Consider the following 45,417-nt stretch of genomic DNA (forward strand, 5'->3'; position numbering starts at 1 on the left):
ACTGTGCAAGACATTGCAGTACCGTAAGGTGTTTGCCAATGCAGTAGTGGGAGAAGCAAGAATCCCCCTGCTTTAGCCGTGGGGAGTGTCAAGATGTTATTCGGCTATGAGCAAGTAGCGAAGCGGATTGCGAATATCCGTTTGACAGACAGTGGGGTTGTAGGTCTGGATGCTGCAAAAGAGTTTTTGGGCAATTAAAGACTTTAAGTGAAGCAGACGCTGAATGGAAATAAGCGGAGGGGAAGGATGCAGAAAGAGTTATCGAAACTTAATATTGGGCTGCTGTATGACTGGTATAGCGATGTTTCTTGCATTCTTGTTCCTGCATCATGCTTATATCCGGGATATCATCTATGAGGAACGGTTAAACCAGATGGAAGAGATTACCCATCAGATGTTTCAAAATCTGGAAGACGTGATCGATTCTCACTGGGACCGGGTAACGGAAGAATGTAATTATCTGAAAGATGCAAATATACAGACTACCGATGAATTCTGTAAATACATGAAAAAGAAATATGAATTATCAGCATATGCAGATCATAAGATCACGTTGATGACAGTGGATTCAGAGGGCAGATATTATACAGAAGACAGATATATAGGGCTTTTTCGTGATCTGGATTATTTTGAAGACAATCCCGAACAGATCAGTTTTGTTTTTGATTCTATGACAGATAACCAGTCGGAGATGGTGCTTTTTGAAACGTCTGCCAGAACCAATAGAACTTCAAAAAGGGGAAGAGAAAGCTGCAATCTCTTATTTTGGAATTTCACAAAATATGGAACAGCTGAATCCTTATTTTAGCTGTGCTGCATATAATGGGAACAATAGTGTGTATGTTGCTACAAATACATTAAGACTTGTGAATTTTGTCATGGTATTTATCGTTAGTTTTACGGTTGTCGTAGCTGTCTGCGTTATGCTGGTGATTTCGCGAGGCTGGAAACAGTGAATACAGATATGAAAAAAACAAAAAGGATAGTTAGGGATAGATGGAAAATGAAAGGAAAAAGAGTGATTGCAGGCATTCTGCTTGCGGGCATCTTAGCAGTCACCCTGTCAGGGTGTAAAAACACAGATAACACGAAAGAAGAACCAGAAAAGCCTGTTATTACCCTTGGCAGCGATAATTATCCACCATACAATTATCTGAATGAGGATGGTGTACCGACGGGTATAGATGTAGAACTGGCTACAGAAGCTTTCGAAAGAATGGGATATCAGGTGAAGGTTGTCCAGATCAACTGGGAGAAGAAAAAAGAACTGGTAGAGAGTGGAGAGATTGATTGTATCATGGGATGTTTTTCCATGGAAGGGCGCCTTGACGATTACCGATGGGCAGGACCATACATAGCAAGCCGTCAGGTGGTCGCTGTAAATGAGAACAGTGATATCTATAAACTGCGTGATCTGGAGGGAAAGAATCTGGCTGTTCAGTCCACAACCAAACCGGAAAGCATCTTTCTGAACCGGACAGATGAAAGAATCCCCAAATTGGGAAATCTGATCAGTCTTGGACATCGGGAACTGATCTATACGTTTCTTGGGAAAGGATATGTAGATGCAGTTGCCGCACACGAGGAATCTATCGTTCAGTATATGAAGGATTATGATACAAGCTTCCGTATCCTGGAAGAGCCTCTTATGATCACCGGAATAGGTGTCGCTTTTGCAAAAGATGATGACAGGGGAATCTGTGAGCAGATGGATCAGACACTGGCGGAGATGCGTCAGGATGGCACATCCCTGAAAATTATTGAAAAATATCTGGATGATCCCCAGAAGTATCTGGAGGTGGATGATCTTGGATATTAAGAGAAAGACAAAAGGAAAACGAATCCAGCTGCTCGGAGGTCTGCTCGGAATCTGTGTGGCTGTAGTCTCTCTGTTTTATTTCTTCTACGCAGAAAAAGCGGAAGCAGAGAAAAGACTGGTGGAGATCGTAAACTATGTCAAAGTGCAGTGCTCAACCTACACCCATTATAATGAATCTTCGGAATCCAAAAGTCTTTTACGTGCCATTGAAAGTGCCAGACAGATGAGTACAAATATTAGCATGGAAACAGAAAACGGCGATCAGCTAAGCCAGGATTTGCTGAAAGAAAACCTGCAGACTCTCTGGGTGGATGGCATCATAGTGCTGGATAAAGAAGGAAAGATGGACTGTGAATACAGTATGGAGGAGTCTCTGACTAATGAGATCACGGAGTATCTGCAAAAAGAAATTATCATGGATTTTGCCGGATATGAAGAAAGATCTTATTCAGAACGGTTTGCCAGGAAAGATGGATCCTATATTGACATTGCAGCCTGTGCCAGAAAAGATGTGCCAGGTATCGTTGCAATCTATTACTACACATCTCCTGAATTTACCAGAAATTATACCCTGACGATACAAGAGCTTTTAAATGGTTATAGTGTCCAGAAAGATGGAACGATCATTGTTGCAGATGATGGGATCGTTGTTGCCAGTAATGATGAGAGGCTGTTAGGGCAGAATACAGCCGACAACGAAGTTGTTCAGGCAATGAAAAAGCATACAGACAGTCAGCACATTTATCATTTGAAGAATGAAGGAACCAGATGCTACGGAATCATGCTGAAGCAGCGGGATTATTATATTTATGCGTATCTTCCGGATACGGAAGTGTTTCATAATCTTCCATTAAATGTAGCAGGTGTTATTTTTATTTATCTTCTGATATTCAGTATATTCTGGTTCTGGGCATATAGAACCAATCTGACACACCGGAAACAGGAACAGGAAAAAGACGAAAAATATAAGGCAGAACTTCTGATAGCTGCAAAAAAGGCAGAGGCTGCCAATGAGGCAAAAACAGAGTTTCTCCAGCGGATGAGCCATGATATCCGGACTCCGATCAATGGAATCTGCGGCTTGGTCGATATGGCAGACCATTATGCAGATGATATGGAGAAACAGACGGAATACAGGACAAAGATTAAAGAGGCATCCAATCTGTTGCTGGAGCTGGTAAATGATGTTCTGGATATGAGTAAGCTGGAGTCCGGTGAGATCGTTCTGGAGGAGATCCCATTTAATCTGAGAAGTATTTCCAGGGAAGTATTTGTTGTGATCGAGCAGGTGGCAGCAGAACAGAATATCCGGATCATGTGGGAGAAAAAAGAAATCATACACCGGAATCTTATTGGAAGTCCGGGGTATGTGAAACGTGTGATGATGAATATCCTGTCCAATGCAGTGAAATATAACAGAGAAAACGGACATATTTATCTTAGCTGCATGGAAATCCCATCCGAACAGCCAGGAATGACGACAATGGAATTTATCTGCCGGGATGCAGGAATCGGAATGACTGAGGAGTTCCAGAAACATATTTTTGAACCATTTGCACAGGAACATACAGGAAGCCGTACAAAATTTCCAGGAACAGGCCTGGGAATGGCGATCGCAAAGAATCTGGTCGAGAAAATGGGTGGAACCATTACCCTCGAAAGTGAATACGGTGTAGGGACTACATTTGTGATCCGGGTTCCATTTAAGATAGATCTGGATGCGGATAAACGTGAAGAACAGAAGGATATATCAGAAAAATCTATAAAGGGACTGCATATTCTTCTGGCAGAAGATAATGAACTGAATATGGAAATCGCTGAATTTTTGCTTCAGAATGAAGGGGCTGACGTGACAAAAGCATGGAATGGTCAGGAAGCGGTTGAGCTGTTCAGAAAAAGTGGACCTGGTGGATTTGATGTCATTCTTATGGATATTATGATGCCGGTCATGAATGGTTATGAAGCTACAAAGATGATCCGGTCTCTGGACAGAGAGGATGCAAAAGAAATACCGATCATTGCAATGACAGCAAATGCGTTCACGGAGGACAGAATAAGAGCAAAAGAAGCAGGGATGGATGAACATATTGTTAAGCCTGTTGATGTGGGGTTACTGATAAAAGTAATTCATAAATTGGTGAAATATAATGGATATGGCAGTGACAAATAAGCAGTGAAATATAGATAGGAGGACAAAATCATGACAATACAGGAATGCTATGAAGCTATCGGAGGAAATTATGAAGAGGTTTTAGGACGCCTTCAAAGCGAAGCACTGATCCGGAAATTCACATTAAAGTTCCTTGAGGATCCGAGTTACCTGCAGTTAAAACTGGCATTGGAAAATAAAAATTATGAAGATGCTTTCCGCAGTGCACACACACTGAAAGGGGTTTGTCAGAATCTTTCTTTTGACCGTCTGTAAGAGGTTAGTAATGAGTTAACAGAACTTTTGAGAGATAGAACCGGAGCGCAGCCTGGGATATCGGAGGCAATGGAAAAAGTAACAGAAGTATATGAGAGGATGATTGAAGAAATAAAGAAGGGACTGTCGAATTAAGTGATGCGACACGACGTTCGATCTTTGACCAGGTGCTTGGAACATCATAAACCCATTGGATAAAGGAAATAAAAAAATATGGATAAAAGACAAAAGATCCTGATTGTAGACGATTCAGAATTTAACAGGGATATGTTGAAGGAGATCCTCGGAGAAACTTATAATTACCTGGAAGCGGAAAATGGAAATCAGGCAATTCAGATGATAGGAGAAAATATAGGAATTGATCTGATGCTTTTAGATATCAATATGCCACAGATGAATGGTTTTGAAGTCTTGGAAATAATGAAAAGAAGCCAGTGTATTGCTGAAACTCCTGTAATTATGATATCTTCGGAAGATGCCGTTGATACTATGCGTAAGGCATATGAGCTGGGAATCACGGATTATATCACACGACCGTTTGATTCTGTGATTGTAAAGAAAAGAGTTCAGAATACCCTGGGACTCTATATGAAGCAAAAGCATCTGATTAATGTGGTTTATGATCAGGTTTACGAAAAAGAAGAAAATAATAATATTATGATCCGGATCCTGAGTAATGTACTGGGATCACGTAACAGTGAGAGTAGAGAACATATCCTGCATATTAAAACAGCAACAGAACTGATGCTGAGACAACTGGTAAAAATAACAGATGCTTATCCTATGACAGAGGCAGATATTTCTTTGATCACAACAGCATCTTCTCTTCATGATATCGGTAAGATCCGTATTCCGGAAGAAATCCTGAACAAACCTGGCAGACTTACCGATGAAGAATTCAGAATTATGAAAACTCATAGTGAACTTGGTGCAGATATGATCCAGGATATGCATTTCCCAAAAGACAATTCATTGGTACGTGCTTCATGGGAAATCTGCAGATGGCATCATGAAAGATGGGATGGAAAAGGTTATCCGGATGGACTGAAAGGAGAAGAAATACCAATCTCCGCACAGGTGGTGTCGATCGTTGATGTTTATGACGCACTTACAAGTGAAAGATGTTATAAGAAAGCATTTGATCATGACACAGCGATCCAGATGATCCTGGATGGGCAATGCGGACAATTTAACCCCATCCTCCTTAAGTGCCTGAAAGAGCTGCGTCTTCAGCTTTCGAAAATGCTTGATAAAGAGAAGGATGACAATAGCTATTACCATGAAGTGCAGAGACTTTCAAATGAAATACTCAGCGACAGATCTTTACCGAACCCAAATTATTCACAGAGTATTCTCAGGGTCATGAAGGAAAAGGTTGATTTCTTCAAAGCGAACAGCGGCATGGGTTCAATTGATTACAATACAAGTTCCGGTCAGCTGACTATATTAAACGGAAAACAGCAGATATTATATCAGAGAAATAATCCGGATTTTGATCTGTTCAAAGAATTCGGAGTAAATGAAGAAGATGTTCATCATATTCAGGGTTTATTACATCAGACATCTGTACAAAATAAAGAAATCTCTGTGCAGATAAAAGCAAGGGTGGAAAATGACCGCCAGATGTATAAACTGAAATTGCATACATTGTGGTCGCCTTTAAAGAAGGATGGATACATTGGGATCGTTGGATATTTTGATATTGTAAAATAGAAAAATGCAAAGGAAGCTCAGAAGGAGGATCCTAATGAAAAAGAAAATCCGGCACTGGCTGGAATTACTATTCTTGCTATGACTGCCAATGCCTTTGATGAGGATAGAAAGAAAGCACTGAAATGTGGTATGGATGGGTTCTTGTCCAAACCAATTGTCATAGAGGAATTGATCATCATCCTGCAGAAGAACCTGGATTAGGTGTCCGGAGTATTAGAAAAACCGCACAAATAAAGGAAATAAAAATATGGATAAAAGTAGGAAAAAATCAACCGTACTATGTGCAGGTATATTTGTGTTTCTGGGAATATGGATGGTATTGACAGTACCTTGCCGGGCTGCTGAGACGAACAACGATGAAAAGCAGTCACAGATCATCCGTGTCGGCTCATTTGAGGATACTTTTAATTATGTCGATAAAAACGGTGTAAGACGAGGATATGGATACGAACTTATGCAGGCTTTGGCAGGTTATACCGGATGGAAATTTGAGTATGTGAAATGTGACTGGTCTGACTGTTTTGATAAACTTGAAAATGGTGAGATCGATATCATGGGTGATATCTCTTACACCGATGAACGTGCACAAAAGATGCTTTTCCCGGATGAACCGATGGGGGAGGAAAAATATATCCTTTATGCTGATTTATCGGATACGGATATTGGAATGTCTGATTTCAAGTCTCTGGATGGGAAACGTGTAGGTGTGCTCATGGATACAGAACCTGAGATCATGCTGACAGAATGGGAAAATAAGAATGGCATACATACAGAACATGTAAATGTGAATAATGATGATGATGTCGAAAAGAAATTAGCAAATCATGAGATCGACTGTTTTGTATCTCTGGAGGAATCGATCTGGTCTGAACAGGGAATATCATCCGTTACCACGATTGGCAAATCAGGCATATATTTTGCAATAAATAAAGAACGCAGCGATATCAAGACGGAGCTGGACTATGCTATGCGTCAACTGGAACAGGATAGTCCCTTTTTTAAGGCAGATCTGTATAAGAAGTATTTTACACTTGATTATATTCAGGTTCTTACAGGTAAAGAAAAGGTCTGGGTGGAAGAACATGGAGGTATCCAGATAGGATTTTTGAACAATGATCCGGCAATCTTTTCCATGGATGAAGAGACTGGAAAACTTACCGGTATGCTGGCGGAATATATCTCCTATGCCAAAGATTGTCTGGGAAATCAGACACTGGAATTTAATATACATGCATATGATGATTATGATGAAATGATTCAGGCGCTGCAGAATCGTGAGATTGACATGATTTTTTATGCCGGCAGGAATCCATATTTTGCAGAACAAAACGGATATGCACTTACAAACACAGCCTGGACTTACAGTTTGATGGCGGTAACTGATGAGGAAAAATTTGATGAGAATAAGGTGCATACTGTAGCTGTGCCAAAGGAAAAATATGCCTTAAAACAGCATATTGCATTCAGTTATCCTGAATGGAAGCTTGTAGATTGTGATTCGCTTGACAATGCAGCAGATATGGTCATCCAAGGAAAAGCAGACTGTTTCCTCATGGGAGCAAGCCAGGCGCTGATATATGATAACAGTCAAAAGTTCAAGAGTGTTCCACTTACAAAAACAATGGAGGCATGCTTTACTGTAAGAGAGGGAGAGGGAAGCCTTTTATCAATACTGAATAAAACTATAAAGGCCATGCCGTCTGACATGCTTACAAGTGCACTTGCTATCTATGACAGTACTGCAGATAAAGTAACATTTTCTGATTTCATAAAAGACAATCTGCTTGTTTTTTTGGCTACGGTAGGATTTTTGGCACTCAGCATCATTGGTATTATCCTCGTACTTTTGCGGAAGGCAAGGAAAGCAGAAGCTGTCGCAAAGCTTGCGGCAAAGGATACAAAAAAACTCAATGACAAACTGGAAATCGCTTTGAAAAAAGCAGAGGATGCCAGTCTGGCAAAGACTCGTTTTCTTAACAATATGTCACATGACATCCGTACTCCTATGAATGCAATTCTGGGTTATGCACAGCTTATGGAGGAAGAACTAAAAGAAAAGGATCTGCCTGAAACTTCAGATCATCTGGAAAAATTGCAGCAGTCTGGAAATCTTCTTCTGTCAATCATAAATAATGTACTTGATATGGCTCGGATTGAGAGCGGAAAGATGGAAATTGATGAGAACTATGGCCGGATTGAAGATATCCGGCAGACTTTATTTGAAATATTTGGTGATGAAGCAAAGAAAAAGAATATTGCACTTCATTACACAATAAATGTGGAGCATGAGCATATACTGACAGATACTACCAAGGTAAAAGAAATATTTGTCAATATCCTGAGCAATGCCATAAAATATACCCCATCCGGTGGTTCTGTTATGATAAACATAGACGAATTAGTATGTGATGAGCCCGGGTACATGATGGTAAGGACCAGGGTGAGCGATACCGGAATCGGTATGAGCCAGGATTATCTGACAAAGATTTTCGATGCATTCACGCGTGAGCGAAACACTACAAAGAGCAAAATCACAGGAAGCGGATTGGGAATGTCAATCGTAAAGAGATATGTTGATCTGCTCGGCGGAACAATAGATGTAGAGAGTGAGCCTGGAAAGGGCAGCACCTTTACTGTAACATTAAAACACAGGATAGCGGATGAAAGCTATTATGTAAAAAAACATGATGAAGGCTCTGGAACAGCCAGTAAAATCCTTGAAGGCAAGAATATCCTTTTGGCAGAGGACAATGATCTGAATGCAGAGATTGCAGAAGCAATACTTGAGCGTGCCGGCCTTAAAACAGAACGTGTGGAGGATGGCATTCAGTGTGTAAATAAGATAACAAAAATGCCGGTGGGAACATATGATATGATCCTCATGGATATCCAGATGCCCCGAATGGACGGTTATAAAGCAACACAGGCAATCAGGCACTTACCGGATAAGGATAAGGCATGCATACCGATCGTTGCAATGACGGCAAATGCATTTGAAGAAGATAAGCGGGATGCTGTTGCAGCTGGAATGAATGGTCATATTGCAAAGCCGATCCAGATTGATAAACTGCTGTCGATGTTAGCGGAAGTTTTAAGGCAGTAAGAAAACTAATAATTTCGTGTTATACTGAATGGAGTGGTCATTCTTTCTGTATTGAAAAAACAGGAAAACTTACAGACTGGGAAGGACAACAGCATGAACGCAAACAGACTGCGTTCATGAGCAAGTAGCGAAAGCGGATTGCGAATGTCCGCTTTACTGGATGATAAAGAGGAAATGAATGAACAGAAAGATAGAAAAACAGATAAGAAAAAAGAGTAAGAATAATAGAGTATGTTTGAGCATTTTTGCATTTGTCATGCTGCTTTTTGTACCGTTTTTTGTTTATGCGTCGGAAACAAAAAGTGATGGGAATACAACTCAGGTAATAAAGGAAGAAAATAAAACCGTGAGAGTTGGCTATTTCCCATATGCCAATTTTCAGGAAGGCGGCTATGGGGAACACAAGCAGGGAGCAGGCTATGAGTATCTCCAGAAGATTTCGTATATAACTGGCTGGAAGTATGAATATGTCTATGGCTCATTTAAAGAGTGTCTGGATATGTTGGCAGATGGAGAAATAGATATACTTGGAAATGTCAGTTACACACCGGAAAGAGCAGAATCTATAGATTACTCAACCTATGCCGCAGGAACAGAAAGATATTGGATCTATACCCGGGAAGATCATACAGATCTTATGGATGGTGATCCAAAGCAGATGAATGGCTGTCGTATTGGTGTAGCAGATGGAAGCTATCAGAAAGAACTTCTGGAAAAATGGCTGGACAGCAATCAGATCCAGGCAGAGGTGGTTGTTTGTAAAGGCTATGATGAAATGATAGAAAAACTGGATGCAGATGAACTGGATGCACTTGTGATCCCAGTGCTGTCTGTCAACAGCGATTTTATTGCCATTGCCAATATCGGTGCAAGTGACTGTTATTTCGGTGTATCAAAATCCAGACCAGATCTGTTAAAGGAATTAAATTCTGCCATGGAAGAAATCAACAATACAGAAACGGACTACAGCAGCAAGCTGTATGCCCGTTATGAAGGAAAAGCGGTCATAAACTATGCACTCAACAAGGAAGAAAAACAATGGCTGGATGCACATGAAAATACGATCCGCGTGGGATATCTAAAGGATAATCTTCCTTTTTGTGGTGAAGAAAATGGGAAACTCACAGGAATTCTTGGAACTGTTCTGGATACTGTTCAGGAAAAATATAAAATTACGATCAAGGCAGTTCCATGTTCCACGGGAGTAGAGATGAATGAGGCATTGCAATCTGGCAAAATAGATATTGCCGGTCCTATCATTCAGGATTTTTATACACAGGAACAGTTTCAAGTGGTTTTGACGGATGCAATCTTTGATATTACGCCGGTTGTTATTTACAAGGGAAAAGAATATAGCAGCAGTCTCTCTACGGTCGCAGTGACAGAGACCTCACTGTATTCTGGATTGATGGTGTCCCTTCTTTTTCCAGATGCAGAAATCAAACAATATGATACACAGGAAGAATGCCTGGAGGCTGTAGCAAATGGAAAAGTGGGAGCAACTGTCGTTCCATCCTCAAAGATCAATATTCTTAATGAAAGTCCACTGACCCAAAGTCTGTCATTTGCAGAGATGGCAAAACGGCAGGAATTAGGAATGTTCACGACGAGAGAAAACAGAAGAGCAGCTACCATTATCAATAAAGCAATTGAGCAGTCATCCAATGTTTTAAATGGTGTTGTCCTTGCACAGAATTCTGTTTCAGAAAAGGAAATGACCTTGAAGGATATCCTTGCTGAGCATGCAGGCTTAGTTATCGGAGTTTCGTTTGTGATTATTTTTGTACTGCTTCTTCTGGTTTATTCTCTTTCCGTGAGTAGAAAAAAACAGATGGAAGCCCTGAAAGAAGCACAGAATGCAAATGCGGCGAATATTGCAAAAACGACATTCCTGAACCATATGTCTCATGATCTCAGGACACCAATGAATGCAATTGTTGGATTTACAGATATTGCCATGAAGAGGAAACCGGACAAAGAGGTGGAGAATTGTCTGAAAAAGATCAGGCAGAGTTCAGAATATCTGATGACACTGATCAACGATGTGTTGGATATCAGCCGCATTGAAAGTGGTAAACTGGAATATAAACCGGTACCGACAGATCTCAGGGATATGATAAATACTGTTTTGTCGATCGCAAAGGGATATATGGAAAATCGTGACCTTAATTTGTATGTTTCAAGAGAAAAACTAAAAACTCCTTATGTGATGGTAGATGAACTCAGAATCAGGGAAGTATTGCTCAACATTATCAGTAATGCAGTCAAATTTACAAAAGACGGAGGCACCATTTCATTCGCTGCAGAAAACGCTCCGGGTAATGATGAGAATCATATAATTGTACGCTATCGTATATCAGATACCGGAATTGGTATGAGTGAGGAGTTCCAGACCAGAATATTTGATGAGTTCAGTCAGGAAAATGGTGGGGCAAGAACCAGCTATAAGGGAGCCGGACTGGGAATGGCCATTGCCAAACAGTATGTAGATCTTATGGGTGGAAAAATTGAGGTCAGCAGCAGAAAGGGTATTGGCTCAACATTTACGGTAGAAATTCCCCTGCTTATAGCAGAACAGATACTGTCTGAAAAGGAAGAAAAGTTAAGGAAAGATATGGATTTACATGGTCTGCATGTCCTTTTGGCAGAGGACAATGATTTAAATGCAGAGATAGCAGCAGCTTTGCTGGAAGAACAAGGGATGATCGTAACTAGGACTGCCGATGGAAAATCTGCCTTGGCACAGTTTTGCAATACAGCTCCGGGGACCTTTGATCTGATTTTGATGGATATCATGATGCCGGAAATGAATGGCTATGAAACGACAAAAGCTATCAGAAATCTGTCGGAGCGTCCAGACGGAAAGGAGATCCCTATTATTGCAATGACAGCAAATGCATTTGCAGAGGATGTACAGGCTGCTTTGCATGCCGGAATGGATGACCATGTGGCGAAGCCGGTTGATATGAGGATTTTAATATCTGTCATCACAAAATATATAGAACGGTAATGTCAATGCTGCGTGGATTTCGGAAGTGGGAGAACAGTTCGATATATATATCGGCTGTTCTTTTTTTATTTTTGGACGTTAAAACGGTAATGTTTTTCTTGTATATAGTAGAGCACTATAGTATAATAAAACCAGTTTTTTTGTATACGTGTAAAAGCTATAATAAGGAAATCGGCAAACCAGATGAAAGTCTGGGACGCAAAGCTACAGGGCCTGTAAAATGGCAGCCAGTTGCATAAAATGAGGTGCACTGTCTGGTTGGCAGTGCTTTTTTTGAGGAATGATTTATCAACAGGAGATGATCTTCCCGATATTTGTACACAGACAGTTTATGATCCAAACATCAATGACATGAGTGGATTGATAAGCTGCTGTTGATGTTAGCGGAAGTTATAAAGCAACAAGAAAACTGCTGCAACTGTCATTCCATCTTCAAAGATTAATATTCTTAATGAAAGTTCGCTGACCAAAAGTCTGTCATTTGATTTCCTGTAGGAAAGTAAATGAATATTATTTAAGGTTTGGGATAAATTGTGAAATGCAGACAAACAAGAAAAGTAAAAATATAATAGGTATTATACAGAGTTTCCTTATATTGATATTAGTAGTTCTTATTATTTTTATGATGATTCAGATTAGTAGGCTGCAGGGGACAGCACGCGTAATAAATTATGCAGGTCTGGTACGTGGAGCTACACAGCGTGAAGTAAAATTAGAAATTACAGGAAACCAAAATGAAGAATTAATTAAATATTTGGATGATATTCTTCTTGGATTGAGATATCAGGATGGACATTATGATCTGGTAAAACTCAATGACGAAGAATACCAGGAAAAATTGCAAATCCAGAGTGATTACTGGGATAAATTGAAAACAGAAATTGAAGCAGCAAGAAACAAGGGATACGAAAATACAGACATTGTTAATATGAGTGAAATATATTTTTCGATGGCAGATGAAACTGTCTCTTCCGCAGAAAGCTATTCAGAAAAGATCGCTGTAAAGATTCGTACTATAGAGCTTTTGTCGGCACTTGATATGTTGAGTCTGGTGATATTGGTTATTATGCAGACTCTAAGGGCAATGCAGATGGCAATGCAAAACAGACTGCTGGAACAGAAAGCATTCATAGATGCCCATACTGGGCTGCCAAATAAAAATGCCTGTAATGATCTTCTTAATAAAAAAGATATAATTACAGATCCTACAGCTTGCATAATGTTTGATTTAAATAATTTAAAAACTGTAAATGATACAATGGGACATTCCGCAGGAGATCAGTTAATAATAAATTTCGCAAAGCTTTTGCGCAGTGTTATTCCAGAAAAGGATTTTGTTGGAAGATATGGCGGAGATGAGTTTATAGCAGTCATTTATCATACAAGCGAGGCGAAAATTAAGGAAATATTAAAATCCTTGAACAGAGAAAAAGACAGATTAAATAGTTATGAAAATCAAATACCAATCGACTATGCATGCGGATGGGCATTATCCTCCGATGATATGTCGTGTACAATGCAGATGTTATTGGATGCTGCAGATGCTTATATGTATAAAAATAAACAGATATGCAAGAAATATAATTAGCTTTCAGCTCAGAGTAGATAAAAGATAATAGACGCGATCAGACGAAATATTGTTTTGCGTAGAAACACTGGAAATCCTTGAAAACAAAGGATTCTTGGTATAAGATGAAACAAGTCAAAGCACGTTATTGCGTAAAAAAAGAAAGCAATATATTTATACCGTGAAGTCTGGAAAGTGTTGATTTTAAAGCATTTTTGGATGTGTGGGATGCTTTGAAAATATGATTTTGTGACAATTTTGTGACAAACGGCGGAAAAATCACGGATTTACAAAGACGAAGCATATTGATTTCATGATCGGCATATGCTATAATGCCAGTAGGCAAAAAAGATATGACGATGTTCCATGTGAACAAAGAACGAACCCCCGTATGTACCACCAATACATGCGAGGGTTCTTCTCTTTTTATTTCAGTGGTTGAGCATCCACCAGGCTATTCGTTGTCCTTGTTATGACTGTCTAACCATTTGCAAATGAGATGGCAAGTCACACCTGCCGCAACAGCCACTAAAAAAGATATGACTATTTCCATGTGTTCACCTCCCCCCGTTGCCGGGTCTCGGTTGGACAACGCAGTCAGTATAACACAACTTAGAACAGAATGGAACATATAAAAATACCCGGTGCAAATTAATGTACCGGGTGTTTCTTTGGCCTTTTTGTCAATTCTTGATGTTTTTGTTTTAACCATTCTTCATACTGCTTTTGAGTTTGAATAGAAGAGTTATAGTCATTAGGGCAAGGAGAAACTTTCTTTCCCTTAATCAAATCTCTGTAATAGTAGGATTCTTTTTGCGTTTCCGGTCGTTATATTGCTTTTGAGCTTTTTTGTCAGCAGAACATTTAGGGCAAAAATTTACACGTTTACAGAATGAAATGAAAAAGCTTGAAAATGTAATGTAATAATCAGAGCCATTCCCTTTATTGGGCGTGGCTTTTTATTATGACAATTTTTGTGACAAACAAAAGAAAATAGACGCAACCAGACGAAACATTGTTTGGCGTAGAAACACCGGAAATCCTTGAAAATAAAGGATTTTTGCTATATGATGAAACAAGTTGAACTCTATCATTGCGTAATAAAAAAAAATCCTGTATAATACCAAACTGTAATATTGTATCATTCAGCGGACAGAGAAATACGCTGTGAATCATTAAAAGAAGTCAGGAGGACATAAGTACATGCGAGTCGATGCGGACGATTTTGCCCGACCTTGCAGCTGCGGGAGGGAGCACCACATAGACGTTAGAGAAATTGTAATTGAATCAGGAGCTATCGGGAAACTGGAAAAGGAAATGTCAGACGGTGATCTGAAAGAATGTATTTCCCCGCTTCTGATCTGTGACACGAACAGTTACAAAGCTACAGAGGAACTGATGGAGGATATCTACGACCGGTGTCAGGTACTGATCCTGGATGCTGAAGGTCTTGAGGCAGATGAGCGTGCCGTGGAGATCGTGGAGAATTATATGGAAGAGGACATCGATCTTGTTCTTGCAGTTGGAGCGGGGACGATCCATGATCTCAGCCGTTTTGTCGCCCATCAGTACCGGATCCCTTTTGTCTCTGTGCCCACCGCAGCCAGTTCAGACGGATTTACTTCCACAGTAGCAGACATGACCTGGAATGGTGTAAAAAAAGTATTTCAGGCATCTGCGCCACTTTTTGTTTTTGCGGATACGGATATTTTTGCTAAGGCGCCTGCAAGGCTTACAGCAGCCGGGGTGTCGGATATTCTGGGAAAATACATTGCGCTGGCAGACTGGAAGATAGCAAGTATTCTTGTGGATGAATACTATTGTACAGCGGTGGCAGACCTGGAAACAAAAGCGATCCGGACTGTTAAGGATAATCTGAAAGAAATTGCAGCAGGAGAGAAAGATGCATGTGAGAAGCTGATGTATGCGCTGATCCTTTCCGGACTGGCCATGCAGATGACAGGAAACTCCAGACCGGCATCCGGGGCGGAGCACCATATGGTCCACCTCTGGGATATGGAAGTGGTCAATGGTCACCTGGATGCTCTTCACGGGGAGAAGGTTTCTGCAGCAACCATGCTGGTCCTTCTGGAATATAAAAAGCTTGCAGATGCTATCCGAAGAGGAGCCTGCAGAGTGCATGCCTTTACAGACGGAGACACAGAACTCCTGCAGGAGACCTTCGGCAGAAAAGGGATTCTTGGAGCACTTGAAAAAGAAAACACCCCGGAACTTCTGGACGATGTAAGCACAGAAACACTTTCCGGTGCACTTCCGGAAATCCTTAAGATCATAGATCTTCTTCCTGCAGTTACAGATATGCAGGAGATGATGAGTATCGTTGGCTGCGTGAGCAGAGTCCGGGATATCGGACTGCCGGGAAAAGCGATCGAGGAGAGTCTCAGACTTGCACCGTATACAAGAAGAAGGCTGAGCCTTCTGAGACTTCGGAAGATGCTCACATACTGAGCAGGAACAGCTCATAAAAGGTTCTTTTGACTTGACATAAATTTCAGGAAAGGCAGTGATGAACGGTTTGATGAGAGTAGGAATGGGATATGATGTACATAAACTGACAGAGGGCAGGAAGCTGATCCTTGGTGGTGTTGATATTCCCTGGGAAAAAGGTCTTTTGGGCCATTCGGATGCGGATGTTCTGATCCATGCGATCATGGATGCACTTCTGGGAGCTGCGGCTCTTGGAGATATCGGAAAGCATTTTCCGGATACAGACCCTGCATATAAGGGAATCTCCAGTGTGAAACTTCTGGTGCATGTTGCCGGATTACTGAAGGAGAATGACTATGCGATCGGAAATATCGATGCCACCATCATTGCTCAGAAACCGAAGATGGCACCACATATTCCGACGATGAGAGAAAATATCGCAGAAGCACTTGGGATTAAAATATCACAGCTGAATATCAAGGCGACCACAGAGGAAGGCCTTGGATTTACAGGACAGGGAGAGGGAATCTCCTCACAGGCGATCTGCTCCCTGTACAGAATCGGGAAATTGGAGGAAGAGTAACATGAAGATTTTTAACACACTGACACGCAGAAAAGAGGAATTTGTACCTCTGGAAGAAGGAAAAGTAAAAATGTATGTCTGCGGACCTACGGTATACAATCTGATCCATATCGGAAATGCCCGCCCTATGATCATTTTTGATACGGTGCGCAGATATATGGAATATAAAGGATATGAAGTAAATTATGTATCCAACTTTACCGATGTAGATGACAAGATCATTAAGAAGGCCATTGAAGAGGGCGTTTCCGCAGAGGAAATCTCTACCCGTTATATCAAAGAGTGCAAGAAGGATATGGCAGATATGAATGTAAAACCTGCTACAACTGCACCTCAGGCTACACAGGAGATCCAGGGCATGATCGACATGATCCAGACTCTTATTGATAAAGGATATGCATATCCGGCAGCTGACGGGACCGTTTATTTCCGTGTAAAGAAATTCAAAGAGTATGGCAAGCTTTCTCATAAGAATCTGGATGATCTCCAGTCAGGATTCCGTTCTCTTAAGGTATCCGGTGAGGATCAGAAGGAAGATCCGTTAGACTTCGTGCTTTGGAAACCAAAGAAAGAGGGCGAGCCGTCCTGGCCATCACCGTGGTGCGACGGACGTCCTGGCTGGCATATTGAGTGCTCTGTTATGTCCAAGAAATATCTCGGAGAAGAGATTGATATCCATGCAGGCGGTGAGGATCTGATCTTCCCGCATCATGAGAATGAGATCGCACAAAGTGAGTGCTGCAATGGTAAGATTTTTGCAAGATACTGGATGCATAATGGTTTCCTGAACATCGACAACCGCAAGATGTCCAAATCTCTCGGAAATTTCCGTACCGTTCGTCAGATCGGTGAACAGTATGATCTTCAGGTTCTCCGTTTCTTTATGCTGAACGCACATTACAGAAGTCCGCTGAACTTCAGCGCAGATCTGATGGAGGCAGCAAAGAACTCTCTGGAGCGTATCCTTGAGGCGGCAGGCAAGCTCAGCGACCGTAAAGACAATGGGGCGGCAGAGAATATTACAGAGGAAGAGCTTGCGCTTCTCAAAGAGGCAGAAGGTTTTGTTACCAAATTTGAAGCGGCCATGGATGATGATTTTAATACTGCAGATGCACTTGCGGCAATTTTTGAGCTTGTAAAATTTGCCAACACAAACGTAGACGAGAACAGCTCAAGGGAGTTTGCCGGTGGTCTTTATGAGGAACTTTTTAAGCTCAGTGATGTGCTGGGACTGAAAATCGAGAAAAAAGAAGAGATTCTTGACAAAGAGATCGAGGATCTGATCCAGGAACGCCAAGCTGCAAGAAAGGCAAAGGATTTCAAGAGAGCAGATGAGATCCGAGATGAGCTCCTGAAAAAAGGTATCATCCTTAAAGATACAAGAGAAGGTGTGAAATGGCAGAGAGCTTAAAGAAACTGAAAGAGCTGTTTGATCTGAAAGACGCAGACCTTCGGACTTATTCGCCGCTGACGCTGGCCTATATCGGGGATGGTGTTTATGAGCTGGTGATCCGTACTATTCTTGTGAAAAAAGCGAATTGTCCGGTAAATCGTCTCCACAAAAAAGCTAGCAGCCTTGTAAAAGCATCTGCGCAGTCGGGTATGATGGAGATCCTCGAACCACTTTTGACAGAAGAAGAAAAAAGTGTATATCGAAGAGGAAGGAATGCGCATTCCGCTACCATGGCCAAACATGCCACCATGGCGGATTACCGGCGTGCCACAGGGTTTGAGGCGCTGATGGGATATCTTTACCTGAAAGAGGATTTTTCAAGGATACTGGAACTGGTCCATGCAGGACTTGAGAAGGAGGAAATTTAAATTGACTGAAATGATAGAAGGAAGAAATGCGGTCCTTGAGGCATTTCGTTCCGGTAAATGTGTTGATAAACTGTTTATTCTGGATGGCTGTCAGGACGGACCGGTCCGCACCATCGCAAGAGAAGCCAGAAAACATGATACCATTGTAAAATTTGTTCCAAAGGAACGATTGGATTCCATGAGCGAGACAGGTGCACATCAGGGTGTGATCGCACAGGTTGCGGCTTATGATTATTCTACAGTGGAAGATATCCTGAAAAAAGCAGAAGATAAGGGAGAGCCTCCGTTTATCATTCTTCTTGATAATATTGAAGATCCTCATAATCTGGGAGCTATCATCCGTACCGCAAATCTCGCAGGTGCTCATGGTGTGATCATTCCCAAACACAGAGCAGTAGGACTGACTGCTACGGTTGCAAAGACGTCGGCAGGCGCACTGAATTATACACCGGTTGCCAAGGTTGCTAATCTGGGACAGACTATTGATGAACTGAAAGAAAAAGGCATCTGGTTCGTATGTGCAGATATGGACGGAGAGGTGATGTACCGTCAGAATCTGACAGGACCTATTGGCCTTGTGATCGGAAATGAGGGAAATGGTGTAAGCCGCCTTGTAAAAGAGAAATGTGATTTTACTACCGCGATCCCGATGAAAGGGGATATCGATTCCCTTAACGCTTCTGTAGCAGCAGGGGTGCTTGCTTTTGAAATCGTGAGACAGAGACTGTCAAAATAAATACATCAAATACAGCCATAGCTGTTCGGAGAAAAAATGTGCCGATATAATGAGATGACGGATGAAGCTCTTATCAAAAGACTTCGTGCAGGGGAATCTGCAATTGCAGATTATCTGATGGAAAAGTATAAAGGTCTGGTCAGAAAAAAAGCCCGTGCCATGTTTCTGATAGGTGGGGACACAGATGATCTGATACAGGAGGGGATGATCGGACTGTTTAAGGCAGTCCGTGATTACCAGTCAGACAGGGAGTCGTCTTTTCAGTCTTTTGCAAATATATGTATTGACAGACAGATATATACTGCAATTAAAAGTTCAAACCGCCAGAAACATCAGCCACTGAACACTTATGTGTCTTTAAGCGACGGAGAGGCGGAGGAAAACTTCAGAGATTCCTGTGTGGAGCATGATAATCCGGAATCGATCCTGATCGACCGGGAAAATGTGGCGGCTCTTGAAAATGAAATGAAAAAGAGCTTGAGCCCTCTGGAAAACAGGGTACTGCAGTTGTATCTGGATGGAAATGGATATATGGATATTGCCCAGATCCTTGGAAAAACACCGAAATCCATTGATAATGCACTGCAGAGGATCCGTGGGAAAATTAAAAGCTATTTTTGAGAAGAGTAAATACCTCTTTCCTTTTGAATATAAAAGTATTAAAATAATATTCATAAGGAGCAGAATAAGAAAGGAGACCAAATTATGGCAAAGATCAATAAATATTGGGGACTTGTTGCAGTAGGAGCGCTTACCGCTGCCGCAGCAGGAGCTATCGCAGCACTTGTATCCAGACGATCTGTATGCGAAGAAGACTTTGAGGATGATTTCGAAGATCTTGATGATTTCAAGGATGACGAGAAGAAGGAAGAAAAAGAAGAGAAAGAAGTCTTCCAGGACTGGGACAAGACTGCATCTGAGACTGTAGAAGTTTCCAAAGAGGCAGAGGATGCTGAAGAGGCACCAACAGAAGCAGAAGAGGAAACACCTGCAGATGATGAATCGGAGGCCGAAGCGGAAGAAGAGACAGAAGCAGAAGAGACAAAGACAGAAGAGTAAAAAGAGAATCCTGCGTGCTGTGTCTGTGAGCGACAGCACACAGGATTTTTTGTGCTATAATCATGAAAATATGAATTTTTAAAAAAATAAAAATAATGTATTGACAATATGACAATCATCTGATAATATAAACAACTGTGAGCGGCACAAACGTCGCGAAACAAGCTGCTGTGGCTCAGTCGGTAGAGCGTCGCCTTGGTAAGGCGGAGGTCACGGGTTCGATTCCCGTCAGCAGCTTTTTTTGTGTCTAAAAACAGACAATTTTTTGTTTAGATAAAGGTTTTGCGGGTTTCAAAAATTCCGGATTTATGATAAGATAAAACATCAGGATGATATTTAGGAGGGAAAGCAATGGAGAACGAAACAGTTTCCAAAAACTTTATTGAAAATATTATAGACAAAGATCTTGAAGAAGGCGTTTATGACACCGTGCATACACGTTTCCCACCGGAACCTAACGGCTATCTTCATATCGGACATGCGAAATCCATTCTTTTAAATTATGGATTGGCTCAGAAATACAACGGAAAATTCAATCTCCGTTTTGATGATACCAACCCTACAAAGGAGAAATCCGAATTTGTAGAGTCCATCAAGGCTGACGTGAAATGGCTTGGTGCAGACTGGGAAGACAGACTTTTCTTTGCATCTGATTATTTTGATCAGATGTATGAGGCAGCAGTGAAACTTATTAAGAAAGGCAAGGCCTTTGTCTGCGACCTGACTGCAGACCAGATCCGTGAGTACCGAGGAACTCTTACAGAGCCAGGTAAAGAGAGCCCGTACAGAAACCGTACTGTAGAAGAGAATCTTCAGCTTTTTGAAGAGATGCGTGAGGGCAAATACGGAGATGGCGAGAAGGTTCTCCGTGCCAAGATCGATATGGCATCACCGAATATGAACATGCGTGACCCGGTCATTTACCGTGTAGCCCGCATGACACATCACAATACAGGAGATAAATGGTGCATCTATCCGATGTACGACTTCGCTCATCCAATCGAGGATGCCATTGAGGGTGTGACACATTCTATCTGTACTCTGGAGTTTGAGGACCACAGACCGCTTTATGACTGGGTGGTAAAGGAACTGGAATATCCGCACCCACCGAAGCAGATCGAGTTTGCAAAGCTGTACCTGACCAACGTTGTTACAGGTAAACGTTATATCAAGAAGCTTGTTGAGGACGGCATCGTAGATGGATGGGATGATCCGAGACTAGTATCCATCGCCGCACTTCGCCGCCGTGGATTTACACCGGAGTCTATCCGTAAATTTGTAGAACTCTGTGGTGTTTCAAAGGCGAACAGTTCTGTAGATTATGCAATGCTCGAGTACTGCATCCGTGAGGACCTGAAGCTGAAACGTCCGCGTATGATGGCGATTCTTGATCCGATCAAGCTCGTGATCGATAACTATCCGGAAGGACAGGTTGAGTATCTTGAAGCTCCGAATAATATGGAGAATGAGGAACTTGGAACCAGAAAGATTCCGTTCAGTGGAGAACTTTATATTGAACGTGATGATTTTATGGCAGAGCCTCCTAAGAAATACAAACGTCTCTATATTGGAAATGAAGTTCGTCTTATGAATGCATATTTTGTAACCTGCACAGGTTATGAGGCAGATGACGACGGAACGATCCGTGTAGTCCACTGTACCTATGACCCGGAGACCAAGGGCGGAAATGCACCGGACGGACGTAAGGTAAAAGGAACGATCCACTGGGTGGAAGCATCCAATGCAGGTAAAGTTGAGGTAAGACTTTACGAGAATATCGTAGATGAAGAAAAAGGTGTTTACAATAAAGAAGATGGTTCTCTTAATGTAAATCCGAATTCTCTTACAGTAACAAGTGCTTATGTAGAGCCGGAGCTTCTGAAAGCAAAAGGTTATGACAGCTATCAGTTTGTACGTAACGGTTTCTTCTGCGCAGATATCCATGACTCCAGGGAGGGAGCACCGGTATTTAACCGCATTGTATCTCTGAAGAGCTCTTTCAAATTACCGAAAGCATAAAAACTGTCAAAAAGAATACGAAACATATGACAGCAGTACACCGTGAACAGGTATCAGGGTGTACTGCTTGTTTTGTTTTATCGTCATCAGGAATAAATGGATAAGTACAAAATGCTCCTGCAACGATTTCGGTTGCGCCCATTTACAGAAACGGTTATACTGATAACACAGGAAAGAGAGGAATTACACATGAAGAAAATCGTGCTTGCTTCCGCATCTCCCAGGAGGCGGGAACTTTTAAGCCAGGTAGGAGTCGCCTTTGAAGTGAAGCCTGCCAGCGGGGAAGAACGGATCACCAGTGCAGAGCCTGCGAAAGTGGTGGAGGAACTTTCTCGTCAGAAAGCTATGTTTACGGCATACGCGCTGGAGGAAGAGGAGAACCGAGATCTGAGAGATGTGGTTGTGATCGGTGCAGATACCGTTGTATCTTATGAGGGTAAGATTTTAGGTAAACCGGCAGATGAGACAGCTGCAATAGAGATGCTCGCTATGCTGCAGGGGAATACACATCAGGTATATACCGGTGTAACTTTGCTGATAAGAGAAAAAGGGAGATGGAAAGCTCATACCTTCCATGAGTGCACAGATGTGAGCTTTTATCCGGTGACAGAGGAAGAAATAAAGGAATATGTAAACAGCAAAGACCCAATGGACAAAGCCGGAAGCTATGGGATCCAGGGCGCCTGGGGAGCCTATGTGAAGGGAATCCGTGGTGATTATAACAACGTGGTGGGACTGCCTGTGGCAAGACTGATCTATGAGACAAAAAAACTGGGAATGAACCTGAGAGGATGAAAGACAAAATGATAAAAGCTTGTATATTTGATCTGGATGGAACAATTGCGGATACACTGGAATCTATGGCATATGTGGCGAATGAGATCATGGAAAAGTTTTCCCTGAAACCACAGCCGGCAGATAATTTTCGTTATTACAGCGGTGAAGGTGCAGATATGCTGATCAGAAGATGCCTGATCGATGCAGGAGATCCGGAGCTGGTACACTACGAAGAAGTCAGGGAACTTTATCGCAGGAAATTTGATGAAGATCCGCTGTATAAAGTTGTGCCATATAAAGATATGCCGGAAACCCTTCAGAAGCTGAAACATACAGGCCTTAAGATGGCTGTATGCTCCAATAAGCCTCATGTTGCGGCGCAGAAAGTGGTAAAGGCGATCTATGGCGATCTGTTTGATGAGGTGATGGGACAGCAGGAAGGGATCCGCAGAAAGCCGGCACCGGATGGTCCGCTGAAGATTGCAGAAGATTTCGGCGTAAAGCCGGAAGAATGTATGTATATCGGAGATACAAAGACAGATATGCAGACAGGAAGTGCTGCCGGAATGTATACCGTTGGTGCACTATGGGGATTCCGTGACAGAGAAGAGCTTGAAAATAACGGTGCAGATATTGTAGCAGCTGTACCTGGTGATCTGTTTACTATTTATGAGGAGAAGCAGCATGATTAAGATGGTTGCCAGCGATCTGGATGGAACGCTGCTTATCGGTGGAAGACAGACGCTGCCGGAAGAGATCTTTCCGCTGGTAAAGGAACTGAAAAAAATGGGAATCCTCTTTGTGGCAGCCAGTGGCAGACAGTATGCCAATATGAGGAATCTTTTTGCGCCGGTAAAGGACGAGATGGCATTTATTAGTGAAAATGGCGGGCTCGCTGTCCAGAATGAGAAGCTTCTGTACTGCGACAGCTTTGACAAAGAACTGGTCAGAGAGATCATTCAGGTAATATGGGAAAAGCCCGGAGCGGAATTTTCCTGTTCTACAAAGGATTTTTATTATATCATGCCCAAGACAGAACATTATCGCCATCTGATGATCGAAGAAGTAAAAAATCAGTGTAAGATCATAAAGAGTTTTGATGAGATCACAGAGCCTTGTATGAAGGTTGCAGTTTATGAGAGAGAAGGAATGACGGAGGAATCCATCCAGTACTGGAGAGAACGGTTCAAAGACAGATGTACTGTTGTGACATCCGGATTTGCGTGGGTGGATTTTGTTCCATTTACCACGAACAAAGCAAAAGGGATCCGTAAATACCAGGAACTTTTGGGAATCGGACCGGATGAATGCATGGCGTTCGGGGATGAATACAATGATATTGAAATGATGAAATCTGTAAAATACAGCTTTGCCATGAAGCATGCGAAGCCAGGGGTAAAGGCGGCGGCTTTCTACGAGACAGAGAAGGTGGAACCAGTACTTCGCAGACTGATTGCGGCGGGCGGAGATATAAAGGAGGTACTTTAATATGTACAAGAAAGAATATGTCCAGACATTTCTGGAAAAACAGGGTCAGCTTTTTGATGAGCCGGTAGCAGAGGATTTTGAGGAGGCAGAGGAATTTCTCGAGGATTGCATGGCAGTTGTGCTGGATTCCCTGAAGGATGTTAAAAAATATCTGGATGGAATGGGCGCAGATGTGGAGGGGATTTCCCTGAAGGAGCTGGAAGAAGAAAGCGAAGTATTTAAACTCCCGGACGGAAAATATATGATCGTAGAAGGCTGACGGAAAGCAGGGATTACACCTCTGAAAATTAAATATGATAAACTTGCATCAGCAAAAAGAAAGCCCTGCGTAGAAAGGGTAAATGTGGGGAAAATAAAATGATGTAAAGGAGGATGGGATATGAAAAAAAGCAGAGTGCTGGCAGTCGTCATGGCTGTGCTTATGATTGTAACGCTGCTTCCATCGATGGTATTTGCCACTGCAGCTCCATCTGGAAATCTTGATGGAAAGCTGAAGGTCAAAGGAACACTTGCGATCGGGTCTACCTTAAGTGCAGATTACTCAAAGGTCAAGCCGGAGGGGATCACAGATGATAATGTGAGTTTTTCCTGGTCATTAAAAGACGGAGACCTTCTTACAGAGGTAGGAACTGACAAGACTTATAAAATCGATGAAAAAGATCTGGGTATTCCGATCGTTCTGAAGATCACCGGAAAAGAAGAGACGGGAGTCAGTGGTGAGCTTACGGTGACGACCCAGGAGGTTTCCGAAACAGAGGAGGAAGCCAAAGCACTGGCAGAAAAGAAAAAGGAAGAAGCCAAAGCAGCAGGAGAAGATCCGGATGCGGAGGAAAGTGAAGCTTCGGAGTCTTCAGAGAACACGCCGGATACAGAAGCTGGAACGTCAGAGGAGCCTGATAGTGCTCAGCCTGAGGAAACCATAGAGCCGGCAGAAGAAACGGAGTCTGCGGATGTGCAGGAGAATACAGATGTACAGGAACCTGCAGATACCCAGGAGCCTGCTGAAAACTCTGTTATAGAAGTAAACGGAGAACAGTCAGGGCCTCAGAATGCCGATGAGGCAGATACATCCGGAGATAGTCAGACAGAGACACCGGATTCCGCAGATACAGCAGCAGACGCTTCCGAAAAAAATGAGGAACCGACATATTCGGCATCTGCATACACGGAAGATGGAAGTGGAATTCTGGATTTTGGTTCCGTGGAAGAGGGATATACGGAAATTCCGGAAGCACAGATGGTTACTATCACAAATAACGGAACCGGGGATCTTAATTTTAAAGAGATCGCCCCGGAGAATTTCATGGCTGCGGATATTAACGATGCGCCATTAAAGAGTGGTGAAAGTGTTGCTGTGTGGGTAAAACCACGAGAAGGTCTGAAGGCTGGAGAATACAAAGATCTGATCACGTATCAGACAGAAGAAGGTGCCGATGTCTTCTTTGAAGCGGACTTTACAGTAAAAGAACCGGAAAATAAAAAAGTCGAAGATCATGAAAATAATGAGCAGACAGATCCCGGGGAAACATCGGACCCTGCAGCGGAAAAAATATACAAGCTAATTGCGGATCCGACAGAACTGCCTTTTGATGATCTGACTGCCGGTTATGAAAAGGTAGAAACAACAAGTACAGTCACGATCAAAAACGAAGGTACAGAAGCTGTGACGTTAGTACAGCCTGAGTCGAAGTTTTTTGATATTGCGCCGGTCAGTGAAGTGGAGAGTAGCGGAAATATCCAGTTGGCGCAGGGAGGAGAGCAGACCTTTACCGTACAGCCTAAGCTTGGACTCTCTGCAAAAGATGATCCATACGTGGAAGAGCTTGTATTTGCTTCTGATGAAAGCACGGAAGCATCTGCTACAGTGACGGCTTCGGTTATGGTAAAGACAGAAACACCAAAAACAGTTACTGCAACAGTGAAACCGGAAGGTCCTCTGAAGTTTGGAACACTGGAACAGGGCTATGAGACTGCGCCGGATGCACAGCCTGTAACCGTAGAGAATACAGGTACAGAGGCTATCCGGATCCAGCTTTCTGCTCCGGAGGATTATGAGGTGGGAGAGCTTTCTGCGGAAGTGCTCAATCCCGGAGATAAGGCGGCAATCTTTACCGTACAGCCCAAGACCGGTCTTCAGGCCGGAGATCACAGCGATACGATTTCTGTGACAGATCAGAATACCGGAAACACACTGGCTGAAGTCCGGCTGGAATTTACAGTTTCGGAACCGGAACCCAATCCCGGTCTTTCGGTAACAGACAGTCTGGAGTTTGGAACCAAAGAGGAAGGCTATAAGGAACTTCCTGATGCGAAGACAGTTACAGTTACCAACACCGGAAATACAAAGATCGTTCTGAAACAGCCTTCATCAAATGCATATACAATTGGTACACTTTCCGCCACAGAGCTGGAAGCAGGAGATAATGCAACCTTTAGCGTACAGCCGGTCAGCGGACTTTCACAGGGGGAATATCTGGAAGACATTGTGATCGCCAATGATGCAAATGTGGAAGCTTATGTAAATGTCCATTTCAGCGTTACAAAGAAAAAAACAGATAACGGTAAGAAGGCGAATAACCTTACAGGCATCAAAAAGCCATCCGATATCAAAGATCTACCCAATGGAACCCAGAAAACCCAGAAAGCCCTGAAGCTTCCGGGAACAGTAAAGATCACTACAACAAAGGGAGAGCAGAAGGCATCTGTTAAATGGGATGTTAAGGGATCTTCTTATGATCCGTCTTCTGCAGAACGTCAGATATTTAATGTAAAAGGTACCGTCATTCTTCCGGAGGGGGTTAAGAATCCCAACAAGATCAGTACAGTGATCGCAGTAAGTATTACAGTAAATGGATATCAGGGCACGGAAGCCGCTGCATCGGACAATAAGATCACAGGCATTGATTCCAATGGCAAGTATGATACCAATACAAAGATCACCTTTACAGCAGCTGGTGCAGGAATGGATAATACAAACCCGCGTAAGGGAGATACCAGATATCAGCCGAAGAGCTGGAAGATCACAGAGACCCGTACCTGGGATGGAGAGCCTTATACTGCAACATTCCGTGTCAGCAAGCCGGGAAAATATACTCTGAAAGTTACCTTTGGACAGCAGAAATACGACGGCTCCAGCTGGAAGGATACCGGTACACAGTCAGAAAGTACGGTTACTTTTACGGTATCACAGGCAGCAGTTCTTACTGCGACTCCGAGTCCGGCAGTGACACAGACAAATCAGAAATCTGCAGTGCAGACGGGAGACAGTACACCGATCATGACATTTGTGATCATTTTGATCGTGGCTGTGGTATGTATTGGAGGAATCCTTGTATATCGTAGAAAGAAAAAATAAGAACAGAATGTAGAAGATAGTTTTACAGCACCCTCCGTACAAAAAATGTACGGAGGGATTTTTTTGCACATAGAGATCCGTTTTACATGCTGTTACTAGCACTCTATAATGATGAGTGCTAAATTTTTCTTGACTTTTGTAAAAAGTCGTATTAGTATATATTTATTGAAAAAAACAACAGGTTTCCGGCTCTGTCGGAACATCAGAAATAAAAATAAAAACAAAAGGAGAGTGACATATATGTCAGCAAAACATGGCAGTTTATCAATCAACAGTGAAAATATTTTTCCGATTATCAAGAAATGGTTATATTCCGACCATGATATTTTTGTAAGAGAGATGATCTCCAACGGATGCGATGCGATCACCAAACTGAGAAAGCTGGAAGTTATGGGAGATTATACATTCCCGGAAGGTTACAAACCGGCTGTAAATGTTATCGTTGATCCGGATCAGAAAACTTTGAAGTTTATCGATAACGGTATTGGTATGACAGCAGATGAAGTAGAGGAATATATCACACAGATCGCTTTTTCCGGTGCCACAGAGTTTCTTGAGAAATATAAGGATAAAACAACGGATGATCAGATGATCGGTCATTTCGGACTTGGATTTTATTCTGCATTTATGGTTGCAGATGAAGTTCATATTGATACTCTCTCTTACAAGGAGGGTTCCACACCGGTACATTGGACCTGTGACGGTGGTACGGAGTATGAGATGGCAGACGGAAACAAAACAGAACCGGGAACAGAGATCACTCTTTTCCTCAATGAGGAAAGCCTGGAGTTTGCCAATGAATATCGTATGAGAGAGGTTATCGAGAAATACTGTTCTTTCATGCCGGTAAATATCTATCTTTCCAAAGCAAATGCTGAACAGGAGTATGAAACCATCGATGAGGCAGATCTCCGTGAAGATGATGTGGTAGTTGAACATATCCATGAGGATGCCAAGACAGAGGAAAAGGAGAATGATAAAGGCGAGAAAGAAGTTGTGGAAGTTTCTCCTGCCAAAGATAAAGTAAAGATCAATAAACGGCCGGTATCCTTAAGCGATACACAGCCGCTCTGGATGAAACACCCAAATGAGTGCACGGATGAAGAGTATAAAGAATTTTACCGTAAGGTATTTATGGATTACAAGGAACCGCTGTTCTGGATCCATCTGAACATGGACTATCCGTTCAACCTGAAGGGTATCCTGTATTTCCCGAAGATCAGGACAGAGTATGATTCCATTGAGGGAACCATCAAGCTTTATAATAATCAGGTATTTATTGCAGATAACATCAAAGAGGTGATCCCGGAATTCCTTCTTCTTCTGAAAGGCGTGATCGACTGTCCGGATCTTCCACTGAATGTTTCCCGTTCTGCACTGCAGAATGATGGTTTTGTGAAAAAGATTTCTGAATACATCACCAAGAAAGTAGCAGATAAGCTCACCGGAATGTGCAAGACAGACAGAGAGTCTTATGAGAAGTACTGGGATGATATCAGCCCGTTTATCAAATTTGGATGCATCAAGGATGCGAAATTTGGTGAGAAGATGAATGATTATATCCTCTTTAAGAATCTGGATGGCAAATATCTTACCCTGAAAGACTGCATTGAGGAAAATAAAAAAGAAGAAACAAAAGCAGCTGAAGAGGAGAAGACAGAGGAGAAAGCTTCTGAAGGATCCCAGAATGAGGAACCGGAAAAAACGGTGATCTATTATGTGACCGATGAGGTACAGCAGAGCCAGTACATTAATATGTTCCGTGAAGCGGGTAAAGATGCTGTACTGCTGAAGCATGTGATCGATTCACAGTTTATTTCCCATCTTGAACAGCAGGATCAGACGATCCAGTTCAAGAGAATTGATGCCGATCTGACAGAAGAGCTTCGTGAAGACGGAGAAGCGGATGAAACAACAGTCAAGACACTTACTGAGGTGTTCCGTAAGAATCTTGGCAAGGATAAACTTGAAGTAAAAGTAGAGAAGCTGAAAAATGAGGGAACTGCAGCGATGATCACTCTTCCTGAGGAGAGCCGCCGTATGCAGGATATGATGAAAATGTACAATATGTACGGAATGGATCCGAATATGTTCGGTGGTCAGGAAGTACTTGTACTGAACGCAAATCATCCTCTTGTAAGATTTATAGCAGAAAATCAGGGATCAGAGTATGTTCCGGTGATCTGTGAACAGCTTTATGATCTTGCAATGATGAGCCATAAACAGCTTTCTCCTGAAGAAATGACAAAATTTGTAAAGAGAAGCAACGATATCCTTATGGTCCTTACAAAATAAAACGACATATAAAATGATCGAAAGGCTTTGCCCGTAATGGGGCGAAGCCTTTGCTTTTTTTATAACAATATGTGTATCTTTAACACAATTATAGGAATTTTAAATAAAATAATAGATATTAAATAAAAATAACCTGTAAAATATGACTAAAAATTTAAATTAGTATCTAATATGTATAAAATAAATTTTCAGAAGAAAGCGAAAAATATAGATAACTGTCGTATTATACATAAGGGAGTGCTTTTAAAAAGAGAAAAAAATGAAATGGAGGAACAAATGTATGAAAAAGGTGTATGGATTGATCAGAAGACTTGGTGCAAATTCGAAATACAAAGGATATTTTTTCGTTGCGGAAGCGGTAAAGATTTCCATGGGGGATCAGTATAAACCATTGCGGATCACAAAGGATATTTATCCATACCTGGCGCGGAAGTACAGATCAACACCTACCAATATTGAGCATGATATCAGAACAATGGTAAATGTGTGTTGGGAAGGAAATAAAAAACTGCTGGATGAGATTGCAGGATATCCTCTAGAATACAAGCCTACCAACAGTGAATTTATTGATATGCTTGCGTATTATCTGAGGGAAATAGAAGAAGAGAATTGACTATAGCCTTTCAAAAAGAATCTGATTCCTGGACAGAAAGCTCAGGATCATATCATCCCAGAGCTGCTCTGGGCGTTTATCCATAGAGAATGTTTTAAGAGAGGTTCCGGTAGTACAAAGAAGGCTGTTATTTTTAAATTGAAGATTTAAGAATAGTCCGTCTATCTGTTCGGAGGAAATTCCGAAATCTGTATTTCTCATTGCAGCTTCAACTCCACTCCGACTTAAATGCAGCACGATCCTGAAGCTTAAGGGCGTACGCTTACCGCGGATCACAGACCAGCAGAAAGGTCTGATGTCCTTCCAGAGAGAATGTGTCCGGCCGTGCTCTGTGAGTCTGTTCATGCTGTCTGTATCAAAAAAATCTTTCTGAAGCCTGCCATCAATGGTAAAAGTATTAAAAGTAGTCACAGTCGCTTCGGACAGACAGAATTTGTCAAATACTTCTCCTATAAAAAGTTTGTTTGTGAAATCCCGGATATCTGTAATCTTTAATGCAAGCATGCCGCACTTCCTTTCTTTTATGTGATCGCGTGTAGACATTATATCTCAGATAAAGAAAAAAGGACAGACTTTTTAAAAAACTCTTTTCAAATATCTGTTTATGTGATACGATAGATGTGGTATTGAATACTACATATAATGGAAAAGAGGACGATATAATTGAGCTATAAGATTGCGATAGATAGCTGTGGGGAGCTTTTAGATGAATGGAAAAATGATGAAAGGATCGAATCCATACCGCTGACACTGACAGTGGGCGGTGAGAATATCATAGACGATGCGACTTTTGATCAGAAGGATTTTTTGAAGAAAGTTGCAGATTGCCCGGAGTGTCCAAAATCTGCATGCCCTTCTCCGGAACGCTATATGAAGGCATATGAGTGTGAGGCGGAACACATTTATGCGGTGACACTTTCGGCGGAACTGAGCGGTTCCTATAACAGTGCGATCCTTGGAAAAAACCTGCTCCTGGAAGAGCAGCCGGAGAAAAAGGTTCATGTATTTAATTCCAAATCAGCATCCGGAGGCCAGAGTCTAATCGCCATGAAGATCATAGAGTGTGAAGAAAAGGGACTTTCTTTTGGAGAAGTAGTAAGCGAAGTGGAGAAATATATTGAAGAGATGAGCACATTTTTTGTGTTGGAGAATCTGGAAACTTTGCGCAAGAACGGACGGTTGAGCAGAGTGAAAGCTCTGGTGGCCAGTGCACTGAAGATCAAGCCGGTTATGGGCTCTACTCCGGAAGGAACGATCTGTCAGCTGGATCAGGCCAGAGGCATGAATAAAGCAATCGTAAAAATGGTGGATCACATTGGGGAGAAGGGGATCAACATCCCGGAAAAGACAGTTGCCATCACTCATTGCAACTGTCCGGAAAGAGCGAAGATGCTGGAGGAGGCTATCCGTGAGAAACTGCACCCAGCAAAGATCGTAGTTATGGATACTGCCGGTGTCAGCAGTATGTATGCCAACGATGGTGGCGTTATCGTAGCAGTCTGATCAGAGAAAATCTCCAGTTCAGAAAATTATCACATTTCTTCAGGGAGTTGCCGCTTTTCTTTTGAAAACAAGTGTGCTATAATGAACGAAGTACTGAAGCGGCAAAGGAGAAAGACAATGAGCCAGAAGAAAGTTGACAAATATAAAAACAACAAATACTCGCGAAACAGTGCCCTGAAGAAGGAACGCGCAGAATTTGTACTTGAGATGGCGGCATGGATCCTCATCGCGGTTCTGCTTGTAGGCTGGATCGGATATTCCGCATATGCCAAGATCCAGGCGAAGGAAGCCAGTGTGAAGGTGGATACTGTGATGGATACTTCTGCATTGACAGATTATATTTCCGGATTATCTTCAGACAGTGCGGAATAGAAAACACATATGAAATGATGGGTTCCCGGGATGTGTTGAAGCATCCCGGGGATTTTTATATACAGGATAAATACAATGCAATAAAAAACGGGTCTGCCATAAAGCAGCCCCGTTTTGACTTATACGTTTTTTATGGTTATAGAATTATAACTTTGTAACGTTAGCAGCCTGCATTCCGCGAGCGCCCTCTGTTAAGTCGTAGGATACAGCCTGTCCTTCTTCAAGAGATTTGAAGCCTTCACCGTTGATAGCGGAGAAGTGTACGAATACATCCTGTCCGTCCTCACCTGTGATAAAACCATAACCTTTTTCTGCGTTGAACCATTTTACAGTTCCCTTGTTCATTTTGTGTTACCTCCATAAAAATAAAAAAAATTAAAATAGCCTTCTGATGATAATAAAAAATCACCAGATTTTACAGACTATATTCATGTAAATATAATCTCTAAAAACTAGTGATTTTACATTAAATATTTTGCCATGCTCTGATTATATAACCCGTGTTTTGAAATGTCAAGGAGAAAATTCCAACAATTCCGGGGTGTAAAAAGAGGCGAAATTGCTTTGTAAAAAAAATCTTTATAAATAGAGAGATTTCGTGTATGATATAGGAGAATACAAGCGGATTGAAGGATCTGCTTTGAAAATACAGGATGAGAGGAGAACAGAAATGGGGATTCTGATTCGAGGAGGCCGGATCGTGGATGCGGCTACAGATACGGATAAAACAGGCGATATTTATCTGGAAGACGGAATCATTGCGGAAATAGGCCAGAAGCTGAAAAAGAAAGACGGCGACCGTGTGATCGATGCGAAAGGAAAGCTGGTCATGCCGGGAATTATCGACCTTCATGTCCATTTTCGTGATCCGGGCCAGACACATAAGGAAGATATCAAGAGTGGTGCTGCTGCGGCAGCACGTGGTGGTGTGACAACTGTAGTTGCTATGCCAAATACAACTCCCACTATTGATAATCCGGACCGGGTAAACTATGTACATAACAAGGCGGCGCAGGTTTCCGGTATTCATGTACTTCAGGCAGGTGCAGCCACCATGGGAGAAAAGGGTACTGAACTTGCAGATATTGCCGGAATGGTGAAAGCAGGGATCCCGGCAGTGTCCGAGGATGGAAAATCTGTGATGAATACAGCACTTTGTAAAGAAGCAATGAGGATCGCAGCAGAATGTGGCGTGCCGTTTTTTGACCATTGTGAAGATATCGATCTGCGTGGAGATGGATGCATGAATGAGGATGAGAACGCCAAAAGACTGGGGCTTCCCGGAATCTGCAATGCAGTGGAAGATACCATTACAGCCAGAGATATCATTCTGGCGCTGGAGACAGGAGTCCATCTTCATCTCTGCCACTGTTCCACTTATGGGGATGCCCAGATGATGAAGATCGTAAAAGAGAAAGGATACGACAATATCACAGCTGAAGTATGCCCGCACCATTTTATCCTTTCATCCGATGATATTAAAACAGATGACCCGAATTACAAGATGAATCCGCCGCTCCGTACACCGAAGGATGTGGAAGCACTGAAACAGGGTCTGAAGGACGGTACCATCGAGGTGATCAGCACGGACCATGCACCGCACAGTGCACAGGAAAAAACAGGTTCTATGAAGAATGCACCATTTGGGATCGTAGGTCTGGAAACAAGCCTTCCGCTCACCTATACAGAGCTGGTGGAAAAAGATGTGATCACACTGAAACAGATGGTTGAGAAGATGTGCCTGAACCCGGCGAAAATCCTCGGGCTTGACAGAGGAACTCTCCAGAAAGGCCATCCGGCAGATGTGATCATCGTGGATACGGAGCAGGAGTATGCTATCGATAAAAATAAATTTGTTTCCAAAGGACATAACACACCGTTTGATGGCTGGAAAGTAAAGGGAAAAGTGCTTTATACCATCTGTGACGGAAAAATTGTATTTAAAAACCAGGAGGAGAAAGAATCATGATTAACAAACTGATCAGCAATATCCGCAAAACAAATGCACCAATCGTTGTAGGACTGGATCCTATGCTGAATTATATTCCGGAGCATATCCAGAAAAAGGCTTTTGCAGAGTTTGGGGAGACTCTGGAGGGCGCTGCAGAAGCAATCTGGCAGTATAACAAAGGAATCGTGGATGCGACCTTTGATCTGATCCCGGCAGTGAAACCACAGATCGCCATGTATGAGCAGTTTGGTATCCCGGGACTGATCGCATACAAGAAAACGGTTGAGTATTGTAAATCCAAAGATCTGGTTGTGATCGGTGATATCAAAAGAGGTGATATCGGTTCCACATCTGCAGCATATGCAGTTGGTCACTTGGGACAGGTTCAGGTAGGCTCAAAAAAATATGCAGGTTTTGATGAGGATTTTGCAACAGTCAATCCATACCTTGGTTCTGATGGTGTGAAACCCTTTATGGATGTATGCAAGGAAGAGAAAAAGGGTATCTTTGTTCTGGTCAAAACTTCCAATCCATCAAGTGGTGAGTTCCAGGATCGTGTCATCGACGGTCGCCCGCTCTATGAGCTGGTAGGTGAGAAGGTTGCACAGTGGGGCGATGAGCTTATGGGTGATGGATATAGTTATGTTGGTGCTGTTGTAGGTGCGACCTATCCGGAAATGGGAAAGGTATTAAGAAAGATCATGCCGAAGACATTTATCCTTGTTCCCGGATATGGTGCTCAGGGTGGAAAAGGCGCAGATCTTGTCCATTTCTTTAATGAGGACGGACTTGGTGCTATCGTAAACTCTTCCAGAGGAATCATCGCTGCATATAAGCAGGAGAAATATAAAGAGTTTGGCGCTGAAAATTACGCAGATGCTTCCAGAGCGGCAGTAAAAGATATGATCGCGGATATCAGCGGTGCGCTGGAGAACAGATAATACAGGAGGCATTTTATGAGTACATCAGAAAGTAAAAAAACAAAAAAGCCCTGTAAGATACTCAGCCAGGAATGTATTGGTACAGATATTTACAGTATGTGGCTGGATGCAGGTGAGATTGGAAAAAATGCAGTGCCGGGACAGTTTGTATCACTTTACAGCCGCAATGGCGGTAAGCTTCTGCCAAGACCCATCAGTCTCTGTGAGATCGATAAAGCAGAAGGAAAACTGAGACTGGTATATCGCGTTACAGGAAAAGGAACCGGTACGGAGGAATTTTCCAGACTTCATGCAGGGGTCCCCATTGAGACTATGGGACCTCTGGGAAATGGTTTTCCGCTGGATGCAGTAAAAGGCAAAAAAGTGTTTCTCATGGGTGGAGGAATCGGAATCCCGCCAATGCTGGAAACTGCTAAACAGCTGGACGCAGAAAAGATCATGGTTCTCGGATACAGAGATGAGCTGTTTTTAAATAAGGAATTTGAAGCTTATGGAGATGTCTATGTGGCAACAGAAGACGGCTCTGCAGGAACAAAGGGAAATGTTATGGATGCCATCCGTGAGAACGATCTTGAGGCAGATGCGATCTTTGCCTGCGGACCTGCCCCGATGCTCCGTGCCATCAAGGCATATGCCCTTGAAAAAGGAATTCCGTGCTGGATCTCCATGGAAGAGCGTATGGCCTGTGGCGTAGGCGCGTGTCTTGCCTGTGTGTGCAAATCCAAAGATGTGGATTCTCATTCTCATGTCCATAACAAGAGAGTATGTAAAGACGGACCTGTATTCCTGAGCACGGAGGTAGAGCTATGAGCAGAATGAATGTAAATCTTGCCGGCGTAGAACTTAAGAATCCGGTGATGACAGCGTCCGGAACATTTGGTTCCGGAGCGGAATACAGTGAATTTGTGGATCTGAACAGACTTGGCGCAGTTGTGACAAAAGGTGTGGCAAATGTACCGTGGCCGGGAAATCCTACACCGAGAGTGACAGAGACAGCATCCGGAATGCTCAATGCCATTGGTCTTCAGAATCCGGGGATTGATGTTTTCTGTGAAAGAGATATTCCGTTCCTTAAAAAATATGATACAAAGATCATCGTCAATGTCTGTGGAAAATCTGCAAAGGATTACTGTGAGGTTGTAGAACGCCTTGGAAATGAGCCTGTGGATATGCTGGAGATTAATGTTTCCTGCCCGAATGTCAAGGAAGGCGGAATTGCCTTCGGTCAGAATCCGAAAGCTCTTGAAGAGATCACAAAAGAAGTAAAGAAATATGCAAAACAGCCGGTGATCATGAAGCTGAGCCCAAATGTAACCGATATTACCGAGATGGCGAAAGCAGCAGAAGCTGGCGGCGCAGATGTTCTTTCTCTTATCAATACCCTGACAGGAATGAAGATCGATATCAACAGACGTACATTTGCACTGGCAAATAAAACTGGTGGAATGTCCGGTCCTGCAGTAAAACCGGTAGCTGTCCGTATGGTATATCAGGTGGCAAATGCAGTATCCCTTCCTATCATCGGTATGGGGGGAATTGCAACTGCTGAGGATGCCCTGGAATTTATTATGGCAGGTGCTACTGCAGTGTCTGTGGGAACTGCAAACTTTTTTAACCCTTATGCCACTGTGGAGATCGCAGATGGTATTCAGGCATTTCTTGAAAAACAGAAAGTGGAAGACATCAATGAGCTGATCGGAGTAGTGAAATAACGGAGGATTGCCGTATTTGCAATTCTGTTGTTCATATGTTAGAATTAACAGGATAAATAAAGGGATTTTACACTGGGATTGTAACAGAGTGTGGATCCTGGGTTTGTCGTATATATGAAAAACATGGAGGATTAGATAAATGGAACAGTATAAGCAGGAATTTATTGAATTTATGATTGACTGTAATGTCCTGAAATTTGGAGATTTTACTACGAAATCAGGAAGAAAGACACCATTTTTTGTAAATACAGGATTTTACCGTACCGGTGCGCAGCTTCGCAAGCTGGGACAGTATTATGCAAAAGCGATAGAAAGCAAATTCGGACTGGATTTTGATGTGCTGTTTGGACCGGCATACAAAGGAATTCCGCTTTCTGTAGCAGCAACTATGGAGATCAGTGAAATGTACGGAAAGGATATCCGTTACTGTTCCAACCGTAAGGAAGTGAAAGACCACGGAGATAAAGGAATTCTTCTTGGCAGCCCGATCCAGGATGGGGATAAGGTAGTGATCATTGAGGATGTTACGACTGCAGGAACATCCATTAAAGAAACACTTCCGATCATCAAAGCGCAGGGAGATGTAAATCCGATAGGTCTTGTGGTTTCTGTTGACCGTATGGAACGCGGCCAGGGAACAAAGAGTGCGCTCAAAGAGATCGAGGAAACCTACGGCCTTCAGACTACAGCTATTGTAACTATGGCGGAGGTTGTTGAGCATCTCTACAACAAAGAATACAAAGGCCGTGTTGTGATCGATGATAAGCTGAAAGCTGCCATTGATGCATATTATGACCAGTACGGCGCAGAATAATATTGTTATAAAAGGTCATAAAAGAGCGGCGGATTCCGAAGGTCCGCTTTTACTGGGAGGACGCAGCCTTATGAATGAAAAAATTTATAAAACTATGGCGAGCAGCGGGGCGGGAAGCCTTGCACTCGGTATTGTCGTTCTGGTGACGGGACTTGTCACAGGAATTCTGATGATCGTGAACGGTGCGAGACTGCTCAGAAGAAAATCAGAGATATTAATCTAATATGATCTGAAAAGCCGCACGTTGTTCCGTGTGGCTTTTCGGACTATTTAAGCAGGGGAGAATATTGGAAAAAGGGACAAAACGCAGAGTAAAAAAACTCGGGACAGCTTTTTTTGTATTGTATGTTCTTGTTCTTGTGTATCTTCTGTTCTTTTCCGAAGGATACGGAAGAGTGGCGGATGCAGAAAGAGAATACCGTTACAATCTTGTTCCGTTTGTGGAGATCAGGCGTTTCTGGACTTATCGAAAAATAGTGGGTACATTTGCGCTTTTCACAAATGTTTTTGGAAATGTGCTGGGATTTGTGCCATACGGATTTATTCTTCCGGTAATAACCGGAAAAATGCGAAATGGCTTTTTTATCATATTATCCGGCTTTTTTATCAGTCTGACGATAGAAGTGATCCAGCTGCTTACAAAAGTTGGCTGCTTTGATGTGGATGATATGATATTGAATACTCTGGGCGCAGCGCTTGGATATGGGATTTATGCAGTCTGCGACAGGATTAGGAGAAAAATTAATGGCAAGAAGATATAGATATGCATTTGCAAAAAAAAGAGAAGCTTCCAAGGGAAAATGGTCTGTAGGACTTGCGGCGGCTTCCCTCGTGCTGTTTATCGCGGCAGTTGTGCTTGCACTCTTTTTTGATGGAAAGCTCGGGGGCCTGATCGGCGGAACCGGGCTTTTTGCCATGCTGCTTTCTGCATATGGCTTTACACTGGGGCTTTCCAGCTTTTCGGAAGAAAACCGGAAACACAGGACGAGCATGGTCGGGTCTATTTTGAACGGAGTGATCCTGGTTATCTGGCTGGGACTTTTTTTATCGGGGGTATAACAGATGGATAAAAAAGAACGCTTAAAAAAACAGCTGGACTTTATTATGGAGATAGATAAAGTCAAGAATATTTTCCGACAGACATATCTTGCAGACGGAAAGCGGAAAGAGAATGATGCGGAGCATTCCTGGCATCTGGCGTTGATGGCGGTGCTTTTAAAGGAATATTCCAATGAGGAAGTGGATCTTTCGAAGGTGATTCCTATGGTACTGGCGCATGATCTGGTAGAAATCGATGCAGGTGATACCTATGCATATGATGAAAAAGGAGCGACAACCAAGGAATACAGGGAGAAGCAGGCAGCAGAACGGATCTATGGACTATTGCCGGAAGATCAGGGACAGTGGTTAAAAGCATTATGGGAGGAGTTTGAGGCTTACGAAACCCCGGAGGCGAAATTTGCCCATGTGCTAGATAATTGTCAGCCATTGTTTCTAAATGATGCTTCCAACGGAAAAAGCTGGGAAGAGCATCAGGTGAAGAAAAGTCAGATTTATAAGAGAAACCGGAAAACAGGAGAGGGTTCTGAAGTGATCTGGGAATATATGAAAGAACTCGTTGACAAACACATTGCCCTGGGGCATGTGATCGATGATGAAAAAGATGGGAGATGAAGTCTTGGAAGAATGCATGAAAGAACGTTATGGACTTGCGAAGGAACGGATCCGTGAGATCATAACAGAAGAAACCGTAAAAAAACCGTTTGGAGATTTTTTCAGAAACAGGGCAAAGTTTCTTTCCATGGCAGCAGATGTGATGGATGAGAGCGCAGCAGAGCTTACGATGGAGGTGTTGAAAGAGAGAAATCATTGCTTTTATCAGGATATCCTCCCGGAAAATTATGAAAGCAGCTATGGAAATCCGGCGTATGCAGTACAGCAGATGGGAGAATATGGAAAAGCCTTCAGTTTTCTGTATGCAGAGATCGCAGGAACTGTAGCTTATGCTCATGAGAAAAGGCTGTGGGATATGACTGTATCCATGGAACTGTTTCTAGAAGTATATTCTGCATTTTGTGAGGAAGAACTTCCGGAGGCGGCAACAGTGGAGGGGATTCTCCGTTCCTATGTAAATGATTACTGCCAGGATATGATGGAGCAGAGGATACGGGAAGGTGTAGATCCGGAGCTTGACTTTGCAGCAGATATCATCATGAATTCGGATCTTTCGGATCTGAGATATCTGTATCGCTATGGCGAGTTTGTTTCAGAGAATGAAACAGGAGTTGCAGAGTTTCTGAACTCCCTTTCTCAGGAAGAGATCGATAAGATGGCTTCTACCTATACAGAAGGCTATCGGATCGGATTTATCACCGGACGGAAGGATATCACAAAAAAGAAAACAGTAAATATCCGATATAGTCTTGGTTTTGAACGGATGGTAAAAGCAGCGATCCTCCAGTTTGAAAAAATGGGTTTGAAGCCGGTGATCTATCGCCATGCAACGCATGTGGTAAATAAGAGAGGCGCCGTGAGAGTAGGCTATACAGGCGGCGTTGCCAATCCGCAGTACGATTACGATCATCGTCAGGACAGTGCATTGTTCCTGGATGGGGATTTTGTTCAGCGAAAACTTCGTGCTATGCAGACCTCCTATGAGAAGTACAGAGAACTGGCAGAAGTACATGGCGGTCCGGCCTGCATTGATACATTTGGAGAAAATCCTTTCTCTCCGATAAGTAAACCGGAAGCTTATGCATTAAGCGAGACACAGCAGAAGCTTCAGACAGAACTTGACAATGAATCCGGACAGATCGTAAACCGATACATCAAAGGTGATGAGAGAAGTTTTACGATCATTGCATATCCGGTTCCTGAGATTGGTGGAAATTATGAGGAAATTTTCCGTGAGATCGTAAAGATCAATACATTGGATTACCATCTCTATCAGGAAATCCAGCAGACGATCATCAATACCCTGGATACCTGTGAGTGGGTGGAAGTCAAAGGACGTGGAGACAATGAGACGGATCTTCTGATCCATCTTCATGAACTGACAGATCCGAAGAAACAGACGAATTTTGAGAACTGCGTGGCAGATGTGAACATTCCGGTGGGCGAAGTCTTTACATCTCCGCAGCTGGCAGGCACAGGCGGAATCCTTCATGTGAAAAAAGTATATCTGAACGGTCTTCAGTTCCGGGATCTGAAGCTGGTATTTGACTGCGGCCAGGTTATTGATTACACCTGCTCGAATTTTAAAACCGAAGAAGAGAACCGGAAATATATTGAAGATAATATCCTCCACCACCATCCGAAGATCCCCATGGGAGAGTTTGCCATCGGTACAAATACCACAGCTTATGTGGCGGCGCTGAAATACGGAATTGCGGATAAGCTTCCGATCCTGATCGCAGAAAAAATGGGACCGCATTTTGCTGTGGGCGATACCTGTTACAGCTGGGCAGAGGATACACCGGTATATAATCCGGATGGAAAAGAGATCATTGCCAGGGATAATGAGATTTCCGAGATGCGAAAGGATGACGTAAGCCTTGCTTATTATGGCTGTCATACAGATATTACGATACCTTATGATGAGCTTGGAAGTATCCGGGTGATCGATGATGAGGGAGAAATGATCTCCATTATCGAAAACGGAAGGTTTGTTCTTCCCGGAACAGAGGAATTGAACCGTCCTTTTGAGAATCTTCCATTAAATAATAATATAAGTTAATTAGTAAATTTACAGTTTTTCCGATCGTATTGACAGAAAGTGAGAATATACGTAGAATAACCATAACAATAGTCAAAGGACACAGGCTAATATTCAGTTAGTGTACCATGAAAGGAGAACACAATGGCAAAAGTAGGAATTGTAATGGGTAGTGATTCAGATATGCCGGTTATGAGCAAAGCAGCAGATATCCTGGAGAAACTGGGGATTGATTATGAAATGAAGATCATTTCCGCACACAGAGAACCGGATGTATTTTTCGAGTATGCAAAGACAGCAGAAGAAAAAGGCTTCAAAGTTATCATCGCAGGCGCAGGAATGGCAGCTCATCTTCCGGGAATGTGCGCAGCGATCTTTCCGATGCCGGTGATCGGTATTCCGATGCATACAACCTCTCTGGGAGGAAGAGATTCCCTTTACTCAATCGTACAGATGCCAAGCGGTATCCCGGTTGCTACAGTAGCGATCAATGGTGGCGCCAATGCGGGACTTCTTGCTGCCAAGATCCTTGCAACTTCCGACGCAGAGCTTCTTTCCAGACTGAAAGCCTACAGTCAGGATCTGAAGGAGCAGGTTGAGAAGAAAGACGCAAGGCTTCAGGAAGTTGGATACAAAAATTACTAAATAAATCTTTTACCATAAAAATAAAAAGGTGTTGTCATAAGGAGGACATTATGGATTACAAGACTTCAGGCGTAGATATTGAGGCAGGATACAAATCAGTAGAGCTGATGAAAAAGCACATTGCCAAGACAATGAGACCGGAGGTACTTGGAGGAATCGGTGGATTCTCAGGTGCATTTTCCATGGAGAAATTCAAAGATATGGAAGAGCCTACTCTGGTTTCCGGAACAGACGGATGTGGAACCAAGGTTAAGGTAGCCATGGTTATGGACAAGCATGATACCATCGGAATCGATGCTGTAGCCATGTGTGTAAATGATATTGCATGTGCAGGCGGCGAGCCATTGTTTTTCCTGGACTACATTGCTTGCGGCAAAAATTATCCGGAAAAGATCGCAGAGATCGTAAAAGGTGTTGCAGAGGGCTGTGTACAGTCTGAGGCAGCTCTGATCGGTGGTGAGACAGCAGAGCATCCTGGACTTATGCCGGAAGATGAGTACGACCTTGCCGGATTTGCAGTAGGAGTCGTTGACAAAAAAGATCTTCTTACAGGAGAGGCCCTGAAACCAGGAGATGTCCTGATCGGTATGGCTTCCACAGGAGTTCACAGTAATGGATTTTCTCTTGTACGTAAAGTATTTGACATGACAAAAGAGTCTCTGGATACTTATTATGAAGAGCTTGGAACAACTCTGGGAGAGGCACTGATCGCACCGACCAGAATCTATGTAAAAGCGCTGAAGAGCATCCGAGAGTCTGGCGTGAAGATCCATGCATGCAGCCATATCACAGGGGGTGGATTCTATGAGAATATCCCACGTATGCTGAAAGAGGGAACCAGAGCTGTTGTCAAAAAAGACAGCTATCCGGTACTTCCGATCTTCAAGCTCCTTGCTGAAAAAGGAAATATTGATGAGCATATGATGTATAATACATATAATATGGGTCTTGGAATGATCCTGGCAGTAGATCCTGCAGATGTTGACAAAACAATGGAAGCTATCCGTAAAACCGGCGATAAGCCATATGTGGTAGGATCCATTGAAGAGGGAGAAAAGGGAGTGACCTTATGTTAAAGATCGGTGTTCTTGTTTCCGGTGGGGGAACGAATCTTCAGGCGATCCTGGATGCTATTGATGCAGGAGAGATCACAAATGCAAAAGTGGATATCGTGATCAGTAATAATGCCTCCGCTTATGCTCTGGAAAGAGCCAGAAAGCATGATATAGAGGCGGTATGCATCGCACCGAAAGACTATCCGGACCGAGAAGCTTTCCATAAAGCATTACTGGCGAAGCTTCAGGAAAAAGAGGTAGACCTGATTGTTCTTGCAGGATATCTGGTTGCGATCCCTCCGATGATGGTGGAAGCGTATCCCAACAAGATCATCAATATCCATCCATCTCTGATCCCGTCTTTCTGCGGAAAAGGTTTTTATGGACTTAAGGTTCATGATGCAGTTCTCGCAAGAGGAGTGAAAGTAACAGGCGCTACGGTTCATTTCGTAGATGCCGGAACGGATACAGGTCCGATCATTCTTCAGAAGGCAGTAAAGGTAAAAGACGGAGATACATCCAAGGAGCTTCAGAGACGTGTAATGGAAAAAGCGGAGTGGAAGATCCTTCCGGAAGCAATCAATCTTATCGCCAATGACAAGATCACAGTGACAGATGGAATTGTTTCTTTAAAGTAATCAGCAGACAGATGAAACAAAGGAGTAAACAGATGAAAGTATTAATCGTAGGAAGCGGCGGAAGAGAACATGCAATTGCATGGAGTGTTGCAAAAAGCTCGAAAGTTGACAAGATCTACTGTGCACCTGGAAATGCAGGAATCGCAGAGTATGCGGAATGTGCAGATATCGGAGCAATGGAGTTTGAAAAACTGGCAGCCTTTGCCAAAGAAAAAGAGATCGATCTTACTATCGTGGGAATGGATGATCCTCTTGTGGGCGGAATCGTAGATGTATTTGAGGCAGAGGGACTGCGTGTGTTCGGACCGCGCAAAAATGCTGCTATTCTGGAAGGCTCCAAGGCTTTTTCCAAGGATCTTATGAAAAAATACGACATTCCTACAGCTGCTTATGAGAATTTTGATGATCCGGAAAAAGCTCTGGAATATTTAAGGACCGAGGCAAAATTCCCGATCGTTTTGAAGGCAGATGGCCTTGCTCTTGGAAAAGGTGTTCTGATCTGCCAGGATCTTGCAGAGGCAGAAGCTGGCGTAAAAGAGATCATGGAAGACAAAAAATTCGGAAATGCCGGAAATACCATGGTAATTGAAGAATTTATGACTGGCCGTGAGGTTTCCGTACTTTCTTTTGTAGATGGAAAGACGATCCGTACCATGACATCCGCACAGGATCACAAGCGTGCGAAGGATGGGGATCAGGGACTGAATACAGGCGGAATGGGAACATTTTCTCCAAGTCCGTTCTATACTCCGGAAGTAGATGAATTCTGTAAGAAATATGTTTATCAGAAAACAGTAGATGCCATGGCAGCAGAGGGACGTCCGTTTAAGGGAATCATTTTCTTCGGACTGATGCTTACTGCAGATGGCCCGAAGGTTCTGGAATATAATGCAAGATTTGGGGATCCGGAGGCACAGGTTGTTCTTCCGCGTATGGAGAATGATATCATTGAAGTAATGGAAGCCTGTGTAGACGGCAAACTTGATCAGATCGATCTGAAATTTGAGGACAATGCAGCAGTTTGTGTTGTTCTTGCAAGTGATGGATATCCGGTAAAATACGAAAAAGGTATCCCGATCCATGGATTTGAGAATTTTAAGGACAAAGACGGATACTACTGTTTCCATGCGGGAACTAAATTTAAAGATGGAGAGATCGTTACAAACGGTGGGCGTGTTCTTGGCATCACTGCCAAAGGAGAGACATTAAAAGAAGCCAGAAAGAATGCATATGCTGCAAC

Annotated in this window: 41 protein-coding genes, 1 tRNA gene, 1 pseudogene and 1 riboswitch; of the genes and pseudogenes, 41 read left to right on the plus strand and 2 right to left on the minus strand. The window is 42.7% G+C overall.

Annotated elements, in window-relative coordinates:
- The first annotated feature begins 223 nt into the window (after positions 1–223).
- From AB5026_RS11115 to AB5026_RS11235, 25 genes and pseudogenes are all read left to right on the plus strand, one after another.
- Complete coding sequence (locus AB5026_RS11115; RefSeq protein ID WP_368213342.1) at positions 224–808, plus strand: hypothetical protein; 585 nt, start codon at positions 224–226, stop codon at positions 806–808.
- A 195-nt stretch (positions 809–1,003) separates the two neighbouring features.
- Positions 1,004–1,819: an ABC transporter substrate-binding protein gene (locus AB5026_RS11120; protein WP_173733038.1), complete on the plus strand. Its 816-nt coding sequence runs from the start codon at positions 1,004–1,006 to the stop codon at positions 1,817–1,819.
- Positions 1,803–3,989 (plus strand): ATP-binding protein, encoded by a 2,187-nt coding sequence (locus AB5026_RS11125; protein WP_110101991.1) that lies wholly within the window; start codon positions 1,803–1,805, stop codon positions 3,987–3,989. The genes AB5026_RS11120 and AB5026_RS11125 overlap by 17 nt, the downstream gene beginning before the upstream one ends.
- Positions 3,990–4,019: 30 nt before the next feature.
- Positions 4,020–4,244, plus strand: coding sequence for an Hpt domain-containing protein (locus AB5026_RS11130; protein ID WP_330409171.1), 225 nt, complete (start codon positions 4,020–4,022; stop codon positions 4,242–4,244).
- 213 nt (positions 4,245–4,457) lie between these two features.
- On the plus strand, positions 4,458–5,957 hold the full coding sequence (locus tag AB5026_RS11135) for an HD domain-containing phosphohydrolase (RefSeq protein ID WP_110101990.1): 1,500 nt from the start codon (positions 4,458–4,460) through the stop codon (positions 5,955–5,957).
- A gap of 42 nt (positions 5,958–5,999) precedes the next feature.
- Positions 6,000–6,158, plus strand: a pseudogene (locus AB5026_RS11140) (response regulator); the annotation flags it as partial.
- A gap of 46 nt (positions 6,159–6,204) precedes the next feature.
- Positions 6,205–9,060, plus strand: a complete 2,856-nt coding sequence (locus AB5026_RS11145; RefSeq protein WP_110101989.1) for a transporter substrate-binding domain-containing protein — start codon at positions 6,205–6,207, stop codon at positions 9,058–9,060.
- 178 nt (positions 9,061–9,238) lie between these two features.
- Complete coding sequence (locus tag AB5026_RS11150; protein ID WP_110101988.1) at positions 9,239–12,070, plus strand: transporter substrate-binding domain-containing protein; 2,832 nt, start codon at positions 9,239–9,241, stop codon at positions 12,068–12,070.
- Between the two features lie 163 nt (positions 12,071–12,233).
- A riboswitch (cyclic di-GMP riboswitch) is annotated at positions 12,234–12,309 on the plus strand.
- Positions 12,310–12,608: 299 nt separating this feature from the next.
- Positions 12,609–13,658: a GGDEF domain-containing protein gene (locus AB5026_RS11155; protein ID WP_110101987.1), complete on the plus strand. Its 1,050-nt coding sequence runs from the start codon at positions 12,609–12,611 to the stop codon at positions 13,656–13,658.
- 1,182 nt (positions 13,659–14,840) lie between these two features.
- On the plus strand, positions 14,841–16,106 hold the full coding sequence (locus AB5026_RS11160) for a sn-glycerol-1-phosphate dehydrogenase (protein ID WP_110101986.1): 1,266 nt from the start codon (positions 14,841–14,843) through the stop codon (positions 16,104–16,106).
- Positions 16,107–16,176: 70 nt separating this feature from the next.
- Positions 16,177–16,668 (plus strand): 2-C-methyl-D-erythritol 2,4-cyclodiphosphate synthase, encoded by a 492-nt coding sequence (ispF, locus tag AB5026_RS11165; protein ID WP_044961210.1) that lies wholly within the window; start codon positions 16,177–16,179, stop codon positions 16,666–16,668.
- Between the two features lies 1 nt (position 16,669).
- Positions 16,670–18,079 carry a cysteine--tRNA ligase gene (gene cysS, locus AB5026_RS11170; protein ID WP_021650981.1) on the plus strand — a complete coding sequence of 470 codons (1,410 nt, stop codon included), beginning with the start codon at positions 16,670–16,672 and terminating at the stop codon, positions 18,077–18,079.
- Complete coding sequence (locus tag AB5026_RS11175) at positions 18,064–18,489, plus strand: Mini-ribonuclease 3 (RefSeq protein ID WP_021650980.1); 426 nt, start codon at positions 18,064–18,066, stop codon at positions 18,487–18,489. Before cysS ends, AB5026_RS11175 begins: the two co-directional genes overlap by 16 nt.
- Positions 18,461–19,225, plus strand: coding sequence for a 23S rRNA (guanosine(2251)-2'-O)-methyltransferase RlmB (gene rlmB, locus AB5026_RS11180; protein ID WP_021650979.1), 765 nt, complete (start codon positions 18,461–18,463; stop codon positions 19,223–19,225). Before AB5026_RS11175 ends, rlmB begins: the two co-directional genes overlap by 29 nt.
- Positions 19,226–19,261: 36 nt before the next feature.
- Positions 19,262–19,846, plus strand: coding sequence for an RNA polymerase sporulation sigma factor SigH (sigH, locus tag AB5026_RS11185; RefSeq protein ID WP_110101985.1), 585 nt, complete (start codon positions 19,262–19,264; stop codon positions 19,844–19,846).
- Between the two features lie 84 nt (positions 19,847–19,930).
- Complete coding sequence (locus AB5026_RS11190; protein WP_059085171.1) at positions 19,931–20,284, plus strand: hypothetical protein; 354 nt, start codon at positions 19,931–19,933, stop codon at positions 20,282–20,284.
- Between the two features lie 164 nt (positions 20,285–20,448).
- A tRNA-Thr gene (locus AB5026_RS11195) sits at positions 20,449–20,521 on the plus strand.
- 114 nt (positions 20,522–20,635) lie between these two features.
- The gene (locus tag AB5026_RS11200) at positions 20,636–22,303 is read left to right on the plus strand and encodes a glutamine--tRNA ligase/YqeY domain fusion protein (protein WP_015525883.1); all 1,668 of its coding nucleotides are present in this window, start codon (positions 20,636–20,638) and stop codon (positions 22,301–22,303) included.
- Positions 22,304–22,492: 189 nt separating this feature from the next.
- A complete protein-coding gene (locus AB5026_RS11205; protein WP_022426223.1) occupies positions 22,493–23,098 on the plus strand; it encodes a nucleoside triphosphate pyrophosphatase in 606 nt (201 codons plus the stop codon).
- 8 nt (positions 23,099–23,106) lie between these two features.
- The gene (locus AB5026_RS11210) at positions 23,107–23,772 is read left to right on the plus strand and encodes an HAD family hydrolase (RefSeq protein WP_044961208.1); all 666 of its coding nucleotides are present in this window, start codon (positions 23,107–23,109) and stop codon (positions 23,770–23,772) included.
- Positions 23,765–24,568 carry a Cof-type HAD-IIB family hydrolase gene (locus AB5026_RS11215; RefSeq protein ID WP_015525886.1) on the plus strand — a complete coding sequence of 268 codons (804 nt, stop codon included), beginning with the start codon at positions 23,765–23,767 and terminating at the stop codon, positions 24,566–24,568. The genes AB5026_RS11210 and AB5026_RS11215 overlap by 8 nt, the downstream gene beginning before the upstream one ends.
- Position 24,569: 1 nt before the next feature.
- A complete protein-coding gene (locus AB5026_RS11220; RefSeq protein ID WP_015525887.1) occupies positions 24,570–24,827 on the plus strand; it encodes a hypothetical protein in 258 nt (85 codons plus the stop codon).
- A gap of 120 nt (positions 24,828–24,947) precedes the next feature.
- Complete coding sequence (locus tag AB5026_RS11225; RefSeq protein ID WP_244094809.1) at positions 24,948–27,923, plus strand: LPXTG cell wall anchor domain-containing protein; 2,976 nt, start codon at positions 24,948–24,950, stop codon at positions 27,921–27,923.
- A 240-nt stretch (positions 27,924–28,163) separates the two neighbouring features.
- Positions 28,164–30,218: a molecular chaperone HtpG gene (gene htpG, locus AB5026_RS11230; protein ID WP_044961170.1), complete on the plus strand. Its 2,055-nt coding sequence runs from the start codon at positions 28,164–28,166 to the stop codon at positions 30,216–30,218.
- A 280-nt stretch (positions 30,219–30,498) separates the two neighbouring features.
- Positions 30,499–30,831 carry a sporulation initiation factor Spo0A C-terminal domain-containing protein gene (locus tag AB5026_RS11235; RefSeq protein WP_044961168.1) on the plus strand — a complete coding sequence of 111 codons (333 nt, stop codon included), beginning with the start codon at positions 30,499–30,501 and terminating at the stop codon, positions 30,829–30,831.
- Here the strand turns inward: AB5026_RS11235 and AB5026_RS11240 are convergent, their stop codons facing one another.
- On the minus strand, positions 30,832–31,335 hold the full coding sequence (locus AB5026_RS11240) for a DUF5721 family protein (RefSeq protein WP_022426217.1): 504 nt from the start codon (positions 31,333–31,335) through the stop codon (positions 30,832–30,834).
- 159 nt (positions 31,336–31,494) lie between these two features.
- Here AB5026_RS11240 and AB5026_RS11245 point away from each other — a divergent pair, with 159 nt between their 5' ends.
- Positions 31,495–32,334, plus strand: coding sequence for a DegV family protein (locus AB5026_RS11245; RefSeq protein WP_173733031.1), 840 nt, complete (start codon positions 31,495–31,497; stop codon positions 32,332–32,334).
- Positions 32,335–32,451: 117 nt separating this feature from the next.
- The gene (locus AB5026_RS11250; RefSeq protein WP_015525893.1) at positions 32,452–32,706 is read left to right on the plus strand and encodes a hypothetical protein; all 255 of its coding nucleotides are present in this window, start codon (positions 32,452–32,454) and stop codon (positions 32,704–32,706) included.
- A 144-nt stretch (positions 32,707–32,850) separates the two neighbouring features.
- Here AB5026_RS11250 and AB5026_RS11255 read toward each other — a convergent pair whose 3' ends face one another.
- Entirely contained in the window at positions 32,851–33,051 is a 201-nt protein-coding gene (locus AB5026_RS11255) for a cold-shock protein (protein ID WP_015525894.1), read from the minus strand.
- A gap of 325 nt (positions 33,052–33,376) precedes the next feature.
- Between AB5026_RS11255 and AB5026_RS11260 the strand changes: the two genes are divergently transcribed.
- The 14 genes from AB5026_RS11260 to purD all read left to right on the plus strand — a co-directional run.
- Complete coding sequence (locus AB5026_RS11260) at positions 33,377–34,675, plus strand: dihydroorotase (RefSeq protein WP_022426216.1); 1,299 nt, start codon at positions 33,377–33,379, stop codon at positions 34,673–34,675.
- On the plus strand, positions 34,672–35,598 hold the full coding sequence (gene pyrF, locus AB5026_RS11265; protein ID WP_021650965.1) for an orotidine-5'-phosphate decarboxylase: 927 nt from the start codon (positions 34,672–34,674) through the stop codon (positions 35,596–35,598). The genes AB5026_RS11260 and pyrF overlap by 4 nt, the downstream gene beginning before the upstream one ends.
- Before the next feature lie 15 nt (positions 35,599–35,613).
- Positions 35,614–36,408, plus strand: coding sequence for a dihydroorotate dehydrogenase electron transfer subunit (locus AB5026_RS11270; RefSeq protein ID WP_021650964.1), 795 nt, complete (start codon positions 35,614–35,616; stop codon positions 36,406–36,408).
- Between the two features lie 5 nt (positions 36,409–36,413).
- A complete protein-coding gene (locus tag AB5026_RS11275) occupies positions 36,414–37,310 on the plus strand; it encodes a dihydroorotate dehydrogenase (RefSeq protein WP_092069490.1) in 897 nt (298 codons plus the stop codon).
- A 139-nt stretch (positions 37,311–37,449) separates the two neighbouring features.
- Positions 37,450–38,124 carry an orotate phosphoribosyltransferase gene (gene pyrE / locus AB5026_RS11280; RefSeq protein WP_015525899.1) on the plus strand — a complete coding sequence of 225 codons (675 nt, stop codon included), beginning with the start codon at positions 37,450–37,452 and terminating at the stop codon, positions 38,122–38,124.
- 70 nt (positions 38,125–38,194) lie between these two features.
- Positions 38,195–38,347, plus strand: coding sequence for a hypothetical protein (locus AB5026_RS11285; protein WP_022426215.1), 153 nt, complete (start codon positions 38,195–38,197; stop codon positions 38,345–38,347).
- 64 nt (positions 38,348–38,411) lie between these two features.
- Complete coding sequence (locus tag AB5026_RS11290; protein WP_022426214.1) at positions 38,412–38,885, plus strand: VanZ family protein; 474 nt, start codon at positions 38,412–38,414, stop codon at positions 38,883–38,885.
- Positions 38,869–39,183: a hypothetical protein gene (locus tag AB5026_RS11295; RefSeq protein WP_015525901.1), complete on the plus strand. Its 315-nt coding sequence runs from the start codon at positions 38,869–38,871 to the stop codon at positions 39,181–39,183. Before AB5026_RS11290 ends, AB5026_RS11295 begins: the two co-directional genes overlap by 17 nt.
- Positions 39,184–39,186: 3 nt before the next feature.
- Positions 39,187–39,798 (plus strand): HD domain-containing protein, encoded by a 612-nt coding sequence (locus AB5026_RS11300; RefSeq protein ID WP_021650961.1) that lies wholly within the window; start codon positions 39,187–39,189, stop codon positions 39,796–39,798.
- On the plus strand, positions 39,776–41,860 hold the full coding sequence (locus AB5026_RS11305; protein ID WP_173733028.1) for an aminopeptidase: 2,085 nt from the start codon (positions 39,776–39,778) through the stop codon (positions 41,858–41,860). Before AB5026_RS11300 ends, AB5026_RS11305 begins: the two co-directional genes overlap by 23 nt.
- 123 nt (positions 41,861–41,983) lie before the next feature.
- On the plus strand, positions 41,984–42,484 hold the full coding sequence (gene purE, locus AB5026_RS11310; RefSeq protein ID WP_015525905.1) for a 5-(carboxyamino)imidazole ribonucleotide mutase: 501 nt from the start codon (positions 41,984–41,986) through the stop codon (positions 42,482–42,484).
- 50 nt (positions 42,485–42,534) lie between these two features.
- On the plus strand, positions 42,535–43,560 hold the full coding sequence (gene purM / locus AB5026_RS11315) for a phosphoribosylformylglycinamidine cyclo-ligase (protein WP_015525906.1): 1,026 nt from the start codon (positions 42,535–42,537) through the stop codon (positions 43,558–43,560).
- On the plus strand, positions 43,554–44,177 hold the full coding sequence (gene purN / locus AB5026_RS11320; protein WP_015525907.1) for a phosphoribosylglycinamide formyltransferase: 624 nt from the start codon (positions 43,554–43,556) through the stop codon (positions 44,175–44,177). Before purM ends, purN begins: the two co-directional genes overlap by 7 nt.
- A gap of 32 nt (positions 44,178–44,209) precedes the next feature.
- The coding region (gene purD, locus AB5026_RS11325; protein WP_368213349.1) for a phosphoribosylamine--glycine ligase at positions 44,210–45,417 on the plus strand (1,208 nt) is incomplete at its 3' end.

Origin of the sequence: Blautia sp. RTP21359st1_E11_RTP21359_211015, from assembly GCF_040910705.1 — a bacterium.
Lineage (GTDB): Bacteria > Bacillota > Clostridia > Lachnospirales > Lachnospiraceae > Blautia_A > Blautia_A fusiformis.

Excerpts from the sequence above, each read along its gene's own strand:
- AB5026_RS11115 (WP_368213342.1), top strand. The coding sequence starts at position 224 with ATGGAAATAAGCGGAGGGGAAGGATGCAGAAAGAGTTATCGAAACTTA.
- AB5026_RS11135 (WP_110101990.1), top strand. The coding sequence starts at position 4,458 with ATGGATAAAAGACAAAAGATCCTGATTGTAGACGATTCAGAATTTAAC.
- AB5026_RS11305 (WP_173733028.1), top strand. The coding sequence starts at position 39,776 with ATGATGAAAAAGATGGGAGATGAAGTCTTGGAAGAATGCATGAAAGAA.
- rlmB (WP_021650979.1), top strand. The coding sequence starts at position 18,461 with ATGCAGGACTTGAGAAGGAGGAAATTTAAATTGACTGAAATGATAGAA.
- purM (WP_015525906.1), top strand. The coding sequence starts at position 42,535 with ATGGATTACAAGACTTCAGGCGTAGATATTGAGGCAGGATACAAATCA.
- purN (WP_015525907.1), top strand. The coding sequence starts at position 43,554 with ATGTTAAAGATCGGTGTTCTTGTTTCCGGTGGGGGAACGAATCTTCAG.
- ispF (WP_044961210.1), top strand. The coding sequence starts at position 16,177 with ATGAGAGTAGGAATGGGATATGATGTACATAAACTGACAGAGGGCAGG.
- AB5026_RS11205 (WP_022426223.1), top strand. The coding sequence starts at position 22,493 with ATGAAGAAAATCGTGCTTGCTTCCGCATCTCCCAGGAGGCGGGAACTT.
- AB5026_RS11285 (WP_022426215.1), top strand. The coding sequence starts at position 38,195 with ATGAATGAAAAAATTTATAAAACTATGGCGAGCAGCGGGGCGGGAAGC.
- AB5026_RS11175 (WP_021650980.1), top strand. The coding sequence starts at position 18,064 with ATGGCAGAGAGCTTAAAGAAACTGAAAGAGCTGTTTGATCTGAAAGAC.
- sigH (WP_110101985.1), top strand. The coding sequence starts at position 19,262 with ATGTGCCGATATAATGAGATGACGGATGAAGCTCTTATCAAAAGACTT.
- htpG (WP_044961170.1), top strand. The coding sequence starts at position 28,164 with ATGTCAGCAAAACATGGCAGTTTATCAATCAACAGTGAAAATATTTTT.
- AB5026_RS11210 (WP_044961208.1), top strand. The coding sequence starts at position 23,107 with ATGATAAAAGCTTGTATATTTGATCTGGATGGAACAATTGCGGATACA.
- AB5026_RS11255 (WP_015525894.1), bottom strand. The coding sequence starts at position 33,051 with ATGAACAAGGGAACTGTAAAATGGTTCAACGCAGAAAAAGGTTATGGT.
- AB5026_RS11160 (WP_110101986.1), top strand. The coding sequence starts at position 14,841 with ATGCGAGTCGATGCGGACGATTTTGCCCGACCTTGCAGCTGCGGGAGG.
- AB5026_RS11260 (WP_022426216.1), top strand. The coding sequence starts at position 33,377 with ATGGGGATTCTGATTCGAGGAGGCCGGATCGTGGATGCGGCTACAGAT.
- AB5026_RS11250 (WP_015525893.1), top strand. The coding sequence starts at position 32,452 with ATGAGCCAGAAGAAAGTTGACAAATATAAAAACAACAAATACTCGCGA.
- AB5026_RS11235 (WP_044961168.1), top strand. The coding sequence starts at position 30,499 with ATGAAAAAGGTGTATGGATTGATCAGAAGACTTGGTGCAAATTCGAAA.
- AB5026_RS11270 (WP_021650964.1), top strand. The coding sequence starts at position 35,614 with ATGAGTACATCAGAAAGTAAAAAAACAAAAAAGCCCTGTAAGATACTC.
- AB5026_RS11155 (WP_110101987.1), top strand. The coding sequence starts at position 12,609 with ATGCAGACAAACAAGAAAAGTAAAAATATAATAGGTATTATACAGAGT.
- AB5026_RS11220 (WP_015525887.1), top strand. The coding sequence starts at position 24,570 with ATGTACAAGAAAGAATATGTCCAGACATTTCTGGAAAAACAGGGTCAG.
- AB5026_RS11300 (WP_021650961.1), top strand. The coding sequence starts at position 39,187 with ATGGATAAAAAAGAACGCTTAAAAAAACAGCTGGACTTTATTATGGAG.
- pyrE (WP_015525899.1), top strand. The coding sequence starts at position 37,450 with ATGGAACAGTATAAGCAGGAATTTATTGAATTTATGATTGACTGTAAT.
- AB5026_RS11190 (WP_059085171.1), top strand. The coding sequence starts at position 19,931 with ATGGCAAAGATCAATAAATATTGGGGACTTGTTGCAGTAGGAGCGCTT.
- AB5026_RS11130 (WP_330409171.1), top strand. The coding sequence starts at position 4,020 with ATGACAATACAGGAATGCTATGAAGCTATCGGAGGAAATTATGAAGAG.
- AB5026_RS11275 (WP_092069490.1), top strand. The coding sequence starts at position 36,414 with ATGAATGTAAATCTTGCCGGCGTAGAACTTAAGAATCCGGTGATGACA.
- AB5026_RS11225 (WP_244094809.1), top strand. The coding sequence starts at position 24,948 with ATGAAAAAAAGCAGAGTGCTGGCAGTCGTCATGGCTGTGCTTATGATT.
- purE (WP_015525905.1), top strand. The coding sequence starts at position 41,984 with ATGGCAAAAGTAGGAATTGTAATGGGTAGTGATTCAGATATGCCGGTT.
- AB5026_RS11215 (WP_015525886.1), top strand. The coding sequence starts at position 23,765 with ATGATTAAGATGGTTGCCAGCGATCTGGATGGAACGCTGCTTATCGGT.
- AB5026_RS11200 (WP_015525883.1), top strand. The coding sequence starts at position 20,636 with ATGGAGAACGAAACAGTTTCCAAAAACTTTATTGAAAATATTATAGAC.
- AB5026_RS11120 (WP_173733038.1), top strand. The coding sequence starts at position 1,004 with ATGAAAGGAAAAAGAGTGATTGCAGGCATTCTGCTTGCGGGCATCTTA.
- AB5026_RS11125 (WP_110101991.1), top strand. The coding sequence starts at position 1,803 with ATGATCTTGGATATTAAGAGAAAGACAAAAGGAAAACGAATCCAGCTG.
- AB5026_RS11240 (WP_022426217.1), bottom strand. The coding sequence starts at position 31,335 with ATGCTTGCATTAAAGATTACAGATATCCGGGATTTCACAAACAAACTT.
- AB5026_RS11295 (WP_015525901.1), top strand. The coding sequence starts at position 38,869 with ATGGCAAGAAGATATAGATATGCATTTGCAAAAAAAAGAGAAGCTTCC.
- AB5026_RS11150 (WP_110101988.1), top strand. The coding sequence starts at position 9,239 with ATGAACAGAAAGATAGAAAAACAGATAAGAAAAAAGAGTAAGAATAAT.
- pyrF (WP_021650965.1), top strand. The coding sequence starts at position 34,672 with ATGATTAACAAACTGATCAGCAATATCCGCAAAACAAATGCACCAATC.
- AB5026_RS11145 (WP_110101989.1), top strand. The coding sequence starts at position 6,205 with ATGGATAAAAGTAGGAAAAAATCAACCGTACTATGTGCAGGTATATTT.
- cysS (WP_021650981.1), top strand. The coding sequence starts at position 16,670 with ATGAAGATTTTTAACACACTGACACGCAGAAAAGAGGAATTTGTACCT.